33 protein-coding genes, 1 tRNA gene, 2 pseudogenes and 1 CRISPR repeat array (1 of these 37 cut by a window edge) are annotated in these 57,671 nt (G+C 42.7%); of the genes and pseudogenes, 31 read left to right on the forward strand and 5 right to left on the reverse strand.

Annotated features, from left to right (window positions below; translation table 11 throughout):
* The first annotated feature begins 351 nt into the window (after positions 1–351).
* From SAPGRDRAFT_RS16050 to SAPGRDRAFT_RS16145, 19 genes and pseudogenes are all read left to right on the forward strand, one after another.
* Positions 352–651 carry a putative quinol monooxygenase gene (locus tag SAPGRDRAFT_RS16050; RefSeq protein WP_002660285.1) on the forward strand — a complete coding sequence of 100 codons (300 nt, stop codon included), beginning with the start codon at positions 352–354 and terminating at the stop codon, positions 649–651.
* A gap of 10 nt (positions 652–661) precedes the next feature.
* Complete coding sequence (locus tag SAPGRDRAFT_RS16055; RefSeq protein WP_002660286.1) at positions 662–2,737, forward strand: protein kinase domain-containing protein; 2,076 nt, start codon at positions 662–664, stop codon at positions 2,735–2,737.
* Positions 2,738–3,393: 656 nt separating this feature from the next.
* On the forward strand, positions 3,394–3,834 hold the full coding sequence (locus SAPGRDRAFT_RS23605; RefSeq protein ID WP_051018636.1) for a hypothetical protein: 441 nt from the start codon (positions 3,394–3,396) through the stop codon (positions 3,832–3,834).
* 53 nt (positions 3,835–3,887) lie between these two features.
* Positions 3,888–3,935, forward strand: a pseudogene (locus tag SAPGRDRAFT_RS23840) (hypothetical protein); the annotation flags it as partial.
* 45 nt (positions 3,936–3,980) lie between these two features.
* Positions 3,981–4,322 (forward strand): hypothetical protein, encoded by a 342-nt coding sequence (locus tag SAPGRDRAFT_RS23615; RefSeq protein WP_051018637.1) that lies wholly within the window; start codon positions 3,981–3,983, stop codon positions 4,320–4,322.
* A gap of 525 nt (positions 4,323–4,847) precedes the next feature.
* A complete protein-coding gene (locus SAPGRDRAFT_RS16070) occupies positions 4,848–5,306 on the forward strand; it encodes a hypothetical protein (protein ID WP_002660287.1) in 459 nt (152 codons plus the stop codon).
* Positions 5,307–5,749: 443 nt separating this feature from the next.
* Positions 5,750–6,163 carry a hypothetical protein gene (locus tag SAPGRDRAFT_RS16075; protein WP_037350393.1) on the forward strand — a complete coding sequence of 138 codons (414 nt, stop codon included), beginning with the start codon at positions 5,750–5,752 and terminating at the stop codon, positions 6,161–6,163.
* A 145-nt stretch (positions 6,164–6,308) separates the two neighbouring features.
* Positions 6,309–6,620, forward strand: a complete 312-nt coding sequence (locus SAPGRDRAFT_RS16080) for a hypothetical protein (RefSeq protein ID WP_002660288.1) — start codon at positions 6,309–6,311, stop codon at positions 6,618–6,620.
* 217 nt (positions 6,621–6,837) lie between these two features.
* The gene (locus SAPGRDRAFT_RS16085) at positions 6,838–8,754 is read left to right on the forward strand and encodes an AAA family ATPase (RefSeq protein ID WP_002660289.1); all 1,917 of its coding nucleotides are present in this window, start codon (positions 6,838–6,840) and stop codon (positions 8,752–8,754) included.
* A complete protein-coding gene (locus SAPGRDRAFT_RS16090; protein WP_002660290.1) occupies positions 8,751–9,581 on the forward strand; it encodes an HNH endonuclease in 831 nt (276 codons plus the stop codon). Before SAPGRDRAFT_RS16085 ends, SAPGRDRAFT_RS16090 begins: the two co-directional genes overlap by 4 nt.
* Before the next feature lie 267 nt (positions 9,582–9,848).
* A complete protein-coding gene (locus tag SAPGRDRAFT_RS16095; protein ID WP_002660291.1) occupies positions 9,849–10,334 on the forward strand; it encodes a hypothetical protein in 486 nt (161 codons plus the stop codon).
* 59 nt (positions 10,335–10,393) lie between these two features.
* Positions 10,394–11,511 (forward strand): annotated as a pseudogene (locus tag SAPGRDRAFT_RS23910) (IS3 family transposase).
* 100 nt (positions 11,512–11,611) lie between these two features.
* The gene (locus SAPGRDRAFT_RS16110) at positions 11,612–12,049 is read left to right on the forward strand and encodes a HEPN domain-containing protein (protein WP_002660292.1); all 438 of its coding nucleotides are present in this window, start codon (positions 11,612–11,614) and stop codon (positions 12,047–12,049) included.
* Positions 12,050–13,463: 1,414 nt separating this feature from the next.
* Positions 13,464–15,320, forward strand: a complete 1,857-nt coding sequence (locus tag SAPGRDRAFT_RS16120) for a hypothetical protein (protein WP_002660293.1) — start codon at positions 13,464–13,466, stop codon at positions 15,318–15,320.
* A gap of 45 nt (positions 15,321–15,365) precedes the next feature.
* The gene (locus tag SAPGRDRAFT_RS16125) at positions 15,366–17,204 is read left to right on the forward strand and encodes a CHAT domain-containing protein (RefSeq protein WP_002660294.1); all 1,839 of its coding nucleotides are present in this window, start codon (positions 15,366–15,368) and stop codon (positions 17,202–17,204) included.
* A gap of 56 nt (positions 17,205–17,260) precedes the next feature.
* Positions 17,261–18,328, forward strand: a complete 1,068-nt coding sequence (locus tag SAPGRDRAFT_RS16130) for an ATP-binding protein (RefSeq protein ID WP_002660295.1) — start codon at positions 17,261–17,263, stop codon at positions 18,326–18,328.
* 12 nt (positions 18,329–18,340) lie between these two features.
* A complete protein-coding gene (locus tag SAPGRDRAFT_RS16135; protein WP_002660296.1) occupies positions 18,341–19,102 on the forward strand; it encodes a carboxypeptidase-like regulatory domain-containing protein in 762 nt (253 codons plus the stop codon).
* A gap of 212 nt (positions 19,103–19,314) precedes the next feature.
* Positions 19,315–20,277, forward strand: a complete 963-nt coding sequence (locus tag SAPGRDRAFT_RS16140) for a hypothetical protein (protein ID WP_002660297.1) — start codon at positions 19,315–19,317, stop codon at positions 20,275–20,277.
* A 188-nt stretch (positions 20,278–20,465) separates the two neighbouring features.
* On the forward strand, positions 20,466–23,393 hold the full coding sequence (locus SAPGRDRAFT_RS16145) for a caspase family protein (protein ID WP_156001966.1): 2,928 nt from the start codon (positions 20,466–20,468) through the stop codon (positions 23,391–23,393).
* A gap of 204 nt (positions 23,394–23,597) precedes the next feature.
* Here SAPGRDRAFT_RS16145 and SAPGRDRAFT_RS16150 read toward each other — a convergent pair whose 3' ends face one another.
* Positions 23,598–24,164: a hypothetical protein gene (locus tag SAPGRDRAFT_RS16150; protein ID WP_002660300.1), complete on the reverse strand. Its 567-nt coding sequence runs from the start codon at positions 24,162–24,164 to the stop codon at positions 23,598–23,600.
* 215 nt (positions 24,165–24,379) lie between these two features.
* Between SAPGRDRAFT_RS16150 and sucC the strand changes: the two genes are divergently transcribed.
* Positions 24,380–25,597: an ADP-forming succinate--CoA ligase subunit beta gene (gene sucC / locus SAPGRDRAFT_RS16155; RefSeq protein WP_002660301.1), complete on the forward strand. Its 1,218-nt coding sequence runs from the start codon at positions 24,380–24,382 to the stop codon at positions 25,595–25,597.
* Positions 25,598–25,767: 170 nt separating this feature from the next.
* Positions 25,768–26,328 carry a hypothetical protein gene (locus SAPGRDRAFT_RS16160; protein WP_002660302.1) on the forward strand — a complete coding sequence of 187 codons (561 nt, stop codon included), beginning with the start codon at positions 25,768–25,770 and terminating at the stop codon, positions 26,326–26,328.
* 117 nt (positions 26,329–26,445) lie between these two features.
* On the opposite strand, the gene SAPGRDRAFT_RS16165 is transcribed toward SAPGRDRAFT_RS16160, so the two are convergent.
* Positions 26,446–26,742 carry a hypothetical protein gene (locus SAPGRDRAFT_RS16165; RefSeq protein WP_156001969.1) on the reverse strand — a complete coding sequence of 99 codons (297 nt, stop codon included), beginning with the start codon at positions 26,740–26,742 and terminating at the stop codon, positions 26,446–26,448.
* Positions 26,743–26,764: 22 nt separating this feature from the next.
* On the opposite strand from SAPGRDRAFT_RS16165, the gene SAPGRDRAFT_RS16170 reads away from it, so the two are divergent.
* The 7 genes from SAPGRDRAFT_RS16170 to SAPGRDRAFT_RS16205 all read left to right on the forward strand — a co-directional run bounded on the left by SAPGRDRAFT_RS16170 (position 26,765) and on the right by SAPGRDRAFT_RS16205 (position 35,941).
* A complete protein-coding gene (locus SAPGRDRAFT_RS16170; protein WP_002660303.1) occupies positions 26,765–29,854 on the forward strand; it encodes a CHAT domain-containing tetratricopeptide repeat protein in 3,090 nt (1,029 codons plus the stop codon).
* 1 nt (position 29,855) lies between these two features.
* Positions 29,856–30,218, forward strand: a complete 363-nt coding sequence (locus tag SAPGRDRAFT_RS16175) for a hypothetical protein (protein ID WP_002660304.1) — start codon at positions 29,856–29,858, stop codon at positions 30,216–30,218.
* Between the two features lie 206 nt (positions 30,219–30,424).
* Positions 30,425–31,624 (forward strand): DUF819 family protein, encoded by a 1,200-nt coding sequence (locus SAPGRDRAFT_RS16180; RefSeq protein WP_253271349.1) that lies wholly within the window; start codon positions 30,425–30,427, stop codon positions 31,622–31,624.
* Between the two features lie 269 nt (positions 31,625–31,893).
* Positions 31,894–32,451 (forward strand): DUF4178 domain-containing protein, encoded by a 558-nt coding sequence (locus SAPGRDRAFT_RS16190; protein WP_002660306.1) that lies wholly within the window; start codon positions 31,894–31,896, stop codon positions 32,449–32,451.
* A gap of 20 nt (positions 32,452–32,471) precedes the next feature.
* Positions 32,472–33,347 carry a hypothetical protein gene (locus SAPGRDRAFT_RS16195; RefSeq protein WP_002660307.1) on the forward strand — a complete coding sequence of 292 codons (876 nt, stop codon included), beginning with the start codon at positions 32,472–32,474 and terminating at the stop codon, positions 33,345–33,347.
* An 87-nt stretch (positions 33,348–33,434) separates the two neighbouring features.
* The gene (locus tag SAPGRDRAFT_RS16200; RefSeq protein WP_002660308.1) at positions 33,435–33,692 is read left to right on the forward strand and encodes a hypothetical protein; all 258 of its coding nucleotides are present in this window, start codon (positions 33,435–33,437) and stop codon (positions 33,690–33,692) included.
* Between the two features lie 317 nt (positions 33,693–34,009).
* The gene (locus SAPGRDRAFT_RS16205; RefSeq protein WP_037350398.1) at positions 34,010–35,941 is read left to right on the forward strand and encodes an OmpA family protein; all 1,932 of its coding nucleotides are present in this window, start codon (positions 34,010–34,012) and stop codon (positions 35,939–35,941) included.
* Between the two features lie 252 nt (positions 35,942–36,193).
* Here the strand turns inward: SAPGRDRAFT_RS16205 and SAPGRDRAFT_RS16210 are convergent, their stop codons facing one another.
* Positions 36,194–36,850 carry a transposase gene (locus SAPGRDRAFT_RS16210; RefSeq protein ID WP_253271350.1) on the reverse strand — a complete coding sequence of 219 codons (657 nt, stop codon included), beginning with the start codon at positions 36,848–36,850 and terminating at the stop codon, positions 36,194–36,196.
* Positions 36,851–36,977: 127 nt separating this feature from the next.
* Here SAPGRDRAFT_RS16210 and cas6 point away from each other — a divergent pair, with 127 nt between their 5' ends.
* Positions 36,978–37,799 carry a CRISPR-associated endoribonuclease Cas6 gene (gene cas6 / locus SAPGRDRAFT_RS16215; RefSeq protein WP_002660310.1) on the forward strand — a complete coding sequence of 274 codons (822 nt, stop codon included), beginning with the start codon at positions 36,978–36,980 and terminating at the stop codon, positions 37,797–37,799.
* A gap of 267 nt (positions 37,800–38,066) precedes the next feature.
* A complete protein-coding gene (locus SAPGRDRAFT_RS16225; protein ID WP_037350400.1) occupies positions 38,067–39,392 on the forward strand; it encodes a dihydrolipoamide acetyltransferase family protein in 1,326 nt (441 codons plus the stop codon).
* A gap of 306 nt (positions 39,393–39,698) precedes the next feature.
* Here the strand turns inward: SAPGRDRAFT_RS16225 and SAPGRDRAFT_RS16235 are convergent, their stop codons facing one another.
* Complete coding sequence (locus tag SAPGRDRAFT_RS16235) at positions 39,699–40,415, reverse strand: DUF2306 domain-containing protein (RefSeq protein WP_002660312.1); 717 nt, start codon at positions 40,413–40,415, stop codon at positions 39,699–39,701.
* A 5-nt stretch (positions 40,416–40,420) separates the two neighbouring features.
* Positions 40,421–42,709 (reverse strand): SF1B family DNA helicase RecD2, encoded by a 2,289-nt coding sequence (gene recD2, locus SAPGRDRAFT_RS16240; protein ID WP_002660313.1) that lies wholly within the window; start codon positions 42,707–42,709, stop codon positions 40,421–40,423.
* A 474-nt stretch (positions 42,710–43,183) separates the two neighbouring features.
* Between recD2 and SAPGRDRAFT_RS16245 the strand changes: the two genes are divergently transcribed.
* A tRNA-Asp gene (locus SAPGRDRAFT_RS16245) sits at positions 43,184–43,260 on the forward strand.
* 170 nt (positions 43,261–43,430) lie between these two features.
* Positions 43,431–57,671: direct repeats of the CRISPR family, unit length 36 nt; unit sequence GTTTCAATGCTGCTTCGCCTGCAAAGGGTTTAGTAT; it runs 3,432 nt beyond the window's last position.

Below are 57,671 nucleotides of genomic sequence, written 5' to 3' on the forward strand. Positions count from 1 at the left end.
GGATTTTAATCCTCTCCGCACTATAGATGTAGAATGGAATTGTTGTATGGCTGTGGGTTTTAACCCACTGGTCCCCAAAAAACAACCGCCTCCAACCGCCGAAGAAAAACAATGGCCTAAAAAAATTAGATGAGCGGCTGAGGGATAGATAGCAGTGGCCGCAGGCCAGACCCAGTTTTTTTGAGCGCAGCGAAAAAAAACGCAGGGCCGAGCAGACCTGCGAGCTGCGACATAGCCCGACCCAAGCGAAGCGCAGGGGCAGCCCCTAAAAAAGAAATCCTAAAAAAGGGCAGTGATTTGCCAAAGTGTTTATTCTCGCTTAGTTTGGGGAAACGTTTAAAAAAAGAACTGATGAAAGAACAAAAATTAACAATTGTCGCTCAATTAGAAGTGAAGGCCGAAAAAGTTGAATTTATTAAGGAAGAATTATTTAAATTGGTAAGCGCTACTCGTTTGGAGGAAGGTTGTATAACCTATGACTTAAATCAGGACCTTAAAGATCCGAATTCATTTTTAATTTATGAGCTTTGGGAAAGTCGCGCGCTTTGGGAGCAGCATATGCAAAGCGAACATTTGTTGGCCTATCGAGAAGCTGCTGCGGATGCGCTTGTTCAGTTTTCTGTGCAAGAAATGCAGGGCTTAGAACCATAAACAACAGTAAATGCAAAGCCTTTATTTAAGTAAACGCAAAGACAAAATTATTTTGGCCAGCAAAGCTTTTGCGGCTGGGGGAGAAGGGCAGTTGTTTAAAATTAGAACGCCAAACAACTATCAAGATCGGGTAGCAAAAATTTATCATCCGCATAAATTGACGGAAGAAAAAATTGCGAAGCTTGGGCTTTTATTAAAAGATCCTTTGGCGCATTATCGGCCGGAGGAGCAGCCGAGTTTTGTTTGGCCCGAAGATATTGTAGAAAATGAGCGGGGCGAGGCCGTTGGTTTTATTATGCGAATGGTCAGTGGAAAAAAGCTAGAGCTTTTTTGTTTGCCTACTTTGCCCAAAAAAATGCGTGAAGAATGGGGCCGTTTTGCTTTATCGTCTAAAATGGGCCGAGAATTTCGCCTGCGCATTGCCTTTAACCTAGCCAATGCGCTTTATCGTTTGCAGCAATCGGAAAAATATGTTTTAGTTGATTTTAAGCCCGAAAATGTTTTATTGCAAAGCGATGGGCAAATTTCTATTGTGGATGTGGACTCGCTGCAAGTTTCTGAAAATGGAAAATTGCGGTTTAAAGCGGCGGTAACTACGCCAGAATATGCGGCGCCAGAATATTATCGGCAGCCAAGAAGTAATTATTTTTCTCCTAGTTGGGATAATTTTGCTTTGGCCGTTATTATTTACAAATTATTATTGGGGATTCATCCTTTTGCGGCCTCGGCCAAGGGGAAATGGGAAAACCTAGCGAGTTTGCATCAAAAAATTGAGGCCGGCTTATTTGTTCATCATCCCAAGGCGGATCAACTTTTTTCATCTGTTCCGCCACCGCATCAAAATTATCATAGCTTTTCGGCAGCGTTTCGAGATTTGTTTCAGTTAGCTTTTGTAGAGGGACATAAATCGCCCGAACTTCGCCCTAATGCAGAGAAATGGTGTTGGATGATCTTGCAAGAAATGCAAGATGGAAAATTGCGGACTGCTTTTGAGAAAAAAATGAGAGCGCAGACTTTTGCGGCCTATCGCTTGCCCGCTTTAGAAAGTATTTTACCCAATTTAAATCAGTATGCAAGCGGAGAGTTGTCTTTATCGCCGACTTTGCGCATGGCTATAGATTGGAAAACGCCCATTCATTTTAAGCAGTTTTTGCAGGCCGATCCAGCAAAGAAGTACTCTGCTGTTAGTGAAGTTTGGCTGTTGAATATTTTGATTGGTCTATTTATTACGTTTTCTCTTCGCATGCTGTTGATTTTCATCAGTTCCTCTTTTGCGAGTTGGTTAGAAGAGATGGGGCAAAATCGGCTTGCTTTTTTGATCTTCTTATTTTTTGTGGCCTGGTCCATTATTTCTCTGTTTATTGGGCTGCTATTTGGGGGGGCTTATCCGCGTCAAAAATTACAAAATAGCATACACGATCTTATTCAAAGTTTGGAGCATCGAGAAAAACAAATGCTTAGAGAGCAGGAGGTTTTGCAAGAAAATATTAAAAAAAGCATGCAAAAGCATCGGCTAAGTTGGCAAAAGAAGTTTGGAGTGGCTCTATTGGATTGGGAAGCAAAGAAAGAGGCCTTGGCTGCAACTTACCAAGAACTACTGACCGCAGAAAAGGAGTTTGAAACTGCGGCTAAAAAAGAAGTGGTCCATTTAATTCAGGCGGTGCATCCGGCCTTGCAAAATGTTCGGACTCTTTGGCGGGCGGAAGAAATTTTGGATAAAAAAGAACAGCAGGCTGTTTTGGCCCAAAAAAATAATCCAGAGGAAAAAGAACGCATTAAAAAACAGTTTGCTGCTTATCGAGCGGCTTTAAAAAAGATCAATCTCAAGCTGCAAGAAAAAATGAAGGCCTATAAATTATCGCAAGAAGAGCGTTATCAGAAATTTCGCGATCGGATGCAGCTTGAATATGAGGAAGAAGAGCAAAAAATGAAAGCCCTTTATAGAGAGACTTATGCCGACATTTGGAAAAAAGAGGAGCGTTTTCATCAAAAAAGTTTAGCCTTATGGTCGCCAGCAGCCTTAAAAGAAATTGATTTGGATATTACTAAGGCCAAAAAACTAAAGGATAAATTGTCAGAATGGTAGTGTTGTCTATTTTTTTTGGGGCCTGCGCTGCGGCTTCGCCTTGCGCCGCTACGGTCCGCAGCTTTCTATTACCCACTTTTTAAAAAAGGATTAAATTTGTTCAAAAATAAGCTAAAATGATGACGATCTCAGCAGCTACCCAAAAAAATGAATAAGCAAACTAAAAACAATATATTAAAGCTTTATTCTATGTTAGAAGATAATCCTTCTACGCAAATTAAGAATTTAGGAAAAACAAGCTGCAGAGCATAAGATGCTTTACCGTTTATTTTAGTCAATGCAACCTTTACGGAGGATTATATCCAAGAGGAATATATTAAAGCTGTCATCAAGCATTAGCGAAAGGAGGTAAACAGCGAGTAATTGTACCACATGATACTACAGAAATAAGCTATAATAATAGGAAGAATTGGATTAAGAACCAAGAAGGTTTAGGTCCCGGAGGACGAGAATCCAATTTATCTGTTTTTGGTCATGTAAGCATAGTGATCGATCGAGATACATCTAGTTTTCAATGCATTGGAAGTGCAGATTTATATTCTAGAGATAAAGATAGAGTTACTTGTAAAGAAAAAGAATAGAAATTCAGGGCCCTTTGCAGGGGAAAAGACACGTTGGTTGATATCTATGCTAGACTCCGATAAAGAGTTAAAAAAGTGAATCCAGAATTAGATATTTTACATGTTTGTGATCGAGAAGCAGATATATATCCTATGATGGAATGTCTTAATCGGCATAATATAAAATACCTGATTCGTTCTAAGGAACATAGGAGAACAGCTATTTTAGAGGACAAAAAGAACGTCCCCCTTATCAATCTATTCGATTACCAAGTAGCCCGTCTAAGTACAAACGTACCCCTTGAAACTAGTCGTAAAGACCTACAAGGAATACAGCTAAAAGTTCGTGTGACAAGGACCCTATTAAAGGTTCCAAAATCTTCAAAATATATAATTGGCGAACCTCGACCAGAGCCAATGTATATAAATGTTATAGAGGCTTTTGACCCTACTAAAGCTTTCCCTAATCCCTATCTAAAAAAGAAGATCGAGAAGAAGAAGGAATCTATTGGCGGCTGTTTACCAACGAGTCTGTAGACACAGAAGAAGAGCTTTTAGATTTACTTAACTGCTATCAACAGCGGTGGAGAATTGAAACATACTTTAAATATTTAAAATCAGATGGCTTTGATATTGAAAACATATGTTTAAGAGATGGAGGCGCCATCCGCAAAATGATACTTATGGCAATTAGTGCATCAGACAAGATCCTTAGGCTACGAGAGGCCGGATTAAACCAAGATAATGAGACTTCAGCGCTTACTATTTTTACTAAGAAAGAGGTTGATTTTCTCGAGACTATTTTTGTAGAACATCTAGACGGAGAAAAAAGAAGCCCTTACAATAGTAATCCATTTAACTCTAAATCAATGGCTTGGGCCTACTGGGTCATAGCCTCGCTCGGAGGCTTTGATGGTATTGTAAAGAAAATAAAACATGCGGCTTCCATTAAAAAAGTAGAGAAAGGACTTGAGCGTTTTTACATTATGTATGACACGGCCAAAATGCTTGGACAGATCACATAAAATAAAAGTGGGTAATAGAAAGGGTCCGCAGCTCGCAGGTCTGCTCGGCCCTGCGCAAAAAAACAAGTTTTTTGCTTGGTCTGCGGCTTCGCCGCACTGCTCCCCATCGCTAGGCCAAGGACCGCTGAGCAAAATAGATTGCTTTTGGCTTGGGTCTTATCTTTTGCTTGTTTAAAAGTAAAGAAAAAAAGGAAGTTATAAAAAAAAGAGATTTGTTTTCTATGCTATCGTCCTTAAGCCCTAAAAATGAAAGCGAATTATTTTTTTTGACCAAAAAAAGGGCGGCAAAAAACAAGTCGTTTTTTGCCGCCCTCACTAATTGAAAGCTGCTAATTGAAAGGGGAGGAGCAGTCCTAAAAATAGTTAGGGCTAAAAAATGCTCCCGCTTCGCATAAACTAGAAAAAATGTGCCTAAAAAGCTAATGAATTCACCCTCAGCATAAAAAAACTAAATATTATTGCGTTAATAACTTGCATACACAAAAGTTTATCTATAACTTTATCTAACAACAAAAACGAAAGACTATGCAGCTCGACCAAAAACTTCAGGACTATAAGCTCAGCAAAAAGATGCTCAAGGCGTTTTACGGCATTTCTTATCCTACTTTGCGCAAGCGTTTGCGGGCGGCGGGTTTGGAGGAGTTTATTGGCCGCAGAAAATTTTTGTTTGCAGAGTTTCTCCTCATTTTTAAGGCTTTGGGCCAACCTCAAGAAATTATGCAGGAGCTGCAAGAATTGGCCTATTTATATGAGCAACTCTTGGCGCTGGGCCTATTGCAGGGACAATCTCAAAAAGAGCTGCCCCAAAAAGCAAATATAAAGGAGGATGCGGTGAATAACTTTAGTTTATCGACTTATGAGGGACCGCTAGCCCTGCTCAATAAATTTATTGACCTTTATTACCGTCTATATTTAGCTGGTCTAGCTGCTTTATATCCTAAAGAAGAGGAAGAGGGCCAAAAAACATTGGCCATGGCCGCCTAAATAACTGGCAGGCAAAAAAAATAATTTTTTTTGGGCTTTGATGCAATTATTTTGTTTAGACCTCAGTTATATACTTGAATCGTAACGAAAAATGACTTTTAGTTTGTAGATGATCCATAGCACTCTATCCTACAAACTATTATTTTTGTTCGATGGTATAACATATACTACTTATTAAAAACAGGAAATATTAGCCATCAACATAAAAAAATAAATTTTTTTGGCTTTTGATGCAATTATTTTGTTGAGAGCTCAGTTATGTACTTGAATCGCAACGAAAAATGACTTTTATTTTGTAGATGGCCCAGAGCTGTGTTTGTCGCACAGCATTATTTTGGCCCTACTATATAACGTATAATACATTTAGAAAAAGTTCTTATTGAATTATGTAGTAATCCCCATAGCGAGAGCTACAATTATTTTACCTTCAAACCTATAAAATTATGGTTTATGATTTTTCTGTCATCACGACTACTGATGAGTGTGATGAATTGGAAGCCCAGCTTCAAACTGAATTGGATGCTGTAAACTATCGTTTGCAGGGCCGCATTTTGCGCCGCGAAAAAAACAGCGACAAGGCCGTCAACCTCAAAGTAGATGAGCAAAGCTTGTTGAACGAGCAGCAAATGTTGGATAACTTTCTGCCTACGCTTCAGGCGGGTACTCCCCAGCATGAAGAAATTAGCGACCGCAAAACCACTGTAGATTATCGCCTCTTCAAAGTGCGTGATCAGATGGAGCGCTTTGGTCCCGTTGCCCAACTTATGTTGGAAAGCGCTGTTGATCAGCTCAGCCGCAATCAAACTTCTTTGCAAGATATGATTGCTCAAGTGCAAGCGCATCGCCTTACGCTCTAGTCCATTTCTTACTGATTTACTGCTGAGGCAGTAATTTTAAAAGCAGCCCGAAAGGGCTGCTTTTTTTGTTTTATTTTTTATCGTCTAGATAGGCTAGACGCTTGAGCTTTTAGTTTGTGCTTATTACAAACTAAAACTAAAGTTTATGGAACATTTTGGTACTTTTCTAGCCATTCTATTTTGGGTAATTGCTATTTCGGGTTCTGCTGCATTTTTCTATTATGCAAATAGATATCTTAAAAAACAAACGGCAACAGCCCTTAAATTTTGGCAAATCTTGAGCTTTCTTGCTACTATTTTCTTTTGTTGGTTAGCTTGGTTTTCTTGGGACTTACTTTATTCTAATGATTCGGATGTGTTAGGAAATTATTGGAGTTTTATAAGTTCAGTAGCTATGGGCCTAGCTACATTAGTCATCGCTATTAGAATTACATCAGGAACTTATGCTGAAAAATAATTGACTTTCAATTAGTGGCTTTCAAATAAGAAGCGGCAGAAAAACTTTAGGGTTTTTTCTGCCGCTTTTTTGGCTAGCCTTACAATTTTTTATTCCAAAATAATTTTAATAATCAATAGGGGGGAAATTTTTATATTGTAGATGATTTAAAGTATTTTTTAGGCTCAAAGTACTTGATATGGTGGCTTAATCTACATTTTATAAAAAAAGCATTGAGATGAATTTTTCACTTAGTTTCAAACAAAAGGTATTTGAGGCTTTAAAAGGACTAGACGATCCATTTAGAGAAAGAAGAGAGAACTCAATTATTGACTTTTTAGATTTAGTTTGGGATCTAGACTTAATGGAGTCAGAAGATTCTAGATATACAACTGCTCGAGATGACATTATTACACATTATCACTCTTTTAATGACTGGAATTTAGATCAGTTATTTATAGAACGACTACGATTATTTGAGGATGACCTAAAATTTAAATCTTTTGTAGAGGCAATTTTAGACTCAAACTTTAGAGCAGACGATGGTGAAATACAAGAAATAAAAAAATTATTAACTCCACTCCTTTATGAAGAAGGAGCTTTTTTTCAAAAACAAAATTACCTAGAACCAGAAGGTTATCGATATTTGCTTTTGAAATATGGTTTTCCTGTTGATAATACTATACAGTTTTATATAGTAAAGTCTGGTGCTGACAAAAAAGAAGTTCTAAAACAAGAGGGGCTAGAATATCCTTTTTTTATCCTAAAAGGATTAAGTTGGGATGACTATAGTTATAAGAGTAGTTTTACCGTAGAATACTATATGGATTCAAGTAACTGTATTTCTGTTGGAAGTATTAAAGTACTGCATATAGATTCGGACGGTGGATGGGTTCATAATCTAATGCCTGAAAAATTTTCAGGGTTAAATTCTAATTTTTGTTCTTTAGGGCAGTCCGAGGACTATTACTTGAATTTGAAAAAAATAGTTGAACAGACTAATTCTGATTTTAAGTCAATTCTTTTTGCGCTAAAAGATGCAGCATTCTTTCCATTGATAAGAGAGCAATTTGAGGACAAAATAGGGTATATAAATTCTTTAATAAGAAATAATAAAGTTGAGCGATTACAACGAGAGATTCCGTTGATTATAAAGGGACTGAACAAATTAAATTTTTACAATTTTGAGTATAAGTTTAAGCCTAAAGGGGGGGATACGACAATAACGAGTTTTAAATTTAATAATCATAGAGTGTTTCCTAATAGAGTATATGCTCTGATTGGAAAAAATGGCGTAGGTAAAACACAATTTATTTCACGTCTACCAAGAGATATTGCTAAAGAAAATAGAGAGGCATTCCCAAATGGAGTACCTTTTTTCAGTAAAGTTATTGCAATATCGTACAGTGTTTTTGATTCTTTTGATATACCAAGTAAATCATATGCATTTAATTATGTTTATTGCGGTTTAAAAGATGCTAGTGGAGATCATATCAAAAAAATTGAGTTACAAGAAAAATTTATTCGTTCCTGCGCAGAAATTAAGCGTTTAAAGCGCGAACCTAAATGGACTAAAATCTTAAGTAACTTTTTAGATGAAAAAATCTTGACTAAAATTCAAGATAACGTTTTTAATTCAGAAGAGAATAAGCACTCTAATATTCAAGAGATAGATGATTTGTTAAGTTCGGGGCAAAGCATATTGTTATATGTATTATCAGAAGTAATTGCACACATAAGATTTGATTCTTTGCTTGTCTTTGATGAACCAGAGACACATTTACATCCAAATGCTATTTCTCAATTGGTCAACTCCATTTATGAATTAGCAAATGAGTTTGAGTCCTTTTGTATTTTGGCGACGCATTCTCCTTTGATAGTCAGAGAAGTTTTATCTAAGAATGTACTTGTTTTTGATAGAGAAAGTGAAGTATTGAATATTAGGAAGTTAGATATAGAAACATTTGGGGCCAATTTAAATGATATAACTGAAAATGTTTTTGGAAATAGGGATATACCTAAACAGTACAAAAAAATATTACAATCTTTAGTAGATGATGGGTACTCTTTTACTAAAATTAAAGACTTATTAGAATCTGATGATATTCCATTGAGTTTAAATGCGCAAATTTACTTGAAAAGCATATTGAAATGAGAAACATGAAGTCATACACAGGCAATTGCTTTGATTTTTACAAAAAAGTCGTGGAGTCTAAAAATAAAACTAAAAATGATCCAAACTATAAAAATCGATTAGTTGCACTAGAGCCAAGAATGGATCCAGTATTTAAAGGCTATAAAGAATTTTTTGACCTTAATACTTTGTTCCAATTAGGTCCTTCATGTTTCAAAGGACAGTCAAAAAAAGATTTGTTGAAATTGTATCGATATAAAGCATCGCTTTTTCAAAAATTAAATAATGACTTGATAAAGTTAGAAAACGGAAGGACTAATAATATTTGTCCATTTTGTACAATTAACACTGTAAATACATTAGACCATATTGTACCTAAAAAAAAGTTTCCAGAGTTCTCAGCTAATCCTATCAATTTAATTCCGTGTTGTTCGGAGTGCAATAGTTATAAAAAAGATAGTTGGGACCCAGCAGAAATGCTATTAAACCCATATTTAGATCATCTGCCAGATGAACAGTATTTATATACTAATATTAACGTAGAGAATAATATACCTGTAGTGGAGTTTTATTTAGACAATTCTAAAGGCAACATTTCAGAAACGTTGTTTAATAAGCTTGAGAAATCTTATGAAACGATGCATTTATTGAGAAGATTTAAAGAAAGTAGTCATAATGTAATTAGTGAACTAGAAGATGCATTTAAATCTGCTCAAGGGGGGGGACTAGCTAAGGCAGTTTTTTTAGAGATAGCTGAGAATCAAGCGAAGCAAAGACAAGAACGTTATAGTTTTAACTATTGGAGGGCTATATTAGAATTAGGTATGATAAATAGCGGCTTTTTGTGATAAAGTTTTTTAATGATTTGAAAATTAGCTGACTGAAGGGGAATTTTTTTTTAGAGAGAAAAAGATTATATTTGAGGTATGGTACCATAGAAGTTGGGACTACAGGTGTTATAGCACATGGGTGAATACAGCAAACAGCTTTATCAAAAAAAAAATAATGGCGACCAGAGCCAATATAGATAAAGTAACTAGAATAGTTGTAAGTGTTAAAGTTGGCCAAGGGCTCAATTTAATTTGAGGGGTCTTCAACTTCTAAAAAAAAGATATATGCTCGCACATACAGAGTCATTTAAACGATTAAAAACAGAACAGCAAAGCATTATCGACTTTGGCATTCTAACATTACAAGCGGTTAATCAGTTAGGTAAAAGTTTTAAACTCTATGAGGGGGCTGGAACTTTTGATGGGATAAAAAATTTTGATTCAGTCGAGTCAATAAAAAATGAAAAGAGAGAAGAGATCCCAAAAAACTATTTTACTATTGTCAACGACAAAGAAAATTTTGAAAAAAAGCTTACTCATAAAAGGTTTAAAAAACTAAAAAAACAGCACAAATTTAATTTGTCTAAATATATGTTGATAAGTGGGTTTAGTTTTTTTGAGGCGTACTTTATGGATGTCTTAGAAGAGCTAATTGATTTTCATGGTGGACATGATTATTACAAGCGAATAAAAAGTAGAAGTCAAGAGGTCTTGAAAAAGATGGATTCTTTAAATAAAGGAGTGCCCTTACCCCCAAAATTAGGACAGTAGTTTAAGGTGGAAAAATGAAAGAAAAAAGTCGTATAATGAAGCACTAAATTACAAAAGAGATGAGAAAGAAACGTCGTAATTTCAGTTCTAAATTTAAGGCAAAAGTAGCCTTAGAAGCGCTAAAAGATCAATTGACCTTGGCAGAATTAGCGACAAAATACGAGCTACATGCAAATCAAATATCGGCCTGGAAGAAAGAGCTTTTAGCCAATAGTTTTTTGCTTTATGAAAAAAAGCGAGGCCCCAAAGTGGATGCTGATGAAGAAAAAGAAGCCCGTTTATATGAGCAAATAGGCAAGTTGCAGTTTGAGCTGGACTGGCTTAAAAAAAAATATAGGGGAATGTGATGAAGCGTTAAGACTGAGCCAAATAGCAGTATTAGAAGGACTTAGCATAGCTCGGCAATGTGAGTTAATGTCTGTTTCCCGATCAAAATACTATTATCAAGCAGTGGGCGAAAGTGCAGAAAACTTAAAGTTGATGCGTAAAATTGATGAGTTTCACCTGTCACATCCAGAGTGGGGCTACCCTAGGATGACCGAGTATTTAAGGGCCTCAGGCTTGATTTGCAACAGAAAACGAGTTGCTCGCTTGATGAAAAAGATGAATATTCGATCTGTTTTACCCAAGCCAAACACCTCATTATCAGCCAAAAGTCATAAGAAATACCCTTATTTACTTCGAGGCCTAAAAGTGAGCCGTTCAAATGAAGTTTGGGCAACTGACATTACTTATATTCCTATGCAAGCGGGTTTTATGTACTTAACCGTTGTCATGGATTGGTATAGTCGATATGTTTTGAGCTGGCGGATTTCGAACAGCATGGATAAGCGTTTTTGTCTAGAAGCTCTGGACGAAGCTTGGAAATGGGGGCAGCCTGAAATATTTAATTCCGATCAAGGCGCCCAATTTACTTCTCTAGAATTTACGTCTGAGTTGCTCAACAGAGGAATTAAGATCAGTATGGATGGAAAAGGCCGAGCCTTAGATAATGTGTTTGTAGAAAGATTATGGTGGTACCGTAAAATATGAGCATATTTATTTGAGAGCTTATGAAAATGGTTTAGATTTACACAACGGACTTAAAGAGTATTTTAATTATTATAACAATCACAGGCTTCATAGTTCTTTAGGATATAAAACTCCTCAAGATATTTTTCTTCAGCATCTTCTCTAGAGAGGGAAGCTAGTTCCCCTCCCTGAAGAAACTCCACCTTAAATTAAGGGACTTTCTGTTTAAGCATTGGGGTAGGCGTAGAGATCAAGGATACGAATCCATGAAAAAGATTAAAGAACCATATGATCCTAAAAAAGAACTTCAATATAAAAAGCACAGTAAGGTTGTCCAAGAAGAAATAGATAGTCCCCATTTTTTAACAAGTAGTTTGTTCTCTTCTTTTTTACTTAATGACCTGAAAAATAAAGTCTATAAGAAGTCTTTTAAAAGCTATGAAATCCCCAAGTTACTTGAAGAATTATTTCTATTTGATATCAATTCAAAAATTCCAGAAGGTAAAAGTTGTTCTGGTCAAAAAATAAGTGCTGTTTTTGATGAAATACGTGAAAAAAGAAATAAAATAAGCCATGGTCTATTGACAAATCCTTCAAAGTTGCCTTTCAAGGATGTTAAAAAATACCTTAAATTTTTTAGATGGTTAGCTATTAAAATTGACCAACATCTGATAAAATTTTTCTTTATAATAGAAAAAACTTAAATGTTAAGTAATTATTTCTTATATTTGGTCTCAGCAGCTATTAGATTAGTGTAAAGGTAGCATGCCTGAGTCCCTAATAGTACATTCCTATTAGGAATTCAGGAGGAAGAGGTTCAAGTCCTCTATCTTTTAGTTGTTTTTCTAACAAGTATCAAGTATAGATTTTTAGTTATAGTAGATTCAAATTTACAAATTTGAAAAAATAAGCTGAAAATTAAAATTCTCAGCTACAATCAAGATTTTTCATGGGCCGATGGTTTTAACCATCGGCTCATTTTTTTGGATGTAGAATATCCTCCCTTGTTGCTGTGGGTTTTAACCCACTGTTCTAGAAAACCGTCAAGAAAACACCCCTTTCAAATAGCGGCTTTCAATTAGGCTCAAGCCTAAAAAAAACAAAATAAAAAGAGGCCCTCTTTAGAGGGTTGATAAAAAAACTTAGCCTGGGGGCTTGTCCCTAGGCGATGAATGGATTTTTTCTGCGGCGAAAAAACTAATGGATCCAAAACCACCAAGAAAAAACAACCGCCCCCAAAAAGCGAACAAGGACTTTAGTCCGCTAGTTCGCTCAAGTCAGCAAGCCTAGGCTTCAGCCCAGGGCAGAAATAATAGCAATTGTTTTCATTCCTGAATTTTAGTGTAGGATTATTTTTCCAAGAAAAACAACAACCGCCAAACACACCCCCAAAGAAAAATCCCCTCGCAAGAGGGGATGACAATTTTCTAGCTAGCCTAGGGCCTTGGCCCTGGGGTTCCTATGAAATTTTTGTGGCAGAAACAATAGCAATTGTTTTACCCCTGAATTTTTTGTGGAGTTATTTTAGGGCCATGGGCTGAAGCCCATGGTTGATTGTCTATGCAAACTGGCGGGCTGAAGCCCTTGTTTGCTGGAAAATGGGAAACATTTTAGCTCCAAGAAAAAAAACAACTGCCCAACCACAACCGCAAAAAAAATCCCCTCGAATGAGGGGATGATAATTTTCTAGCTAGCCTAGGGCCTTGGCCCTGGGGTTCCTATGAAAATTTATGGGAAACAAAACAACAACCGCCTCCAACCGCCGAAGAAAAACAATGGCCTGAAAAAAATGGATGAGCGGCCTAGCGATGCGAAAGGGGGCGGCGCAGCCGCAGACCAAGGCCGTCAGGCCGCAGGGCCGAGCAGAGCTGCGAGCCCTGAAGCGTAGCGCCTGCCGTAGGCAGGAGGCCCCAAAAAAAACAAAACAACAAAAAGGGATACTATATATAAGGTATAAAAAATAGAGTGGCCCTAAAAAATTGGAAGGCAGAGAAAAAGCGGCTGAAAATAAAAGGCATCTGTTTATTTGGGGAAAAGGAGATGAAAAAAAACAGTGTTTTTCTAAGAAAACTTTATATTTTAGGGTTTCTCCATTGGACAACCATTGAATTGAACTAAATGACTTTTCAAGAAGCCCTCAACAACCTTTTTAGCTTTGACAGCTCTAGTCAAGGCCTAGCCTTTGGCTTTATTTTATTGCTCAGCTTTTTGTTGGGCCTATTCTTTTGGTGGCTGATTGTGCAGCGACCGCAAAGAAAGCGTTATGAACGCAAATTGGCGCAATTGAATGAAGAATTGCTCAAGCAGCGCAAAGAGCAGGAAGAAGCGGAAGACAAGCTACAGGTTTTGTCTGCCGAATTGCGTCAGTTGCAAGTAGAAGAGCGCAAAAGAGAGAAAGCGCTGGCGATACAGACCAAAATGGCGCAGGATTTAAGTGCACAAGAAAAATCTTTGAAGCAAGCTAAGGCGGCTGCAGAACAGGCTAAAAAAGCGGCTGAACAAGAATTGGCGGAGTTAAAACAGCTCTATAAACATGCGCAGCGCGAAAGTTTGGGGGCCAAAGAAGCCGAAGCATTGGCGGAAGAGATTCAGGCCAAGGCGCAAAAAGAAATTGATGGCTCAAAAGCCTTGATGAAACAGATTGAGGAAGAAAGAGAAGCCCTTTTGCGTCAGTATGAAGAGCAGAAGTCGGCTTTGCATTGGGTGGAAGAAGAGTTGGAAATGCGCAAAAGCAAAATTGAAGACTTGCAAACGGAATTGGGTCAGGCTTTGAATGAATTGGCGGCTCAGGCCGAGCAGCCTAATATTTTGGCCGAAGAAAATGAGCAGCTCAAAGAAGCTTTTGAAGAATTGGAGAGTCAGCTCAAGCAATTGGACCAATTTCAGGAGGAAACTTTGCGGGAGGATCCCGAACTGGACCAAAGAATTGCTGAGCTGCTTGAATTTGCCCAAAGCGCCATGGCCGAGGCGCATTTCTATGAAGAAATTCCAGAAGCCGATTTAGTAGAAGACGAAGAACTACTGAATGAAAAACTGGCTGAAATTTCATTGGATAAAGAAGAAGAAGAAGCCGAATTTGCTATAGAATTGGAAGCCGAAGAAACAGCAGCCTTAGAAGACGCCTTGGCTCAGGCCGAAAGCAGCATGCAACTAGCTGGATTTTTTGAGGCCTTTGATGAAGCGGTCATTTTAGAGGCCGATAATAGCGAAACGCTTTCGGAAGAAGAGCAAATGCAAGCGGCCTTAGACTTGGCGGCGGCCAATATGGAAATAGAACAGGAAGAAACTGATTTTATTGAAGACATGGCCAAATTGGAAGAACAATTGGCCCAGGTTCCGGAAGAAGCGCCTCAAACAAGAGCATTAGCAGATAACATCGAAATTTCTGAGGAAGAAGCGGCGCAGATGGATGCCGCCCTTAGCCGAGCCAGCGAAAGCATGCAGGCCGAAGGATTTTTTGCGCCCATGCAAGAAGCGGTAATTTTAGGCGAAGAAGAATTATCTATAGAAGAAAAAGCCGAAGAAGCTTTATTGATGGCCCAGGATAATGCCGCCTTAGAACAAGCCGAAGAAGAAGTGGTAGAAGATATGGCCAAGTTGGAAGAACAACTGGCGCTTTTGCCCGAAGAAGAACCAGCCGCCAGAGGTTTGGCGCCAAAAGAAGAAGAAATTTTGGTAGATGAAGGTCAAGCCTTAGACATGCAATCGGCTTTGCAATTGGCAGAAAAAGCCTTGAATCAAGAAGGTTTTTACGGCAGCATTCCAGAAGACGAGCTTTTGGGAGAAGAACAAAAAGATGATTTATCTAAAATAGAAGGTATGAGTCCCGCTTGGCAAGCCAAATTGGAAGAGGCGGGAGTGCATAGCTATCAGGAAATAGTACATTTAAGTTATCAGGCGGTGGCCCAAGAGCTCAATATTCCGCAAGATTTATTGGATCAATGGGCTGCAAGCGCAAAAAAGCTACTTTTATAATAAACGCCTTTAATTGTACGAATTTCTAGTACTCTACAGACTATCATGAACGAACGTCCAGTTATTTTACTCAACTTTGCCAATCAGCAAGATGCGCATTTGGATCTACTCAAAGAGGAGAGTAGCCGCCTCAATGATATTTTGAGCCTAGCTCATGATCAGGGCAGCATAGAACTCTACCGAGAGGAGAACGTCAATGTAGCTCAGCTGATCAAGGCCCTCAATCGTTTTAAGGAGCGCATTATTGTTTTTCATTATGCGGGCCATGCCGATGGCAGCAGCCTACATTTTGATGGAGGTACTGCCCAAGCGCTGGGCTTGGCGGAGTTGTTGGGCCAATTGCCCAATCTTAAATTTGTATTTCTCAATGGCTGCTCTACGCAAGCCCAGGTAGATTATTTGTTGGAAAAAGGGGTGAAGGCCGTAATTGCTACCGCTGTAGCGATAGAAGACAATAAAGCCTTGCTTTTTTCCGAAACCTTTTACAGCGCCCTAGCCAATCGTTCCACTATTGATTCGGCTTTTCAATTTGCCGTGGGGGGCTCGCGTACTAATTTTGGAGATAGCGTTAAGGGCCGAATTTTTATTCAGGGCGAGGAATTTGACCGTTCTGCAACCATGCCTTGGGGCTTGTTCCTAAATAAAGAGGCTAGAGCTGTTTTAGATTGGAGTTTGCCTACTTATGTGACGGATACGGGCATTACACCACCAGCCAATCCAGACTATACTGTAAATACTTATATGCTGGATGTTTTTGATGAGATGTGTCATTATGATCCTAAGCTCAAACCTTTGGCCGAAGACTCTTTTAGCGGCGAATCGGATGACCGTTTGTCCTTGGCCCTGATCATAGAGCATTTTCCTTGGCCCATTGGGGTGCAAGTGCGTTTGCTCCTCTCTAAAGAATCAGCCATAGATGAACTATCGATGGAGCGCTTAGAGCAGTTGCTGAGCACTTATGTCTATACCACGCAATTTCTCTATTATATTGCGCTTTCTCAGCTTTGGGACGAAAAACGAAAGAGCAATATTACTGTGCGGCCTTACCTCATGGACCTTTTGCATCATGATGCCCGAACGTATCAGCACTTTGATTATCTCAAGCATTTTATTTCTATTGTTCAGCTATTAGAGCAAGAAAATAAGGCCCTTTTTGTGGAGGAGTTTGGGGATATGCGTCGGGCCTTTGAGGAGAAAAAAGAATTTTATGATGCCTACCTCTATTTAGAGTCGCTACGAGCCAAAATTCGGCAGCAAACGCCCGAACAATTGGCAGCAGAATTGCCGCAGCTTTGTGCCGATGGCGAATACTTTTTGTCAACGATCCTGATTAAGGCTGCTTTTTTAGTCAATTATGATTTATTGACCATCCGAGATATTCGAGTGATTAGCTATCGCTATCAAGATCCTAAGTTTGACCACTATATCGCTCGTCTCAATGCCAAAGTAAATGATTTGGCCGTGAGTAAGGCCCTGCAAGCTCGATCCTATAAGGATTACGCCAATAATGCTTCGGTCATTTTAAGCCGAAATATGCAAGATCCTAAGGATTTTCTCAATCTTTCTCCCTTTATCATTGATAAAAATGCTTTTGGCGAAGGGATGACAGAAGATCGAGCCACAGAACAACAGCTGTTTACCTACGCCTACCGAGAAGGAGAAGATTTTCGCTATTTTAGTACCGTCTACTCTATTTATCGAGTGCATGAACGACCCAAAGACCAACTAACGACTGCCAGCGAACAGCCCAGAGCGGCTAGAGGGGGGCGCGATCGCCGAAGAAGATCTTCCCGAAACCGAAGAAGAAACGAAGAGGAACCACAAAGCCCATTGGATATCCTCAAAGAATTGTTTTCACTCTTTGAAGAAGACTTCAGCCGATAAACCCAAACCAAATTCCATTCATCGCCCACGCAGTTTTCAAATATAGATGTAGCCCTATGGTGAAGCAGATAAAAAGTCCGTTTAAATTTCTAGATGCCTACGATCAATCCGATCGAGATATCTTCTTTGGCCGTGAACAAGAAACACAAGAGCTCTATGACCGCCTCTTTGAAACCAATGTGGTCCTCTTATATGGAGCCTCCGGAACTGGGAAAACCAGCCTGATTAACTGTGGTTTAGGAAATGAGTTTAGAGCCAGCGATTGGCTCCCCATCTTTATCCGGCGCCGCGACCATATTATGCAGTCGATTAAACAAGAATTAGATCGACATGCCGTAAGAAAATTACCCGAAGAAAGCAATTCTATCCACCTTTTACATTCTTTGTACCTCGACTACTATAAGCCGATCTACCTGATCTTTGATCAGTTTGAAGAGATTTTTATTCTGGGTAGCCGCAAAGAACAAGAGGATTTCTTCGAGCTGCTCTATCAAATTGAAGAGCGAGATCTCAATGTTAAGATTATTATCTCAATGAGAGAGGAATATATCGCCCAACTCTCCGAGTTTGAGAATATTTATCCCAGCCTCTGGGATAACCGCCTGCGCATTGAACGCATGAGCCTCAAAAATTTGCAGGGGGTTATTCTTAATACCCTCAAAGCCTTTAAAATTGAGGTCCAAGATAAAGAGGAATTGCTCCAAAAAATGATCGAAAAAGTAAAAGGTAAAGATAAACAGGTCGATTTGGCCACCCTGCAAGTTTATCTAGACCGACTCTATCGCCTAGATGTCGAAAGAAGAGGAGCTGAAGATCGCCCAATTCGCTTTGATATGGAATTACTCAAAAAAAGTGGCAATCTCGAAAATGTGATGGCCTTTTTCCTTGAAGAACAATTGAGGCAACTAGAAAAAGAATTGCAAAATGAAATGGGCGTCTCCGAAAAAGGCATTCCCATGGATATTCTTTTTACTATGGTCACAGATAATGGGACAAAACAGGCAGTGGAACTCGATAATGTGAAAAAAGAGTTGAAAAGAGCAAAGAACATTGACCCCAAGGTGGTCGACTTCTGCATCTCTCGCTTTAAAGAAATGCGCATCCTTCGCGAATTGAACGAATAAAACTTCCCCAATATGAAAGTAGAAATTGTACACGATAGCCTCGCCCTCATTATTTATGAGAAAACCTCTGCCGAAGTAAAAGCCCGGATGAAGGCCCTTAGTATGCTCCAAAATCGCTATTTCTACTACAAAATGAATGAAAATATGGTCCTCGGCCAAGCCGAACTCTCTTTCATTCACCCCTTTCTCGAAGAGCTAAACCTTCGGGCCGAAGAACATGCCTTTATTAACAAAAGCCAAGCAATTCTAGACAGCCAAGAGCGCCAAAATAGAATGCGCAAAAATGCAATTATCCTAATGGGCGCCACCCTCATCATGACCCCCTTTGCCATTTGGGGCTGGTATAATGCCTCTTTGGCCAAAACTGAAGCCGCTATGGCACACAAAAAAACCGAAGAAGTAAAAAAAGAAAATGAGGTTTTCCGCAAAGCCATTACCAAAAATGGTAAGCTCAAAATTAAACGCCTGCCTCCCGAATCAGAAGGCGGTACCGCCCAACTCGAAATTGGCTACGCTAGCCTATTTATCGAGGGCCAAGTTAAAGACGAAAATGGCCAAGGCCTCTCCAATGCCCAAGTTTTCTTTATGGGCGCCGAGGTCCGTAGCGACCCCAAAGGATTTTTTAAATTTAATCTGGTCCTACACCCCATAGACCTGACCAAGAAAAATATTATCCTAGAAGTCAAACGAAAAGGCTACATCCCCAAAGAACAAGCTATCAAAATTCAACCTAAACTGAAGCTAAATATCGCCTTAGAAAAAGTAGAAGAATGATGTTTTGGGGCCTCCGCCGCGGCTTCGCCTTGCGGCGCTATGTTGCGGGGCTCGCAGGTCTGCTCGGCCCTGCAGTTTTTTTCGCTGCGCTCAAAAAACTTGGGTCTGGCCCTTCAGGCCACCCCTCCACAGCGCTAGGCCTTCATCGGCATTGCTCGCCCCATTGTTAAAATAGACTCCTTTAATTGGTCGCTCAAAAAGAATATCTTGCTGTGAAATTTGAACTCTCCCATGATACTTTGGCTAAGGCTATCTATGATATGGCCTCTGATGAAAGTAAAAATAACTTAAAGATACGTAACTTCGTAAAAGAACGATATCTCTACTTTGTAGAAAATAAGTCTTTCCTGACTAAAGACGATCTAGCCTATATAAGCAAAAGTTGTAAGGACCTCAAACAACTTAACTTGACCAAAGAAGAGATAGACTTTATTAAACGATCTCGAAATGCTGTTAAACGACAATATTATTGGACCGTAGGCTCTACCGTTTTTATTATTGTTGCCTTAGGCGCTTTGTTTATTTGGGCCATGAGAGGCTGGGGAGCCGTAGAAAAAACAAGAGCCCGTTTAGAGTTGTTTAATCAAGAAAAAAATAAAGCCCTAGATAGCCTGCAGTCTGTGCAAAGAAGAGTAGACTCTCTGGCCCACAACCTAAAAGAAGGCGAAGGACTGCTCCAAATTTCAGAAAAAGAAAAAGAAGAGTTGATCAAACAATTAGTAGCCTCTAGAGACTCCCTAGAACAAGCCCTAGCAACCGTAACCAAGGAAAATGTAACCCTCAAAGCTAGAGCCCGAAGCCTAGAAGAAATAAATAAACAAGGCGGCAGCAATAAATTGCAAGAGAAAATTGAAAAGAAAGAAAAAGAACTCAAAAATAGAGATGCTTCCTTGCAAAAAAGCCAATCCCGCATCCTTTCCTCTAAAGCACATTATGCCCTAGATAAAGATAAAAACCCCAAATTGGCCTTTCAGTTGGCAAGAGAAGCCTATGAAATGGACCCCACAAATACAGAAGCAACGACCGTACTCAATCAAGTCGTCAACTCTAGAAATGATTATATCGGCCAAAGCAATAGCCCAAAACGAAGAGCCGACCAAATTATTCGGACCTATAAAGCCCGCTATGGTAAGCTGACCTCAGCCGCCAAAAAACAAGCTTTAGGCAGCAACTAAATTGCGTCTTGCAGGCCCAAAGGGCCGCAGGCTGAGGGATGGAAAGTGGGGCGGCGCAGCCGCAGACCCAAGTTTTTGAGCGTAGCGAAAAACTGCAGGGCCGAGCAGACCTGCGAGCCACGACACAGCCCGACCCGCCCGCAGGGCGGGGCAGCCCCAAAACAATAAATAAAAAATCTAATATTCCTATGAGCCAAAAGTTCCATGCCCTTTTTATCGGTATCGATGCCTATAACCCCGCCGTAACTTCCCTGAACGGTTGTGTGAACGATGCCCTGTCTATGTTTAAGTATTTATCCAGAAATCTGGACCAAAATAAATATCAATTTGAGCCCCAGCTTTTGCTGAGCCCCTCAGAAAGTAAAAAGGAGAGCATCGCCGCCAATTTGAAAAAATATCAATACGATTTTAATCAGGTTCAAGCTCCTGACCGAAATGTGATTTTATCTAGCCTAAAAAGCTATACGCAAAAAGTGCAAGCAGGCGATACCTTTTTTCTTTTTTATGCAGGCCATGGTTCTACCGAAAAAGCACACCCTTATTTTAAGGAGCCCACAGGGCAGTTGCAAACTTTGGTGGCAGCAGATTCTCGCTCTATGAAGAACGGCAAAAAGGTGAAGGATGTACTGGACAAAGAAATTCGCTTCCTGATTCGCCAAATTTGGCAGGCGGGCCAAGAGCAAATCGATATTGTTTTTGTGCAGGATAGTTGCCATTCAGCCGGAGCAACTCGTAGCGATTTGGAAAAGAAAATGCAGGAACTTTCAGCTGTAATTAGTGAGGAAGAGCCCGTGAATACAACAGAAATGAGCGTTGAAGAAGAGCCCGAAGCCCCCGATTTTGACTTTGGCGATGGCGGTATGGACCTCTTTGACGAACTTCAGGAAGACGAACAGCAGCCTACAGAAAATAGCAGCGAGGAGTTGCTGGTCCAAACCCGTATGGTCCCCGCCGAGCCCGAGCAATTGGGCCAATATCGAAAAGCAGAAGAAATGGATTTCTTTGATGAAGCCGCCCGCTCGGCCATGAAAGAAGCCGAGGAGACCTCTAGTACAAGCCGTAGCCTTGGCCGAGGAAGCCGCCGCTCTGCCGAACCAACTGCTAGAGGCCGAAAAAAGCCCCCTTTTGAACTGGCTTATCCCGAAGGCAACCAAATTCATATGTCGGCCTGCGGAAAAGGAGAGTACGCCTACGAAATTCGGCATGCAGATGGCCAAAAAGGTGGGGTGTTTACCAATACACTCCTCAAAATTCTCTCAAAATATCAGGGCGATATCTCTTATCACGATTTGTTCAACCAAGCAAAACTGAGCATTGATGGCGCCTTTGAGCAATCGCCCAGTTTATATGTAAAAGGTCCCGCTGGCCGCCGTTACGAACGCTTTTTGGGTGGACAAATGAGCAAAAAAGAGGGAGAAGTTAACCTCATTTATAAAAAAGAGAGTCAGCAATGGCGAATTGATATGGGGGCCTTTTTGGGCCTGCCCGTTTTGCGTCAAGGCCAATCTATTCCCCTAAAAGCCTATGATCCCGCCCGCCCCAATTTGGTCTTTGATGGCCGCATCACTTATGTGATGGCCGAGGCTTCGGTGGTGGAGTTTGAGCAGGCGCCTCCCAGTTCAACCACTGGATTAAAAGCCTTTGTGGACCCAAAATACAGCAGCCAACAGCTTCTGCTGCACTTGCCCATGAGCAACCGTTATGAAGTGATTGTGAGTGATAGCTTGCATCCACATTTGACCGAAAATCAGGCGGAGGCCAGCTATATCATTGAGCTGAAAAATGGAAATTTCCGCTTTTACCCTAAAGGGCAAGCCGAGGCTTTTGTTGAGTTTGTCTATTACAAAAAGCCAGTTTTCCGCAGCCTAAACTTGGGCGATTATATCCAGCCGCAGGAAAATGGCCCAAATCAGGATAGTCTTTGGAGCAGACTGCATACGGCTTGGCAGCAAAATCAGAGCCGCTCTAGCGGGCAGGCCTTTTTCAAAATCAACTTAGGCTCTGGCAATGGCTTTTTCCTCAATGAATCTGGAGATAGCATCAAAGTGGCCGAGCAACTAGATCTAGAAGACCTTTGGGTACCCGATGCCATGCAGGCGCAGCAACAAATTGCCCTCATGCTTTGGACCCTAGGCGAAAAGGCCTATTTGTTGCCCGAAGCTGGTTTTGAGAACCCCTTTAAGCAGCAAATTGAGGCAAGTCCCGCCGCCAATTACTATCGTAAATTTATCGATTGGAATGCTGGGCCAGAGGCGCCCTATCAAGTTCGTATTTATGATGGCCGTTATTATATTTGTGACGGCAAAAACCCCGAAATAGTTCTCACTAAAGGAACGCCCAATACTTTGGATAAGTCGGCCTTTAGCGTTTTGGCCCAATTGCGGAGCATTAGCCGTTGGGAGCAGCTCAAAAAGCTAGAAAACCCCCATCCGGGAGTTAAAAATATGCTGGCCGATTATCAGTTTAGCCTGAGCTTTAAGTTGCAAAATAATTGGCAGACTTTATATGTCCGTACGCAAGATCAATCGCCCTTTTATTATTGGGAAGATGCAGAGGGCCGTAAAGTAGAGTCCCTGAAATTGAGCTACTTATTGGCAGAAGGGGGCTATGAAAAAGAGTTTATGAGCAGCATGATTTTGCGGCAGCAATCTTCTTCTTCGGCCAGCCCAATTTTTGCTTCTACCTTGTTGTTGGGCTATGATTATTCAATCATTTGCAAAACGCCTTTGGGCAGCACCGAATTTGCAGCCTATGAGGCCCAAACGGCCAAAAATAATCAGTTGCAAGTAGATATTGGAGAGCTAAAAACCTATCCGCCAATTTTTGATAGCCGACAGTTGGCTGTGACACACAAAAAGGCCAAAATGGTTTATAAGTTTTTAGTGGCTTACAAGCGTTTTGATCCCTCCAATTGGTTGCAAGAAGGCCTGCCTTTACCCACAGATGAGGACTATGCAGCGGCTAGCTCAAAAACCAGAGCGGTATTGAGCCGCAAAAAAGGCGATGGGGCCGCAGATCATCTTGTGCTTAGTCTGCCGATTGAGCTTATGGCCCAAACGGACCTGCTCAAAGAGCCTTTGGACCGACCATTTGATGACCCCCGAAACCGATTCTAAAAACGAACAGAAGGGCTGCCGATAATTTGGCTAGCCCTTCTTTTTTTGATGGATTTTTTTTGGGGCCTCCGCAGCAAGCTGCGGCGCTACGTTTCGGGGCTCGCAGGTCTGCTCGGCCCTGCAGCCGCCTTTGGCGGCTTTGGTCTGGCCTACGGCCACCCCTACACATCCCTAGGCCTGCGGGCCTTCGGCCCTGTACGCTCCTTATTTTTTCTCTTGGAATCCTTCTTTGCCGCCAAAGAGGAAATGGCTATTGCGTTCTTGTAAAATGGTTTTTTCTTCTGTATCTAGATTTTCTTCATAAGACTGAAAGTCATAAACTAGGCCCACAGAGCTCAAGTTTAGTTGAGCTTGGCTACGGATAATGCTGCTTGGGGCATCTCTATCGCTATACTCGCCAATATAAAGTAGGAGAGGAGGACCAAGGGGCTGTCCTGCTTTATCTTGCAGTTGAAAATGCAGCAACTCTGAGATTCCGCCTGGCTGAAACTCCGTTTTGTAGCGAATAGCGACCGATTGCTCGGCAGTTGTCCAAATTACCGATTCGCCTTCTTTACTGGGCCAGCCATTTTCGCTAAGTACCTTAGTTTCTTGTTCGCCAGATTTATAGGCATTAAGGCTTAGGCTTTTGTTTGGGGCGGCCTCTTCTTTGGAGGGGGCTGGCTCGGCTTGTTCCTTAGGGCTAGGGGCTTTTTGTACTTCTTTTTCTGGAGCTGGGCCTTGGCAGGCTAAAAAAAGGAGAAATAAGGCGGGGAATAAGATTTTTTTCATGGGTGAAAGCATTGAAAAGATAAAAAATATAGACCCCTAAACTAGTGATTTAATTTGATTTAGGGCCATAAAAGAAGGGCGTTTTATATAGAGGAAATTAGATAAAAGCTGTAAATTAAAGTTATCCTTTCTTTGAAAAGCAGCCGAAATATTTTAGTTTTGGGCAACAACAATTGTATCAGACTTCTATTGCTAACCTAATACAACCAATTGTAATGAATCTACATGAATATCAGGCAAAATTGCTCCTCAACCGCTATGGTGTGCCTATCCAAAGAGGCGTGCTGATTGAGCAAAAAGAAGATGCCGAAAAAGCTTTCGCTCAGCTCCAAGAAGAAACAGGAACCACTTGGGCTGTTGTTAAAGCACAAATTCACGCAGGTGGACGTGGCAAAGGCGGAGGAGTTAAATTGGCTAAAAACCTAGATGAGATCAAGACGCATGTCGATAACATTCTAGGTATGATGCTAAAAACGCCTCAAACTCCAGGTGGCCTTGAAGGTCCTGGTAAATTGGTTCGTAAGGTACTACTAACAGAAGATGTGTATTACCCCGATCCTGAAACAGGTGAAATGGATACCAATGAATTCTACATGAGTATCCTAACTGACCGGGCCAAGGAGTGTAATGTAATCGTTTATTCTACTGAAGGTGGAATGGACATTGAAGAGGTGGCTGAAAAGACGCCTCATCTTGTACATAAAGAGTATGTACATCCTCATTTGGGCCTACAAGGTTTCCAAATGCGCCGCATCGCCTTTAACTTGGGCCTTAGTGGTGCTGCTTATAAGAGCATGACCAAATTTGTAAACAGCCTTTATGCTGCTTTCGTTGGTGCCGATGCTTCTTTGGTAGAAATCAACCCTTGTCTCAAAACTTCTGACAACAAAATCGTTGCGGCTGATTCAAAAGTATCTCTAGATGAGAATGCTTTGTATCGTCATAAAGATTTGGCAGATTGGAATGATGAAACAGAGGAAGATCCTACAGAAGTAGAAGCTAAAAAGTATGGCCTTAATTTCGTTAAATTGGACGGAAACGTAGGTTGTATGGTAAACGGTGCTGGTTTGGCTATGGCGACTATGGACATCATTAAGCTTTCTGGTGGAGAGCCTGCCAACTTCCTTGATGTTGGAGGTACTGCAGATGCTCAGCGTGTAGAAAATGCTTTCCGCATTATCTTGCGTGATCCAGCTATCAAAGCTATCTTGATCAACGTATTTGGTGGTATTGTCCGCTGTGAGCGCATTGCTCAGGGTGTGGTAGATGCCTACAAAAATATTGGAGACATCAATGTGCCTATCGTGGTTCGCCTTCAGGGAAATGGAGCCGATAAAGCGAAGGGAATTATTGATGAGTCTGGTCTAGCTGTTCACTCTGCAGTAACGCTTCAAGAAGCGGCTGACCTTGTGAATAAGGTAGTAGCTGGCTAATTCAATTTAGCTGAAACGAATCTAAAAAGACTGCTGCTTTACTGTAGCAGTCTTTTTTATTTCTGTATCTAGGCAATACTACTCTTTTTTAAAATTAAATGCCTTTATGGACTTGGTCCTATCCTTGTAAATAGTGAATATTATTAAGAATACGCTAAACTTATCCTTCAATGAATTACCTAAAATTATCCCTGCTCTTTTTGGCGCTAAGTCTGCCTTTTTTTGCTTCGGCTGATCCTTGGGACTGCATGAGTAAAACAGAGGCGGAAGCCCTGAAAACCTATTTGGAAAAAAATCCTTTTATCCTTGACTATTGTGATTGCTGCGATGATGTGGCCAGAGAATATGACAATAAAAAAGTAAAAGGCTATTTGGTGCAGATTAAATCTATGGAGATTGTGCCCTGCTCTTGGGATGCCGAGCGTTATTCGGTCCAAGTAACCGAACATAAGGTTTGGAGCTCGGGTTATGTAGAAAGAGGAACCTTTGAGCCAGATGCTACAGTAGATCTAGCTGATTTTCCTGGCGCAGAGGGTCCTTGGCCTGTGGCGGCCAATTATGCCTATACTTTGCAAAAAGGAAAAGCGGTAACCTTATATAAGGTAAACGGCATGACCGATGAAAAAACGGATTGTAGAGCGCCTTATAGCTTTCCGGCCCCCAAAACTATAAAGATGGGTTGCTGGAAAAAGCGGAAATATCGCCGTTTTTATAAAAAGCGCAGAAAATAAGTTGAATACTCAGTAGTTTTGTCTGCTGAGTATTTTTTTGGTCTAGCAGGGGCGAAGCCCCTTGGCCGCAGGCCAAATGAAAGCCCTGCCACTTTTATCCTTTTATTTAATTTCCTGCTATTCTGCCTTATTTTTCTCCGCCATAGCTATGCCTTTAAAAAATGCCTTAACTAGCCTAAAATTTTTATCAAATGATGGCCAAAGCGCAGGACTTCCATTCGGCCTAGCGATGCGAAAGGGGGCGGCGAAGCCGCAGACCAAGGAGCGAAGCGACGCAGGGCCGAGCAGACCTGCGAGCCCTGAAGCGTAGCGCCCGCCGAAGGCGGGAGGCCCCAAAAAATATAGAATAGTTAAAAAAATAACAGTTTTTATTAGTTCGTTTGGGGAAGAAAAGGCGTTAAAATAAATCCCCATAGCTTTATCATATTCAAGACAGATGAAACAGATTTCCCCCATTCTGGGCCTACTATTTTTGGTCCTATTTAAATTGCAGGCGCAAGACAGCTTGCAAACTTATCATTGGCCCGATTTAGCGGCGAAAGCATTTTTGGCCCAACAGGCAGAAGATTATGCCCTGATGAAAGTCTATGCCGATGCGGCCTACCTAAAAGGGGAGGTTGTTTTGCCCCCGGGCGATAGCAGTTTGGCGCGTTTGCTTTATTATAAAGCCTATGGAGTAGACTATGTTTTGGAAGATACGGAGGGGGCTTTAGCCTTATATGAGCAGGCGGCAGATTGGCAGCAAACTGCTGGGGCGCCCGCCTATGATTTGGCGATGACCTTAATGGCTATGGGCGATTGTTATGATGTGGGATTGGGAGACCCCAAGAAAGCAAAAAAATACTATTCAGAGGCCTTAGAGAACTTGGAAGCGCTGCGTGAAAAGTACCCAGTTGATTATGCCTTATTGTTATTTTATTGTGGGAATTCGGAGGAACAGCTGGGCCAGTTAGCCAAGGCAAAAGCATTTTATAAAAGGGCCTTAGCGCTGCAAAAAGAGGGGCGTCAAGAGGACTATAGTCTAACACTTAATAGCTTGGCCAACTTAGCCAAAACAGAAGGGCGTTGGTTGGATGCCGAGGACTATTATTTAGAAAGTTTGGCCGTAGATGCACAGACATTGGGCAAAAAGCATCAGAATTATTCGGCTAGTTTGCTCAACTTGGCTGACCTTTATATGCGGATGCGGAGAATGGATGAGGCCGAGCCCTTACTTTTAGAGGCAGAGAAAATTGACCGAGAGGTCTTGGGCCCCAAGGATTTGAACTATGGGGTGACCTTAATGGGCTTGGCTCGCTTTTATTCGACTACGGGAAAGGAGCGAAAGGGAAACGAGTATTATCGGCAGGCGCAGGCCATATTTATAGCAAATAATTGGACCGTAACGGCCCAATATGCGGGCTTGCTGATCTCTATGTCGAGAAATGCAGAACTTCAGGGAAATTATGCCGAATCGATTAGCCTAAGTGATCAGGCGATAGCAATTTATCAACAACTATATCCAGCCAATCATCATATAATAACCAGCTGCATGATGCGAAAAGCCAATGTCTTGAGCAAGCAGGGCGAATATCAAAAAGCGCTGCCTATTTATGGCCAAGCGGAAGAGCGCTATCGCCAAGCATTGGGGGCAAAGCATTATTACCGTTTAGCGGCTTTAAATCGAGAAGCCAGTATGTTTACTGCGCTAAAGCAACAGCAAAAAGCGGTTCCGATTTTAAAAGAAGTCCTAACAGCCAATAGCTCGGTTTCTTGGTCTTTAGATTCGGGGGCGGATTATTTGGATCAAATGCGGGCCTATGCTTTTCCTGCCAATAACTACCTAGAAGAATATCTGGCTAGCTTGGCTGTTTGGATGGACCTCTTGGCCAACAAAAAGGGACAACAATTAGCCATTGTTGATTTGGCTTTGGACCTATTAGAGAACGAGCGGGCCAATACCACTCAGGCCAATAATCAGTTCTTTTTTTTGAGCAAGACCGCTAGCTGGGTAGAAAAAGGCCTTTCCTTATTAGCTGAAGAAGAAGTAGATCAAGCCATTGATTTAATAGAACGGACCAAGGCCGTTTTGCTTTTGCAGGCACAGTCGGCCCCCGCTTTGCCCAAAGATTGGCAGCAGCGAAAAGATCAGCTGGAGCAAAAACAAGCTAACTTAAGAGGAGCCTATTTGAATGCCGGAGCAAAGCAGCAAGAACAGCTCTTGGCCGCCCTAAATCAAAGTAACCAAGAACTGGAGCAATTTAGAAAAGAACTGCAGGCCAATTATCCCGATTTAGCCGCTAGCTATTACCAAACAACAACACCTAAAGTAAAGGATCTACAGGCCGCTTTGGGACCAAAAACAGCTATGCTCGATTACTTTATGGGGCAAGAAAAGCTCTATATCCTTTATCTAGACAAAGATAAGGGCCGCTTAATTGGTCGCTCTCTAAAAAATGGGCAGCTGACTAAAGAGGTGAACGAACTCTATAAGAATTTAAGCCACTATAAACCCCGAAAAAAAGAGGAGGCGCTCGCTCTAAAAACTAACTATATACAGCTGGCCCAAACATTAGGCGAGGAGCTGCTCGGTTTTCTTCCCCAAGAACTTGAGCAACTGCTCATTTTACCCGATGCAGAGCTCTCTTTTATTCCTTTTGGCTTGCTATTATCCGAAAAACCAAAGGCAGATAGCTACAGCGATTTGCCTTATTATCTCAAGGATTTTGCAATTAGCTATAATTACTCGGCGGCACTTTGGCTAGAGAACAAAAATAGTAAGAAGAGAAAGAATAATGGGCTAATTTTAGGCCTTGCCGCTAGCTATCAAGGCGAAGCCGCCGAGCAAAGGGCGCCCAAAGCCCAAAATTGGCGGTCAGTTTTGCAAGATTTGCCCGCAGCCAAAGAAGAAATTAAGCGCCTAAGTTACGATTATCAAGGCGACTTTTTTATCGGAGAGCTGGCTACAGAATCACTCTTTAAAGAAAAAGCAAGGAATTATGCCGTTTTGCACCTCGCTATGCACGGTCTATTAGACGAGCAAAACCCTAGCTTGTCGGCCCTAGCCTTTACCGAAGATAACGATAGTAGCGAAAATAACTTTTTGCAAGCTTACGAAATTGCTCAAATGCAACTGCAGGCCGATTTAGTGGTCCTTTCTGCCTGCCAAACAGGCCAAGGACGATTTGAGCGAGGCAATGGAACAGCCTCTTTGGCCAGAGCATTTATGTATGCCGGTAGTCCCGCCTTATTGGTCTCGCTTTGGCAGGTCAATGATCAATCAACCGCCTATATTATGCATCAATTTTATGCCCAGCTGGCCCAAGGAAACAATAAGGCCAAAGCCCTGCAACAGGCCAAACTCTCTTACCTCAAAGAACAAACAGAGGAACTGGCCAAACACCCCAATCTCTGGTCAGCCTTTATTTTATTAGGCGAGGAGAAAAGCTTGATCATCAAAGAGAAAAGAAGCTCTTGGAGTTATATTTTACTGGCCCTCCCAATCCTCCTTTTTGCCCTATTTGTATTATTTAGAAAACAAAAATAAGATGCTCAAAAAAATGATATTTGTTGGCCTCAGCTTAACGGCTCTAGCCTGCCAAACTCCCAAACAAACACCGCAAACCAAGGTGAATGAACCCCAAGCGATCCAGCTAGAAGGGCAGTACCGCAACCGCACTGGTGTAAAGTCAAAAATTAGTTGCTATTGCTTTCAAGCTGGCGAGCTAGTAGACCCAAAAGGAGAAAAAACTTACCTCTGCTGGGAAGGCGAGGAAGAAGCACCCCGCTCTTGCGAAAATATCCGCGTTTGGGGCGAGTATAGCAGCAAAACTAGAGAAGAAGACCCCAATTCGCCCTGCCCCCCCGGCGAAATGCGCTATTTTTCGGTCCAGAAGTATGAATGTTATTAGGGGCCTCCGCCTCGCTTCGCTCCTCGGCGCTACGTTTTGGGGCTCGCAGGTCTGCTCGGCCCTGCGGCGGCTTTGCCGCCTAGGTCTGGCCCTTCGGGCCACCCCGCCACATCGCTAGGCCTTTGGGCCTTCGGCCCTGCAAGACGCAAAAAAATGCTTAACTTTAGTGCTAGTTCTTTTTAGAGCTGGCCCTTTTTTAGGCAAAAATGATTAGCTTTAAAATTGAACAACTGTTTAGTTTTATGGACCTCTTATTTCTTTTGGCGCAATTGCTTTTATTTTTTGCGCTTCCCTACCTTTTGGCCCAACTCAATGCCTTTTTGGGCCTTCAAAAATACCTGAGTAATATTATTATTTGTTATGCTTTGGGGATGCTGCTGGGCAATGCGCAGCCGCTACTCCTTAGCGAAAGTCTGGGCGCCCAAACTGCAGAAACAGCCAAACTGATCGCCTTTGTATCGGTGCTTTTGGCCTTGCCGCTTTTGCTCATGACTTCAGACCTGCGCTCATGGCTGCGCTATTTGGGCCATTTGGGAAAAGTATTTTTTATCATGTTGGGCTCTACCCTAATTTTGGCCCTTGCTTTTGCCTACGCCCTAGCCAATGGTCCCTATGAAGAGCTGCCCACTATTTTGGGCATGTTTACGGGCGTCTATATTGGCGGTACCCCCAATATGGTGGCCGTTTCGCAGGCTTTGGAGGCCGAAGATGGACTCTTTGTGCTATTAAATGCAACAGATGTGCTTTGTTCGGGCCTTTATTTTTTGCTGCTGCTCAGTCTGGGCAATAGCCTCTTGGGCCGTTTGCTGCCTAAATTTAAGCCCAAAGGAGCCTTGGAAGAAGAAGAAGCGCCCGCTATAAGCGTAGAGCAATATAATGTCAAACAAATTATTTGGGCCCTAGGGCTGGCAATTCTCATTTTGGGCCTTTCTGCCTTGCCGGCCCTCTATTGGCCCAATACTCAGGGCGAAATCAATAGCAGTATTTTATTGTTGTCTATCACAACGGCTAGTATCTTATTATCGGTTTTTGGACCCAGCAAACATTGGCAGGGCGTTTATCCCTTTGCCGATTATTTGCTCTTGGTTTTTGGCCTGGGCGCAGGCTATTTGGCCAATTTTTCGGAGCTAGCCCAAGATGGAGGCAGCTATTTGCTACTCAATGCTAGCTTTTTGGGCCTTCTACTGCTGCTTCAGCTCTTTTGGGCCTATATTTTCCGAATCGATCGAGATAGCTTTATGATTTGCTCTACCGCTACAGTCATGGGGCCGCCTTTTGTGGCTCAGATCTCTAGTAGCCTGAAAAACAGGAGCTTACTGGCGCCCGCTATCGCTTTTTCACTTTTGGGCCTGGCCCTAGCGAACTATTTGGGGGTTTTGGTGGCTTATCTAGCAGAATTATTCTAATTTTAAGGCGATCTTTGAGGATGGAAGCAAAGAAGGTCCAATTGGCCACAACAAGCCCTTAAGGGCGTAGCCCTTGGCCGAAGGCCAAAGCGGCCTAGCGATGTGGCGGGGTGGCCCGAAGGGCCAGACCAAAGTTTTTTGAGCGCAGCGAAAAAAACTGCAGGGCCGAGCAGACCTGCGAGCCCCAAAACGTAGCGCCGCAAGGCAAAGCCGCAGCGGAGGCCCCAAAATTGCTTAAAATAAATAGAACACCACAACTACAGTATACTATGTTTGGATTCTTTAGAAGAAAGAAAAAAAAGAAAGAGCCGCATTATGACCCCACAAATTTGCGGATCACCGACCTGCGCAAAGGTTGGTTTGTCGATTATGATTTTCAGACCTGGGAGGCCATTGAGGAATATGAATATGACTGGGGAAACCAGGAATTTTCCTATGAGTTTTTGTTAGATAATGGCAGCGGCCAACAACTCTTTTTGTCTGTTGAGGAAGATGATGGACTGAATTGCGTCATTTTTGAAAAAATACGCTTTTCGACTCTGCCACAGGCCGATGAAATTGAGGCCGCCGTAAAAAGCAATGGCAAACCCCCTCGCCAACTACAAGTCAATGGCATTCACTACTACTTTGATGGCGAATATCCCGGCTTTTGGCGGAACATTAAGGCCTCCAAATCTCAGGAATTTATGCTTTGGGATTATTGGGATGATAGCGATGAAAAATGCCTGAACATTGAACAATGGGACGATAATACTTTTGAGGCCGCTTTGGGAACTTGGAAGCCCGAACATGCCTTTACTAATTTGACACCTAGAGAACAAGCCTAAAACACCACTAAATTTTAACAATGAAAAAAACAATATTTTCTTTTTCGGCCTTCCTATTTTTGGCCCTAGCCCTAAGTATGAGCAGCTGCGGGAGCTCTACTGACGAACAATACATGGCTTTTCCCGCCGATAAAATTGCCCAATCTATGGATTCGGTCAAAAACTTTTCGATCATCTTGTATGATATGGATGTGAAGGACAAAAAATACTACCATAAGTATAAGGTCATTCAACAAACCGCCGAAATTCCAGCCGCATCTAGCCTAGATAGCACAACTCTAGCAGATAGCAGCAGCAGCCCCGCCGATTTGGGCATTGTGGAAAAAATTACCGATTGGAAGGAGGTCAGCCCCTCAGATTTTGACTACCACTCTAGCAATATGGGCATGGAAATCATGTCGAAAAAAGAGGGTGATTTGAGCAAGGTGGCCGCCCCTCCTGGCTATAGCCAATATGTGGGCAACTCTCGCTACGGACAATGGAAAACCAACCCCAGCACCGGAGATTCTTTCTGGGCATTTTATGGCCGCTATATGTTCCTCAATACAATGTTCAACTTGATGAGCCCCGTTCGTTATGGCGGATATAGCAGCTATTATGGAGGCTATTATGGCCGCCGCCCTTATTATGGTTCCGTAAATTCTTCTGGAAAATACCGCTATGGAACGGGTTCTGCCCATGCCGCCAAGAGCAACCCTAGTTTTGCTCAACGCATGAAAAGCAACTCTGCCCTAAAAAGCCGAGTAAACAATAGCATTAGCCGAAGCAGCGCTCGGGCCACAGGAGGCAAACGCAGTAGCGTAAGTAGCTCTTCTTCTAAACGCTCTCGTTCTTCTTCTCGCTATAGCAGCGGCTCTTCTTCTCGCTCTCGCTCTTCTAGCCGAGGCGGCAAGTAATTTGCGTGCTCAAAATATTCTGTTTAAGGAGCCGAAAACATTTTTGTTTTCGGCTTTTTTTTTGTGCCTTTGATGAAAAATAAAACTATGCGATTTCTCATTTTTCTGGGCCTGCTGCTCAGTGTTTTTGCCTGCACCCCAGGCACCCAAGGCTATAGCTGCGTGGGCGGCAACTGCATCCCCATTGCCGATAATGCACAGTATAGTAGCTACGAACTCTGTATGCAATTGGGCTGTGTCCCCGATACCGTCGGCTATATTTGCGATGGCCAAAGTTGTTTGCAAGTGGCCCTAGATAGCGCCCAATATGGCAGCCTAGAAGCCTGTGAACGAGCCTGTCGATAATTGTTTTTTGGGGCGTTACTCCTTTCAGTCGTCGAACTGCGGCTTGCAGCCTTGTTGTCGCCTCCCTTTGGTCGTCGGCGGTTATTCCCTTCGGTCATCGAACTGCGGCCTAAAGGCCTTGTTGTCGTTTTGGGGCTCGCAGCTCTGCTCGGCCCTGCGCTTCGGTGCTACGCACCTTCGGTTACTCCCTTTGGTCGTTGAACTGCGCCCTAAAGGGCTTGTTCTGCTCTGGCCTAAGGGCCACTGCTGCAGATCGCTAGGCCGGGCTCGCTGCGCTCGCCTCTACATCCATTTAGATGATTCCTTAATACTAATTTATGCGATACTTTCTTTTTTTGATGATATTTCTGACCTCCACTCCGCTTTGGGCGCAAAAAGATTATCAAACCACCCAAGACATTTCTAAGAAAATTAAGAAGAAGTACCGAGAGGCTTTCTCTAGCTATAATGCCTTTAAATATAAGGAGGCCATAAAGCAGCTGGACAAGATTCAGAAAAAGGCCCCTCGTTTTGTTAATGCCTATTTGTTGGAGGCCGATTGCTATTTGTTGCTCAAAGATTGGGAAAAGGCCAAGGTTTGTTTTGAGCAGGCCCTAGAAATTGCGCCAGATTATAAGCCGATTTCGCATTATCGTTTGGGCCAATTGGCCATGCAATCGGCCACTTATGTAGAGGCGGGGCAGCAGCTGAGCTTGTTCTTAGAAAAAGCCCCCAAAAACAGCAAATTGCGGCCCGCAGCCGAACGCCTTTTGGCCGATGCCCGCTTTCGGCCCCAAGCCATGGCTAATCCCGTCCCTTTTCAACCCCAAAATATGGGGCCCAATATCAATAGCCACCAAAGAGAGTATTTTCCTAGCGTAACCGCCAATGAAAAAAAGGTGGTTTTTAATGTACTCATTGGCGAAGGCCGTCAGGCCCAAGAGGACCTCTACCAAAGCTTTAAGGTGAATGGAGAATGGACCCCCGCCAAGCCCTTGCCCGAAGTAAATACCCCCGAAAATGAAGGGGCCCAGAGCATCTCCGCCGATGGCCAATATCTGGTTTTTACGGTCTGCAATCGCCCTGGCGATTTTGGAAGCTGCGATTTATATTATTGCGTTTGGGAGGGCCAAGGATGGAGCCGCCCCCAAAACATGGGGCCCAATATCAATACGGGAAATTGGGAGTCGCAACCCTCTCTTTCAGCCAATGCACAAGCCCTCTATTTTACTCGTGGAGGCGCCCGCAACCAAGGCGATAAGGACCTTTGGATGAGCTACCGAAACTTGGACGGCAGCTGGGGAAGGCCTCAGCCATTGTCTGAGCTCAATACTGATTATGATGAAACCGCCCCCTGTATCCACCCCGATGGCCAAACGCTTTATTTTAGCTCTGAGGGCTACCCCGGTATGGGCAAAAAGGACCTCTTCATTAGCCGAAAAGGCGAAGATGGCAAATGGGGAAACCCCCTCAATTTAGGCTACCCGATCAATACCGAAGGCATTGAGGAAGCCATTGTGGTGGGCCTTTCTGGAGAACTCGCCTATCTGGCTGCAGAAAGAGCTGGAGGCTATGGCTCTTTGGACCTATACAGCTTTGAACTGCCCGAAGCCCTGCGGCCCAAAGCCGTAACTTATTTAGAGGCCCATGTTTTTGATGCAGAAACAAAGGCCAATTTAGCTCAAGCACTGGTCTATTTGATTGATCTGCAGACTCAAGATACCGTTTGCGCCATTCGGACCAATGCAGAAGGAAAGTTTTTGCTTTGCCTGCCCCTAGGCCAAGATTATGCCCTACATGTTAAGGAAAAAGGCTACCTCTTTGCCTCCGAACATTTTGAGCTCTCTGCGGCCAATAGCCGCCAAACACCCTATCAGCTACCAATGCCTTTGCAGGCCCTAAAAACCAACCCCAGTAAAACAGATAGGGTGGCCCCCATTTTACTAAAAAATGTCTTTTTTGCCACAAATTCAGCCAGCTTGCAGCCTAGCTCCAGAGCAGAGCTAGAACAACTAAGAAACCTCTTAATAGAACAACCTAAAATGCGTATCCGCTTGCAGGGCCATACCGATAATGAAGGGGAGCAGGCCGATAACCTCGCCCTCTCTCAACGTCGAGCAGAGGCCGTCCGCCAATACCTTATTGAGCGAGGCATTGCCGCCGATCGCTTAGAAGCTCAGGGCTTTGGCGAAAGCCGACCTATTGCCGATAATAATACGGCAGAGGGGCGACAAGCTAACCGCCGAACCGAATTCTTGCCCTTAAATTAAGTCGGCCAGCGCTTAAAAAAAATAGGGGAGCCCTTGAACATCTAAATATTATTACCTACCTTAGAATAAACTTAATATTTAGAGTAGAGTTTGTTTAAAAATTTCGTTTTAGGAAAATAAGTATAAAGGCTAAATAGTGTAGACTCGCCCAGTTGTCGGCTTTTCTTTCAAAACGAATGAGTAAAATTTTGAATGCGTCAATCCATGCGTTAGTTCGCTCAACAGAAAAGCGTTCTTTGTAAAGTTCCTCATCTATAATATCTTGATAATAAGCTTTTTTCTATTTCTTTTGTTGTGGTCAATATTAGGGATAATGCCCATTTTTTGGCAGTTTTCTCTAAGTTTTTTGCTATCAAACCCTGCATCAGCATTCATAAATAAACCATCAGGAGAGATGTCTGAAAGCTGCAGATCGGCAAGCATTTTTTGGAAATGACTCTCGATTTCAAACAAATCATTATGGTTTCCCGCAAAAGGCGGAGACATAGCGATTGGCAGCCCATTTTTATCTGTGAGAAAGAGAGCATTTGTGGTTTTGGACTTTTTTCGGCCCTGATAACCCACAGCTTCGCCCCCTCTTTTCGCTGGGGTATGACTTCCGTCAAGCTGTATACTAGATAAATCTAAACAAGATTTTTCATGGGCTAGAAATTGGATCCACACTTTTTGCCAAATACCAGACTCGGACCAGCTATTGAAGTAGTAATATACTGTTTGCCAGCAAATTAGAACTTCGTCAAAAAAAGATTGTATCGGTAATTCTCTCCACTGACAACCTGTTTTAAGCCTATAAATTATCGCTTTAACAATTTGCCACAGAGGCGCTTTGGTTTTTCGAGCCAATTTTTTTTCGGGAAAAAATGCTAATATTTTTTCCGTAATAAATTCTTTTGATAAATTCACAACCATGTTGCAAAGCCTTTTTTTGTTTTTGTCGTAATCAACAATAATAAGCGCTTTGCAGCATTTTTTTTTGCCTTAGTCTAGCTGCTGACTAAAAAATTTAAACAAGCTCGTAGTTAAAAACCCAAATTAAATGCGAATTGAACTCACTTTTAAGGTCCTTCGACCGGGACAAAAGCTCCCCTTTTCCTACCAATACAATTTGGCGGAATGGATTTACTACTGCCTGAGCCGAGGCAAGCGCAACTTTTCTAAGTTTTTGTATTATGGGGCTTTTCGTCGCTCCAAACATCAATTTAAGCTGATGAGCTTCTCTCGTTTGTCTATTCCACAAGAGGGACGGAAGGTATTTAAGCGCTACTTGGAAGTTTGGGCCGAGGAGGTCAAACTAGAGCTGCGTTTTTTGGTCCGAGAAGAGGAAAAGGAAAATATCATGATGGCCTTTGAGCAGCGCCGCCTTCGCCTTGGCGATGGCCGCATGGGCATTGAGCTAGAGGTAACAAAGGTGGAAGAGCTCCAAATGCCCAATATTGAAGATGGGGCGGCGCCTATGCGCACCCAAACCCCTATGATTTTGAGCCGGATGGAGGAACATAAGGGCAAAATGGTGCCGCAGTATCTGCATCCAATGGACCAAGGGTATCATAAGATTTTGCTCGATCGTCTGATTGATAATTATCAATTGGCTTCTCCGCATGGGCTGCTTGCTCCAGCTCAAGAGCTCATCAATGGTCCAGAATTAAACTTTAAGCTACTTTCTAAAAAAGAAGATATTAGCCGAAAAGGGACCGACCTGCAACCGCATAACCCCCGATTTGCAGAACGGGTAATTGGCTATCTCTTTGATTTTGAGCTACAAGGACCAGCAGAAATTTTGCGTTTGGCTTATTTAGGTGGCCTAGGCGCCAAAAATGCAATGGGTTTTGGCTGCGTCCGTTTTAATTATAAAGAGTAATTGGGAATTATATTTAGATTTTTAAATGTTCGGCCAAAGATAAGTTGGTCGAACATTTTTTATTTATGGCTGTTCCAAATAAAAATAAAGAGGCCTGCTCTATTAAAAAAAAGAGAAGCCTACTATAAGATTTTTAATAACAGAGGAGATTTTTTAACTTTGGGCGCCCAAGCAGCTTTTGGGCAGAAGAAAAAATAAGTTAGCAACCACTGAACCGCCTTGTGCAGTCCGCTGCTCAAAGTTGTTCAACATAAACAGAAATCAGCAATGGCAAAAGTTGAGTTAATCATGCCCAAATTGGGAGAAAGTATCATTGAGGCCACTATCTTATCTTGGGAAAAAGAGGTAGGCGAAAGCGTAGAGCTAGACGAAAACGTCTTAACGATTGCCACCGATAAGGTGGATACAGAAGTGCCTTCTCCTGTAGAAGGGGTCTTGCTGGAAATTCTGCATCCCGATGGCGCCACGGTGGCCGTGGGTGCCCCAATTGCTATTATTGAAACAGAAGCGGAGGGCGTTGAAGCTTCTCCTGCTGTGGCGGAAGCACCTCAGGCCAAAGAAGAAAACAGCGCAGCTCCTCAGCCAGAGACGGCGGCTGTTGTGGCCACAGATTTTAGCCAATCGGATCGTTTTTACTCTCCTTTGGTGAAAAGCATTGCTAAGGAAGAGGGTATTGGCTTAGAAGAATTGGACAACATTAGCGGAACGGGCCAAAATGGCCGAGTGACTAAGCATGATGTTTTGGCCTATTTGGAAAATCGCAAAAAGGCGCCTCAAGTGGTGGCTCCTGTGAAAAAAGAGGCTCCCAAAGCGGTAGCTCCCGCCAATAATGGGCAGCAAATGGCCGTACAACAGTTCAATTTGCCCCCAGTAGATACTTCTGGAAATGTAGAAATTATTGAGATGGGCCGCATGCGCAAGCTCATTGCGGACCATATGGTTATGTCTAAGCATGTTTCTCCGCATGTGACTTCTTTTATAGAAGTAGATGTAACGAATCTCGTACAATGGCGCAAAAAGGCCAAGGCCGTTTATGCCGAAAAATATGGCGAGAAAATTACCTTTACGCCCATTTTTGTAGAAGCCGTAACCAAGGCCCTACAAGATTACCCTATGGTGAATATAGCGGTAAAAGGGAACCAAATTGTTCGCTATAAGGATATCAATATTGGAATGGCGGCAGCTTTGCCCACAGGCAACCTCATTGTGCCCGTGATTAAGAATGCCGATATGCTCAACTTGGTGGGCTTGACCAAAAAGGTGAATGATTTGGCTAATCGCGCTAGAGGAAATAAACTCAAGCCCGAAGAAATTAAAGGCGGTACCTTTACTTTGACCAATGTAGGGACTTTTGGTAATGTGATGGGGACCCCCATTATTAACCAACCTCAGGTGGCTATTTTGGCCGTGGGGGCAATTCGCAAAAAGCCCGCAGTAATTGAAACCCCTACTGGAGATATGATTGGTATTCGCCACATGATGTTCCTCTCGCTATCTTATGACCACCGAGTGGTGGATGGTATGCTTGGCGGTTCTTTCCTTCGTCGTATAGGAGATTACCTAGAAGCTTTTGACCTCAATAGAGATATCTAGTTTTGATAGAGGATAACAAAACAGCCCGCTCTGCAAAGAGCGGGCTGTTTTGTGTTGGGGCCGAAGCGGAAAGGCCAAAAGTGAAAACGGTTGTTGTGCGGACTAGCGATGTGGCGGGGTGGCCCGAAGGGCCAGACCTAGGCGGCAAAGCCGCCGCAGGGCCGAGCAGACTTGCGAGCCCCAAAACGTAGCGCCCGCCGCAGGCGGGAGGCCCCAAAACAACAGCGAGCCCCGAAACGACAACAAGAACTTTAGTTCGCAGTTCGACGACCGAAGGGAGGCGGAGGTCCCAAAAAAATAAAAAACTTAATTAAATTTTGGACCAAGATAGAGGCGAATGAGTCCTTTGGCGATTAAAATTTCGGCAATGAGGGCATTGAAGAGCCAGCTGCCCCAGGCCTCGAAAACGTAAATTTGGGGAAAGCAGAGGTAGGGAAAGCTTTCTGAAGGGCAGGGGATATCGTATTGGTAGCGCAGATAGCTGATGAGGTAGCTGAAGATGCGCAGGCTGATGGCCGAGAGGCTGAAGGCATAGGAGCGGATCATGAAAGTGGCATGGCCTCGGAAATTTTTGGCTAGGGCGAGTCGAAAAGCTTGGGCGGTGAGGGTCCACCAAAGTAAGGCCTGGCAAACAAAGGCGACTTTGGCCCATGTTCCGCCACTGCCCGAAAAAGCCATAATGAGTCCAGAAGGAGCAGCTAAAAAGAGGAGCAAATAGCTATAATAGCGGCCCAAACGGCGGTGCCAAAGCGGAAATTTCTGCAAAAAATAGGGCCAAAAAAGGGGGAGCCCCAAGGCCAAAACCAGGCAACTGCTAGTAATATGGGTATAAAAAGCCGACATATAGAAGGCATCTTGGGTCAGATAGTCCTCTTTATTGGCCAAAAAATCGATATCGGTAGGGAAGGGGGGCAGCAGATAGGGCAGGGCAATATTGAGCATAATGAGCACAAAAAAGCCGCCCAACAAAAGCAGAAAAAGCGCAGTAAACTGAGCTAACTTTTTGGGGAGTAGATTAGACATAGGCCTTAGACTTCATTGGGGAAATGCCGCTCTAACCAGTCTGGATATTCGGGACTATTGGGTAGGGGGGCAATTTGAATAGCAGGTAGTTTTTTTTCGTTAGGGTCTTGCAACAGCCAGAGCAAACCCGAATAGCGTTTGCGCATTCTTTGGTTGCGCACGGCAATAAGCAGGGCTTTTTTGCTACCGATGAGGACCACCAGTCGTTTGCCTCGGGTGATTGCGGTATAGACCAGATTGCGAAAAAGCAGGCTATATTGGGATTCGTGGACAGGCATAACAATGCAGGGGGCCTCGCTCCCTTGGTACTTATGTACACTAACGGCATAGGCGAGGTCCATATTTTGGAGGTCTTGATATTGGTATTCAATCATGGTTTCTCCATCCATTTCGACCGTAAAGGTCTTTTCGGCGGGAGTAATTTTGCGGATATAGCCAATGTCGCCATTATAAACGCCTTTTTCGTAGTCATTTTTTAGCTGCATGACCTTATCGCCCAGATAAAAAACCTGTTCGCCTCTTTCAATTTTATCCTTTTGGGGTCCATTGGGATTGAGGGCTTTTTGTAGGCTTTTATTGAGGGCTCGGGTGCCCAGATCGCCTTTATGGATAGGGCAGAGGAGTTGAATATCCTTTTTTGCATCAAAATTATAGCGTTTGGGCAGGCGTTTGGCCATGAGTTCCGGAATCATCTGGGCGGCTTCTGCGGCATTGGCTTTAGGGATAAAGAAAAAGTCGGCATCGGCTTCGGTCTGAATATCGGGAAAAATTCCTTGGTTAATTTTGTGTGCATTGCGTACAATTTTCGAGTTGGCCGCTTGTCGAAAAATTTCTTTGAGGCGGGTCACGGCTAGTTTATCCGAGCCCATCAGATCATCTAAAACATTGCCGGGCCCCACGCTAGGGAGCTGGTCCACATCGCCCACCAAAATGAGTTTGGCATGATGCGGCAGGGCATGTAGTAAAATCGCCATTAGGGTGGTATCAATCATACTGGCCTCATCCACAATCAGTACATCGCAATCCAGTTCTTCCATATTGCGAATATGTTGGTTATAATAGGCGCCAATACCGATAGAAAGTAGGGAGTGAATAGTGCTAGCCTCCTGACCGGTGACTTCGGCCAGGCGTTTGGCGGCTCGCCCGGTGGGAGCGGCCAAGCAAATCGTATCGCTATGTCGGCTGAGGATATTGAGGATAATTTTGGTAATTGTACTTTTTCCAGTCCCGGGTCCTCCTGTAATAATATGTAATTTGTGGCTCAGGCTTCGGCGGACGGCCTCAAGTTGTTCGGTGGCCAGATCGATGGACGTATTTTTCTGGGCCAATTCCAGTTCTGCCTCAATATCAATATCTTCGGCCCAGCTTTGGGGGTATTTATTCAGGCGGTCTAGCTGCTCAATAATATCTTTTTCTTGATAATAGAGGCTTTTGCTCCAAATCAGGCGTTGATCCTGCCCCTTGCTTTCATCCCAAAATCTTTCAATAAAGACCTCTTTTTTATCTTTGAGTTGGGCCAGGGGCCCTTGCAATTGCTCTTGCCCGAGGGCCAGCATTTGTCCAGCTTCTTGCAAAAAACTTTGAAGCGGATAGCAGCTATGTCCTTGGCCCGAGAGCTCTTGCAAAAGGTAGAGTAAGGCGGCTGAAACTCTTTTGGGATCCTCTTGTTGCAGGCCCATTTTCTTTGCCATTTCATCGGCTTTTGTAAAGCCGATGCCTTCAATATCATTGGCGAGGCAGTAGGGGTTTTGCTTAATTTTAGCGATGCTTTCCGAGCCGTATTTTCTGTATATTTTTTGGGCAAAAGCTGGAGAGATTCCATTTTTTTGCAAGAAAATAATGAGGCTACGCGCCTTTTGTTGTTCTTGCCAAGAGCTAATAATGAGGTCCAGTTTATTTTGGCTAATGCCTTTAATTTTTAGCAGTTTTTCTGGCGAATTTTCAATAATATCAAGGGTGTCCTTACCAAATTTGGCCACAATTCGCTTGGCGAAAGTTGGGCCAACGCCTCGAATTTGGCCCGAGCTCAAATAGCGTTCAATATCTTCGGGACTTTGGGGCAGTTGTTGTTCAAATTGCTCTACCTGAAACTGTTTGCCATGCCGTTTATTATTGGTCCAATAGCCCTGACAAATTAGTTTTTCGCCTTTTTCCACCCCCAAAAGACTGCCGACTACCACCGTTTGTTTTCCGCCATCCTCTGGCTGAAAACGAGCTACAGTATAGCCATTTTCCTCATTTCGGTAGATAATATGTGTCAGTTGCCCTTTTAGGCGCTGGCTGATCGCGTCCATATTTTAGTCTTTAGTTTTTGTAGAACAATAGCGTTCCTAAAGTACAACCTTTTATGAATATTGTCAAATAATAGCTATTGCTGCGGCTTATTTTTTGTTTAAACTAATAGTTTTAGGCGGTACTTTCTTTATAATTTGTTCATTATAAGTTTTTTATGTTTGTTTTGGGGCCCGCGGCCAGTTCGGCCTTTGGCCTCAGTTGGCCGCCGCTATGCTTCGCCGCTCGCAGGTCTGCTCGGCCCTGCGTCGCTTTGCTCCTTGGTCTGGCGCTTTGCGCCACGGCTGCGCAGCGCTGGGCCGGCACAACTTATTTTTTCAGTTTTGGTATTTTTCTTTGGCCGTCAATTTTTTTAAAAAATAGTATACTCAAAATCAGTTAGTTATTTCTTTAGGATTTCATTTGGGTAAAATAGGTTTGGAAAAGCGGAAAGGAGCGCCTATATTTGTGTCGTTCCCATAGGGAATAACCAATTTGGTCTGGTAGTTCAGTTGGTTAGAATACCTGCCTGTCACGCAGGGGGTCGCGGGTTCGAGTCCCGTCCAGACCGCCAAAGCACGCATATTGCGTGCTTTTTTTTGGGCCTAGGGGAGGGGCTGTAGACAAAAAAGGGGCAGCGAATGGTTATTCGCTGCCCCTTTTTGGGGTTTTTGTTTGGTCTGGGAGACTGTTCAAAATTTTGTGTGCGCTCTTTTCTGCGCCTAGGGGCTTTTCCTAGGCGACTATAGCTTGCTGCTTCGCCTGCAAAGGGTTTAGTATATTGACGAACAAAGGTTTATCTTCTTCTGCAGGGTGTTTCAATGCTGCTTCGCCTGCAAAGGGTTTAGTATCTCATCGATGAGGTGGACAAGACTGCAAAGTCTTGTTTCAATGCTGCTTCGCCTGCAAAGGGTTTAGTATTTTCAACATCAACTCCGATTTATCGGAGATTGAAGAAAGTTTCAATGCTGCTTCGCCTGCAAAGGGTTTAGTATTAGCGCCCTACCAGTTTTGGATCGACATGTTCCCCGCAGTTTCAATGCTGCTTCGCCTGCAAAGGGTTTAGTATGAAAACGCATAACCCCCAGCCTCAACCCTAAAAAGTTTCAATGCTGCTTCGCCTGCAAAGGGTTTAGTATGAAAATGTACACATAGCCACATTTGCAGAATATGGTTTCAATGCTGCTTCGCCTGCAAAGGGTTTAGTATACAATAGAGGCGGAGTTTAGTAATGCGGACGAGTGTTTCAATGCTGCTTCGCCTGCAAAGGGTTTAGTATAAAAGACTCAAGGTCTTTATCAAGCAGTTCGATGTTTCAATGCTGCTTCGCCTGCAAAGGGTTTAGTATCTATCCAAAATAGTATGTTTATCAAGTTTAGGATAGTTTCAATGCTGCTTCGCCTGCAAAGGGTTTAGTATATCATACCCTCGGAAAGGGAGCTAGAGGCTGTAAAGTTTCAATGCTGCTTCGCCTGCAAAGGGTTTAGTATAGGATATACAGGAAAGGACGTATCTAAGATAAAGAAAGTTTCAATGCTGCTTCGCCTGCAAAGGGTTTAGTATAGCTAAGCAAAAAGCGTTTCCACAAATCTTCATAGGTTTCAATGCTGCTTCGCCTGCAAAGGGTTTAGTATAAGTGCGACTTCAAGTCTCTTGATACAGAAGCGGTGTTTCAATGCTGCTTCGCCTGCAAAGGGTTTAGTATATAAATGGAGAAATCTATCTAGAAAAAGCTCGAAGAGGAGTTTCAATGCTGCTTCGCCTGCAAAGGGTTTAGTATAAACATCTAGGAGTTCCAGAGGAAGATTCTAATATAGTTTCAATGCTGCTTCGCCTGCAAAGGGTTTAGTATTTAGAGAGTTTTAGATAAAGAAAAGCCGCCCCCCTATTTGTTTCAATGCTGCTTCGCCTGCAAAGGGTTTAGTATGTAACAGACGCTTTTCTTTCAAGCGTCGCCGCCGGTTTCAATGCTGCTTCGCCTGCAAAGGGTTTAGTATTAAATAACATTCTATCTGCACAGAAAGTTACATGTTTCAATGCTGCTTCGCCTGCAAAGGGTTTAGTATTCTCCTGAAGAAGTAATAAGGCTTTTCTTCTAGGCAGTTTCAATGCTGCTTCGCCTGCAAAGGGTTTAGTATAGGATGAGCTGGTATCATCTGTCTTCTCTAAGCAGTTTCAATGCTGCTTCGCCTGCAAAGGGTTTAGTATTCGCCTTATTGGACCGAGCGACAAAATACCCCAGTTTCAATGCTGCTTCGCCTGCAAAGGGTTTAGTATATCTTCATAGCCCTCACTTGAGCTTACCATAAACGGTTTCAATGCTGCTTCGCCTGCAAAGGGTTTAGTATAGATTAAAATCATACGCTCTCAAGCTGAGCCCTTGTTTCAATGCTGCTTCGCCTGCAAAGGGTTTAGTATATGGACTTAAAGGCGTCAAAGTCTTTAACGTCCAGTTTCAATGCTGCTTCGCCTGCAAAGGGTTTAGTATCTGCTTCAGGCGTATTAGTTTCAGCTCCAAGACTTGTTTCAATGCTGCTTCGCCTGCAAAGGGTTTAGTATAGACATGATTTAAGTCGTAAGGTAAATAATTACCAGTTTCAATGCTGCTTCGCCTGCAAAGGGTTTAGTATATAATTTCTACCCGTTCGATAAGAACTGCTTTCGCGTTTCAATGCTGCTTCGCCTGCAAAGGGTTTAGTATAGAAGCCTACGTGAACCGAAATTAAGATGTTCGGTTTCAATGCTGCTTCGCCTGCAAAGGGTTTAGTATTTATACTGTCGGGTTTCAAAACCGTATCCGTTCGGTTTCAATGCTGCTTCGCCTGCAAAGGGTTTAGTATAGAATTGGCTGCTAATTTTGGCGCTTCGCTAGAAGGTTTCAATGCTGCTTCGCCTGCAAAGGGTTTAGTATATGAGAGGAGGGTTGTACAGTATCTCTAAGTAGGCGTTTCAATGCTGCTTCGCCTGCAAAGGGTTTAGTATAATGGTAAACAAAAATTGGTAATCAAGAGTTCTGTGTTTCAATGCTGCTTCGCCTGCAAAGGGTTTAGTATTTGAGAAAAAGCGTGCTGAGGTTATCGCAGAAGCGACGTTTCAATGCTGCTTCGCCTGCAAAGGGTTTAGTATAAAGGCGGCACAGCTTGTCCTAAAGCTTCTTATTGTTTCAATGCTGCTTCGCCTGCAAAGGGTTTAGTATTTTGGAAACTCTCGCAAGAGAGTACGCTAAGGAGTTTCAATGCTGCTTCGCCTGCAAAGGGTTTAGTATTTTTTGTTCTTTCGACACCGTTGCAAGTGCCCAAGTTTCAATGCTGCTTCGCCTGCAAAGGGTTTAGTATAGTTTGCCAGAAATCACCTCACAGACCCGTTTTGTTTCAATGCTGCTTCGCCTGCAAAGGGTTTAGTATAATAACTTCTAATTACCTTAAAAGCCTGCGAATATCGTTTCAATGCTGCTTCGCCTGCAAAGGGTTTAGTATAAGAGATTTTATTCGTAATCCTGAAGAATGGCGTAGTTTCAATGCTGCTTCGCCTGCAAAGGGTTTAGTATTTTGGGAGAGAGTGGAAAAATCATCTTCATTAGAGAGTTTCAATGCTGCTTCGCCTGCAAAGGGTTTAGTATATCTCTAAGGCCTTGGGCAAGCTAGAGGCCGCTGGTTTCAATGCTGCTTCGCCTGCAAAGGGTTTAGTATCCTTAGAGTACTTCTTTTGTAGTGTCTTATAAGGCGTTTCAATGCTGCTTCGCCTGCAAAGGGTTTAGTATTGTATTGAAGCAGCGCATAACGCGCTTCATACAGAGTTTCAATGCTGCTTCGCCTGCAAAGGGTTTAGTATAGCACAGGCAGGAGAAGTATTCAGCTGCCGATAGTGTTTCAATGCTGCTTCGCCTGCAAAGGGTTTAGTATACGGTAAAGGATTTTCTTCATTTCAAGTAGTAGTGTTTCAATGCTGCTTCGCCTGCAAAGGGTTTAGTATAGGGTCGTAAGGTCCATTAAGAACTTCTCCACCTGGTTTCAATGCTGCTTCGCCTGCAAAGGGTTTAGTATCCATAAAAACCTTCAAAAGAACCACGAACTGATGATAGTTTCAATGCTGCTTCGCCTGCAAAGGGTTTAGTATAGGAAAAAAACAGACAATGACTATCATTGTCAGAAAAGGTTTCAATGCTGCTTCGCCTGCAAAGGGTTTAGTATCCGAACTGAGGCAAACGACATTTCGGCAACCGTAACGTTTCAATGCTGCTTCGCCTGCAAAGGGTTTAGTATCCAAGGGCCGAAAGAAGGCCGATGAGGAGGAGCGGTTTCAATGCTGCTTCGCCTGCAAAGGGTTTAGTATAGAGCGCCAAGAGAAGCTGGCCGCCATCAATAAAGTTTCAATGCTGCTTCGCCTGCAAAGGGTTTAGTATTTTTTGATACAATTACAAAAAAACTAAAAGAAGTGTTTCAATGCTGCTTCGCCTGCAAAGGGTTTAGTATATCTGCAAGACAGAAGTTAATTGAACTGGCATACGTTTCAATGCTGCTTCGCCTGCAAAGGGTTTAGTATGTAAAAGAAGAGTTTCATACCTTGGCTGTATATCATGGTTTCAATGCTGCTTCGCCTGCAAAGGGTTTAGTATCTGCTAAGCCTGCACTTACTGCAGGTGGAGATCAGCGTTTCAATGCTGCTTCGCCTGCAAAGGGTTTAGTATATAGAGGGCGTATCAAATACGACTCTAATGAAATGTTTCAATGCTGCTTCGCCTGCAAAGGGTTTAGTATTGGTTTTAGGCCGGGATTATTTAAGAAACCCTCAAGTTTCAATGCTGCTTCGCCTGCAAAGGGTTTAGTATAGTCATAGTGATATATTACGGCATAGAGGTAAAAGTTTCAATGCTGCTTCGCCTGCAAAGGGTTTAGTATAAAAGAAGCAGCCGATGCACTACATAACCTCAACGTTTCAATGCTGCTTCGCCTGCAAAGGGTTTAGTATAAAGCGCTGCTCACGCTCATACAGCTCGCCTTTTTCGAGTTTCAATGCTGCTTCGCCTGCAAAGGGTTTAGTATCTGTAGGTGCATCAGTAACGATTAGACTGTTTTCATGTTTCAATGCTGCTTCGCCTGCAAAGGGTTTAGTATATCTGCAAGACAGAAGTTAATTGAACTGGCATACGTTTCAATGCTGCTTCGCCTGCAAAGGGTTTAGTATGTCGACGTCTACCATTGCTGTGATGTCTAATGCTGTTTCAATGCTGCTTCGCCTGCAAAGGGTTTAGTATTCTATAGACTTGTAATATAATCTAGGGTTCTTATAGTTTCAATGCTGCTTCGCCTGCAAAGGGTTTAGTATACTCCCTTGACCTTTAATCTTTTAAAAGCCAAGTTGTTTCAATGCTGCTTCGCCTGCAAAGGGTTTAGTATATAAATAACGACATGTCCTTTGTAGGACCTACGAAGGTTTCAATGCTGCTTCGCCTGCAAAGGGTTTAGTATTGCAGTTTCTCCGATAACACCACCATCAGTGGTAGTTTCAATGCTGCTTCGCCTGCAAAGGGTTTAGTATTTTCATGGAATAATTTTTAATAAGTTTAATAAAGTTTCAATGCTGCTTCGCCTGCAAAGGGTTTAGTATATTCATGGAATGGCTAATAGTCGAGCTATCCGCAGTTTCAATGCTGCTTCGCCTGCAAAGGGTTTAGTATCGGATTTGTGCTCACGGATTACATCGTAATCCTCGTTTCAATGCTGCTTCGCCTGCAAAGGGTTTAGTATTATTTATTATGATGGCGGTTTACGCCTATCAGAATGGTTTCAATGCTGCTTCGCCTGCAAAGGGTTTAGTATTGGGAGCCTCAAGAATTAACAATATGTCTTGATGTTTCAATGCTGCTTCGCCTGCAAAGGGTTTAGTATAATTCCCCTTGGCTTCAGAGATAGCTTCACCTCCTGTTTCAATGCTGCTTCGCCTGCAAAGGGTTTAGTATCCTAATGTAGATGGAACAAGCGCTTGGCAAAAGTCGTTTCAATGCTGCTTCGCCTGCAAAGGGTTTAGTATCGGCTAAAGACTTACTCCCCAACTCAGCCACAATGGTTTCAATGCTGCTTCGCCTGCAAAGGGTTTAGTATTGAATATTACGGTATGTCAGCTGAACGAATAATGGTTTCAATGCTGCTTCGCCTGCAAAGGGTTTAGTATAATGACCATCTTGGTCATAAAGGAATCGTTGGTAGTTTCAATGCTGCTTCGCCTGCAAAGGGTTTAGTATCACTTCCTTTAGCCCTTCTTTTTGCATCCAATCTGTTTCAATGCTGCTTCGCCTGCAAAGGGTTTAGTATCGAGACGTTTCAGCTTGTATGTTATCGGCCCACCGTTTCAATGCTGCTTCGCCTGCAAAGGGTTTAGTATCTTTAAGGCCTGCAATAGCGTCCTCAATACCCTTAGTTTCAATGCTGCTTCGCCTGCAAAGGGTTTAGTATTTAAAAAATAACAAATGAAAAAATTTTTAGATCGTAGTTTCAATGCTGCTTCGCCTGCAAAGGGTTTAGTATGCATGGGCCAAACTACATCCGTTCCATTCCTGCAGTTTCAATGCTGCTTCGCCTGCAAAGGGTTTAGTATTTATACTTCTCAATTGAGAGTATAAAAATTTTAACTGTTTCAATGCTGCTTCGCCTGCAAAGGGTTTAGTATCTAACACGGGCAAAGCTTATCGTGATGGGAACGGCGTTTCAATGCTGCTTCGCCTGCAAAGGGTTTAGTATAATTACAAGAAAACCAATTCATAACGGAAAAGAAGTTTCAATGCTGCTTCGCCTGCAAAGGGTTTAGTATAATTATGTAGATTTAAAGTAATCTTTATGGGTGACGTTTCAATGCTGCTTCGCCTGCAAAGGGTTTAGTATATCCAGTAGGTCAATTTGATTCAATAAAAGTTAGAGGTTTCAATGCTGCTTCGCCTGCAAAGGGTTTAGTATGTGAAAATTAATTAGAAAACTATTCAATCAATATTGTTTCAATGCTGCTTCGCCTGCAAAGGGTTTAGTATTCAATATAAAATGGATAGTCTACCTACTATCCAAGTTTCAATGCTGCTTCGCCTGCAAAGGGTTTAGTATTTTCCTTTATACATAGCTCTTGAGTAAGATGTCAGTTTCAATGCTGCTTCGCCTGCAAAGGGTTTAGTATCCGAGATCATGCAAGAATCTTAGTATCCTCTGTAGAGTTTCAATGCTGCTTCGCCTGCAAAGGGTTTAGTATTAAAGAGTTTCTTTTTTTTTAATTAAAAAAATAAAGTTTCAATGCTGCTTCGCCTGCAAAGGGTTTAGTATATATGCTAAAGACTGTAGAGAAACGCCCTGAGGAAGGTTTCAATGCTGCTTCGCCTGCAAAGGGTTTAGTATGGCTTTGCCGCTCTATTTTATGTGGCTGTATTGCCAGGTTTCAATGCTGCTTCGCCTGCAAAGGGTTTAGTATGGGGTGTTTTTTGAGCAAAGTTTAATTTGCACGATGTTTCAATGCTGCTTCGCCTGCAAAGGGTTTAGTATAATTTCATCAACAACAATCAAATCGTATTGTGTAAGTTTCAATGCTGCTTCGCCTGCAAAGGGTTTAGTATTCTAGCATAAATTCAGTGCGCACCTTCCATTGGTTGTTTCAATGCTGCTTCGCCTGCAAAGGGTTTAGTATTCGCGAATACTCAACCCAGATTCGGGAGGCAGGGTTTCAATGCTGCTTCGCCTGCAAAGGGTTTAGTATCAGCGAGGCGCTAATCAAGCCTCGGGCTAAGATGTTTCAATGCTGCTTCGCCTGCAAAGGGTTTAGTATGGAGTAGAAGTTAGTCGAAACGCAACACGGGTTTGTTTCAATGCTGCTTCGCCTGCAAAGGGTTTAGTATAACGTAGATGCCACAAAGGACTTTAGTGCTAGCGGTTTCAATGCTGCTTCGCCTGCAAAGGGTTTAGTATATGAAATTAAAGTCCTCAGAATTGGTCATCCGCGTTTCAATGCTGCTTCGCCTGCAAAGGGTTTAGTATATATCATTTCCATCAATAGGAAGGGGGGAATCTTGTTTCAATGCTGCTTCGCCTGCAAAGGGTTTAGTATTTGTCGGTTGGTTGGATGGAACGTCGTAAAGGTGTTTCAATGCTGCTTCGCCTGCAAAGGGTTTAGTATCGGACTTTGTGTCTGCGGAAGAGGAAGAGAAAAGGTTTCAATGCTGCTTCGCCTGCAAAGGGTTTAGTATGTAGCTGAAGGGATATATACCGAGCAAGCCGAAAAGTTTCAATGCTGCTTCGCCTGCAAAGGGTTTAGTATGCCCTAGACAATGCGGCCAGCTACAGCACAAACAAAGGTTTCAATGCTGCTTCGCCTGCAAAGGGTTTAGTATAGCGGCCACTGCTTGCTGCTCGGTGAAGACGGCAGTTTCAATGCTGCTTCGCCTGCAAAGGGTTTAGTATGCTTTAAATTGGAAGCCCTACGCAAAGAAGTTGAGGTTTCAATGCTGCTTCGCCTGCAAAGGGTTTAGTATAAGATTGCAATTTTCAAATTTTGAATTTTGAAGCTGTTTCAATGCTGCTTCGCCTGCAAAGGGTTTAGTATTACCAATCCTTTTATAGGTAAATGATATGGAGTAGTTTCAATGCTGCTTCGCCTGCAAAGGGTTTAGTATAGCCATCTACTGGCGCCGTGTATACGCCACTACTATAAGTTTCAATGCTGCTTCGCCTGCAAAGGGTTTAGTATATCAAGTCTTTAATTTTCCCATTTGTTTTGAGAAAGTTTCAATGCTGCTTCGCCTGCAAAGGGTTTAGTATATACCACTGTAGTTTTTAAATTAAAAAATGAACTGTTTCAATGCTGCTTCGCCTGCAAAGGGTTTAGTATTTGGTAAGCTTGCTTATGGGCTGTGAGTCGAAAGAAGTTTCAATGCTGCTTCGCCTGCAAAGGGTTTAGTATCTGCCCTCCCCCAACTACTTCTAATGGAAGTTTAGTTTCAATGCTGCTTCGCCTGCAAAGGGTTTAGTATTGGCTAGACCAGTTTGCACAATATCAAAGGCTTGTTTCAATGCTGCTTCGCCTGCAAAGGGTTTAGTATATAAATAAAATGAATCAAGTCTTTAATTTTCCCATTGTTTCAATGCTGCTTCGCCTGCAAAGGGTTTAGTATTTGTAACTCTGACATAATTGAACACAAAGTTATGTTTCAATGCTGCTTCGCCTGCAAAGGGTTTAGTATTTCTCCATTATAAACACTACCGTTTTGAAGAAAAGTGTTTCAATGCTGCTTCGCCTGCAAAGGGTTTAGTATTCTGAAAAAGGTACGTGATAAATCTCATCAATTTGGTTTCAATGCTGCTTCGCCTGCAAAGGGTTTAGTATTCAATTCGCTGATTGCCTAAACGGTACTGAAACTGTTTCAATGCTGCTTCGCCTGCAAAGGGTTTAGTATTTGCAGCAGCAGTTGCTGCCTGAAATTACAGTAGGTTTCAATGCTGCTTCGCCTGCAAAGGGTTTAGTATAAAAATTAGCTTTAGCGTCAATAACTCGGTATTCTCGTTTCAATGCTGCTTCGCCTGCAAAGGGTTTAGTATAGCGTGGAAATGTCCTCCACGCTATGCCTAATAGCTGTTTCAATGCTGCTTCGCCTGCAAAGGGTTTAGTATTAGATTTTGCTCCAGTATAGCCGGAACCTCTGTCGTTTCAATGCTGCTTCGCCTGCAAAGGGTTTAGTATTCATAAATTATATTTTTAAGAAAACTCCAAAAAGTTTCAATGCTGCTTCGCCTGCAAAGGGTTTAGTATTTTTTCAATGGGTCTTTTTTAGACACTTTAGGAGCGGTTTCAATGCTGCTTCGCCTGCAAAGGGTTTAGTATAGGAGAGAAAAGGCAAATAGGGGGCGTTAGGAGAGTTTCAATGCTGCTTCGCCTGCAAAGGGTTTAGTATAAAGAAAGGTAATAAGGCCAAGATAAAAGCGCTAGTTTCAATGCTGCTTCGCCTGCAAAGGGTTTAGTATCTATTCCGAATATATGGCGCTTAATGCCATCGAGGTTTCAATGCTGCTTCGCCTGCAAAGGGTTTAGTATACATAAGGCTTTAAATTTAATAACCCAAACTTAGGGGTTTCAATGCTGCTTCGCCTGCAAAGGGTTTAGTATGTTAGTTTATCGTAACTTTTCTTTTTGATGAAAGTTTCAATGCTGCTTCGCCTGCAAAGGGTTTAGTATAAGTTATTTTAGTCCCTGTCAAGTAAGCGTGACACGTTTCAATGCTGCTTCGCCTGCAAAGGGTTTAGTATGCGGGCATAAACCAGCGGTAAGATAGTTCGGTTAGTGTTTCAATGCTGCTTCGCCTGCAAAGGGTTTAGTATGGAGCAGTTTAACCTCATGCTCAGGAGGCAATACTGTTTCAATGCTGCTTCGCCTGCAAAGGGTTTAGTATAGGGATTGCTTCTCATCAATGATCTCGTCATAAATGTTTCAATGCTGCTTCGCCTGCAAAGGGTTTAGTATTTAGATGACATCTTAGGGCAAGGCGAAACGATCGCCGTTTCAATGCTGCTTCGCCTGCAAAGGGTTTAGTATGTTAGATAATCTTAAAAAACAATATAGCTATGGAGTTGTTTCAATGCTGCTTCGCCTGCAAAGGGTTTAGTATTATATTCTTCGCTTTGGCTGGGGCTGTGCTTGACGTTTCAATGCTGCTTCGCCTGCAAAGGGTTTAGTATTAAGCGTTCTAGATATTGGGCTTCTTCCTCTTTGCTGTTTCAATGCTGCTTCGCCTGCAAAGGGTTTAGTATAAAATTAATGGTGGTTAGCCGCAGTAATATGGGGTTTCAATGCTGCTTCGCCTGCAAAGGGTTTAGTATAGCGTTCGCCCTCCCAAAGTACATAGCCCTCGGCGTTTCAATGCTGCTTCGCCTGCAAAGGGTTTAGTATTATGCAAATGAATAATGAAATAAGAACGGGTAGAAGTTTCAATGCTGCTTCGCCTGCAAAGGGTTTAGTATGGACAAGGAGCGCAGCGATGCGCAAACCGAGCTAGTTTCAATGCTGCTTCGCCTGCAAAGGGTTTAGTATTGAAAATATTTGTTGTTGAAGTAATGGGGTCGCCGTTTCAATGCTGCTTCGCCTGCAAAGGGTTTAGTATCCAGAGGGCCTTGAGTACTACCAAGCCACTATGGAGGTTTCAATGCTGCTTCGCCTGCAAAGGGTTTAGTATCCTTTCTACTTTCTGCCCACTCGGCGTAGCGCTCTGGTTTCAATGCTGCTTCGCCTGCAAAGGGTTTAGTATTTACATTGCCCTTCTTAATGGCCGTATAAAGCGAAGTTTCAATGCTGCTTCGCCTGCAAAGGGTTTAGTATGAATGCAGCCGAAGCCATTGAAATGGCAAAAGGAGTTTCAATGCTGCTTCGCCTGCAAAGGGTTTAGTATTGTTTTATAAGCCCCTGCCAAGGCTTTGGTTAAAGTTTCAATGCTGCTTCGCCTGCAAAGGGTTTAGTATTGAACCGCTGCATTATACTTGTCTATTTCTTCGCTGTTTCAATGCTGCTTCGCCTGCAAAGGGTTTAGTATTCATAAGCTATGATTTTACAACCCCCTCTCAGCAGTTTCAATGCTGCTTCGCCTGCAAAGGGTTTAGTATCTAAAAGACTTTTTTGGCGATATAGGTGTATCAGGTTTCAATGCTGCTTCGCCTGCAAAGGGTTTAGTATAGCTTAGGCCTTATCAATAAGGCCAAAAAAGAAGTTTCAATGCTGCTTCGCCTGCAAAGGGTTTAGTATTTTCTCCCGGCTTTATTATCCACACCTGATCAACAGTTTCAATGCTGCTTCGCCTGCAAAGGGTTTAGTATTCATATTCAAAATATTTCCAATATTTACATCATCAATGTTTCAATGCTGCTTCGCCTGCAAAGGGTTTAGTATTAAATGAGATCATTTTTTGTTTTTAAAGTTAAAACGTTTCAATGCTGCTTCGCCTGCAAAGGGTTTAGTATTAGTCCCTCCCCACTCTCTTGGTGGTACTGTGAGTGTTTCAATGCTGCTTCGCCTGCAAAGGGTTTAGTATAAAGCGCTATTTAAGCGCTACGCTGGTAACGTCGCGTTTCAATGCTGCTTCGCCTGCAAAGGGTTTAGTATTAAAGCGCATAGAGCAGGACAGTAAAGGAGCGGAGTTTCAATGCTGCTTCGCCTGCAAAGGGTTTAGTATATTGGAATTCCCCTCTCCCTACGGAAATTGACTGGTGTTTCAATGCTGCTTCGCCTGCAAAGGGTTTAGTATACTTTACCAGAACCTTATGGAAAATATTCTGGAGGTGTTTCAATGCTGCTTCGCCTGCAAAGGGTTTAGTATTCAGGTACAGGTTAGTAGCTCACAGCCCCATCAAGTTTCAATGCTGCTTCGCCTGCAAAGGGTTTAGTATACCTATGAAAAGTATGACCTCCGGTCCTCATTGCCTGTTTCAATGCTGCTTCGCCTGCAAAGGGTTTAGTATACAAATAATGAGTAGTAAAAACAAAGGGCTAAACGTTTCAATGCTGCTTCGCCTGCAAAGGGTTTAGTATAAAAACGACGCAGGCAAAGCCGAGTTTATCGGCGTTTCAATGCTGCTTCGCCTGCAAAGGGTTTAGTATGAGGCTCTATTAGGTTTTTACCTTCACCAATAAAGTTTCAATGCTGCTTCGCCTGCAAAGGGTTTAGTATTTATATAACTGGATTAAATTTTTAGACTAATGAACAGTTTCAATGCTGCTTCGCCTGCAAAGGGTTTAGTATCTGTCCGTTTTTTCTCTTAAACCTTCGGGGCTGATAGTTTCAATGCTGCTTCGCCTGCAAAGGGTTTAGTATAGCAATGTGGCCTCGTACGAAGCCAGAGTTTTAAAGTTTCAATGCTGCTTCGCCTGCAAAGGGTTTAGTATTTTGGTAAGTTCCAAAGTCATAGTTGGAAAAGCTGTTTCAATGCTGCTTCGCCTGCAAAGGGTTTAGTATCAAAAAACAAGCAGAAAAAGAATTAGCTATTCAATGTTTCAATGCTGCTTCGCCTGCAAAGGGTTTAGTATACACATAGGCTGTATTGAGGCTGTAGAGGGAGTAGGTTTCAATGCTGCTTCGCCTGCAAAGGGTTTAGTATAGCTAAGAACGGCAAGGCCGAAGCTCACAATGCCGTTTCAATGCTGCTTCGCCTGCAAAGGGTTTAGTATAGATTGAATGAGATTATGAAAATGCTCATTGAAGGTTTCAATGCTGCTTCGCCTGCAAAGGGTTTAGTATAGGTAGGGTTTTTTATGCATAGCTCTGAGCTATACCTGTTTCAATGCTGCTTCGCCTGCAAAGGGTTTAGTATAACTTGTTGAGCTAATCCCAATAGAGATTGAGGGTTTCAATGCTGCTTCGCCTGCAAAGGGTTTAGTATCCAATAACTTTCATCAAATCCTTTGTAAATTACCGTTTCAATGCTGCTTCGCCTGCAAAGGGTTTAGTATACACACAAGGAGATGGGAAAGGCAAACAGCGAATGTTTCAATGCTGCTTCGCCTGCAAAGGGTTTAGTATACTTGAATTTGATACGCTAATATTAGCCCTATTAGCAGTTTCAATGCTGCTTCGCCTGCAAAGGGTTTAGTATGCCCGTAGCGGCAACTGGTGTAGCGCTATTAATGTTTCAATGCTGCTTCGCCTGCAAAGGGTTTAGTATTTAAATAATTATACATTACATCACGACTCCAATACCGTTTCAATGCTGCTTCGCCTGCAAAGGGTTTAGTATATTGTAGTCAATCCAACTCAACTCTTTACGAATTTGTTTCAATGCTGCTTCGCCTGCAAAGGGTTTAGTATAGTCTGCCATATTGTTTAGTTTTTAAATAAAAAAAGTTTCAATGCTGCTTCGCCTGCAAAGGGTTTAGTATGAAATACCAAAATTTTAAAAAATGAATAAGGAAGAAGTTTCAATGCTGCTTCGCCTGCAAAGGGTTTAGTATAGCAAACCCAAGCCAAGAAAATATGCTACCTATGGTTTCAATGCTGCTTCGCCTGCAAAGGGTTTAGTATTAAAGAGGCAAAGCTCTTTTTGTTCAGAAGAAAGGGTTTCAATGCTGCTTCGCCTGCAAAGGGTTTAGTATACAATTGTTCCACGTGGAACAACCTTTTTTTTACCGTTTCAATGCTGCTTCGCCTGCAAAGGGTTTAGTATAACAAGAAAAATGCAGCTAAAAGAAAACCAGATAGTTTCAATGCTGCTTCGCCTGCAAAGGGTTTAGTATCAAAGAGGCAAAGCTCTTTTTAGGTAAGGAGCAGGTTTCAATGCTGCTTCGCCTGCAAAGGGTTTAGTATGTAGGTTAACCGCTGCTAGGTAGGCGATTTGTTCGAGTTTCAATGCTGCTTCGCCTGCAAAGGGTTTAGTATTACAAAATTGCCAAGGAAACTGGCCTCCTTATGGCAGTTTCAATGCTGCTTCGCCTGCAAAGGGTTTAGTATTGGTTGGAGCGGCCCCAAAGGCAAAATGTTAGGAGGTTTCAATGCTGCTTCGCCTGCAAAGGGTTTAGTATCTGTCTGTTTAGTTCGGTGGTGCTTTTTACAAGCGTTTCAATGCTGCTTCGCCTGCAAAGGGTTTAGTATTTCAAATTCGATAACTTTTCTTAGTGCTTCAATAGTTTCAATGCTGCTTCGCCTGCAAAGGGTTTAGTATTTTAAAGATGAAAAAGGCATATCGGAATGTTATATAGTTTCAATGCTGCTTCGCCTGCAAAGGGTTTAGTATCAAAGAGGCAAAGCTCTTTTTAGGTAAGGAGCAGGTTTCAATGCTGCTTCGCCTGCAAAGGGTTTAGTATGTAGGTTAACCGCTGCTAGGTAGGCGATTTGTTCGAGTTTCAATGCTGCTTCGCCTGCAAAGGGTTTAGTATTACAAAATTGCCAAGGAAACTGGCCTCCTTATGGCAGTTTCAATGCTGCTTCGCCTGCAAAGGGTTTAGTATTGGTTGGAGCGGCCCCAAAGGCAAAATGTTAGGAGG

Origin of the sequence: Saprospira grandis DSM 2844, from assembly GCF_000275825.1 — a bacterium.
Lineage (GTDB): Bacteria > Bacteroidota > Bacteroidia > Chitinophagales > Saprospiraceae > Saprospira > Saprospira grandis_A.

Excerpts from the sequence above, each read along its gene's own strand:
- SAPGRDRAFT_RS16190 (WP_002660306.1), top strand. The coding sequence starts at position 31,894 with ATGTTTGGATTCTTTAGAAGAAAGAAAAAAAAGAAAGAGCCGCATTAT.
- SAPGRDRAFT_RS16050 (WP_002660285.1), top strand. The coding sequence starts at position 352 with ATGAAAGAACAAAAATTAACAATTGTCGCTCAATTAGAAGTGAAGGCC.
- SAPGRDRAFT_RS16070 (WP_002660287.1), top strand. The coding sequence starts at position 4,848 with ATGCAGCTCGACCAAAAACTTCAGGACTATAAGCTCAGCAAAAAGATG.
- SAPGRDRAFT_RS16135 (WP_002660296.1), top strand. The coding sequence starts at position 18,341 with ATGAAAGTAGAAATTGTACACGATAGCCTCGCCCTCATTATTTATGAG.
- SAPGRDRAFT_RS16175 (WP_002660304.1), top strand. The coding sequence starts at position 29,856 with ATGCTCAAAAAAATGATATTTGTTGGCCTCAGCTTAACGGCTCTAGCC.
- SAPGRDRAFT_RS16210 (WP_253271350.1), bottom strand. The coding sequence starts at position 36,850 with ATGGTTGTGAATTTATCAAAAGAATTTATTACGGAAAAAATATTAGCA.
- SAPGRDRAFT_RS16160 (WP_002660302.1), top strand. The coding sequence starts at position 25,768 with ATGAATTACCTAAAATTATCCCTGCTCTTTTTGGCGCTAAGTCTGCCT.
- SAPGRDRAFT_RS16150 (WP_002660300.1), bottom strand. The coding sequence starts at position 24,164 with ATGAAAAAAATCTTATTCCCCGCCTTATTTCTCCTTTTTTTAGCCTGC.
- SAPGRDRAFT_RS23615 (WP_051018637.1), top strand. The coding sequence starts at position 3,981 with ATGGCAATTAGTGCATCAGACAAGATCCTTAGGCTACGAGAGGCCGGA.
- SAPGRDRAFT_RS16200 (WP_002660308.1), top strand. The coding sequence starts at position 33,435 with ATGCGATTTCTCATTTTTCTGGGCCTGCTGCTCAGTGTTTTTGCCTGC.
- SAPGRDRAFT_RS16165 (WP_156001969.1), bottom strand. The coding sequence starts at position 26,742 with ATGGGGATTTATTTTAACGCCTTTTCTTCCCCAAACGAACTAATAAAA.
- SAPGRDRAFT_RS16145 (WP_156001966.1), top strand. The coding sequence starts at position 20,466 with ATGAGCCAAAAGTTCCATGCCCTTTTTATCGGTATCGATGCCTATAAC.
- cas6 (WP_002660310.1), top strand. The coding sequence starts at position 36,978 with ATGCGAATTGAACTCACTTTTAAGGTCCTTCGACCGGGACAAAAGCTC.
- SAPGRDRAFT_RS16195 (WP_002660307.1), top strand. The coding sequence starts at position 32,472 with ATGAAAAAAACAATATTTTCTTTTTCGGCCTTCCTATTTTTGGCCCTA.
- sucC (WP_002660301.1), top strand. The coding sequence starts at position 24,380 with ATGAATCTACATGAATATCAGGCAAAATTGCTCCTCAACCGCTATGGT.
- SAPGRDRAFT_RS16235 (WP_002660312.1), bottom strand. The coding sequence starts at position 40,415 with ATGTCTAATCTACTCCCCAAAAAGTTAGCTCAGTTTACTGCGCTTTTT.
- recD2 (WP_002660313.1), bottom strand. The coding sequence starts at position 42,709 with ATGGACGCGATCAGCCAGCGCCTAAAAGGGCAACTGACACATATTATC.
- SAPGRDRAFT_RS16055 (WP_002660286.1), top strand. The coding sequence starts at position 662 with ATGCAAAGCCTTTATTTAAGTAAACGCAAAGACAAAATTATTTTGGCC.
- SAPGRDRAFT_RS16225 (WP_037350400.1), top strand. The coding sequence starts at position 38,067 with ATGGCAAAAGTTGAGTTAATCATGCCCAAATTGGGAGAAAGTATCATT.
- SAPGRDRAFT_RS16180 (WP_253271349.1), top strand. The coding sequence starts at position 30,425 with ATGATTAGCTTTAAAATTGAACAACTGTTTAGTTTTATGGACCTCTTA.
- SAPGRDRAFT_RS16095 (WP_002660291.1), top strand. The coding sequence starts at position 9,849 with ATGCTCGCACATACAGAGTCATTTAAACGATTAAAAACAGAACAGCAA.
- SAPGRDRAFT_RS16085 (WP_002660289.1), top strand. The coding sequence starts at position 6,838 with ATGAATTTTTCACTTAGTTTCAAACAAAAGGTATTTGAGGCTTTAAAA.
- SAPGRDRAFT_RS16120 (WP_002660293.1), top strand. The coding sequence starts at position 13,464 with ATGACTTTTCAAGAAGCCCTCAACAACCTTTTTAGCTTTGACAGCTCT.
- SAPGRDRAFT_RS16090 (WP_002660290.1), top strand. The coding sequence starts at position 8,751 with ATGAGAAACATGAAGTCATACACAGGCAATTGCTTTGATTTTTACAAA.
- SAPGRDRAFT_RS16075 (WP_037350393.1), top strand. The coding sequence starts at position 5,750 with ATGGTTTATGATTTTTCTGTCATCACGACTACTGATGAGTGTGATGAA.
- SAPGRDRAFT_RS16130 (WP_002660295.1), top strand. The coding sequence starts at position 17,261 with ATGGTGAAGCAGATAAAAAGTCCGTTTAAATTTCTAGATGCCTACGAT.
- SAPGRDRAFT_RS16125 (WP_002660294.1), top strand. The coding sequence starts at position 15,366 with ATGAACGAACGTCCAGTTATTTTACTCAACTTTGCCAATCAGCAAGAT.
- SAPGRDRAFT_RS16080 (WP_002660288.1), top strand. The coding sequence starts at position 6,309 with ATGGAACATTTTGGTACTTTTCTAGCCATTCTATTTTGGGTAATTGCT.
- SAPGRDRAFT_RS16170 (WP_002660303.1), top strand. The coding sequence starts at position 26,765 with ATGAAACAGATTTCCCCCATTCTGGGCCTACTATTTTTGGTCCTATTT.
- SAPGRDRAFT_RS16110 (WP_002660292.1), top strand. The coding sequence starts at position 11,612 with ATGAAAAAGATTAAAGAACCATATGATCCTAAAAAAGAACTTCAATAT.
- SAPGRDRAFT_RS16205 (WP_037350398.1), top strand. The coding sequence starts at position 34,010 with ATGCGATACTTTCTTTTTTTGATGATATTTCTGACCTCCACTCCGCTT.